The following is a 57671-nucleotide window of genomic DNA, read 5'->3' as shown; positions in this document are numbered from 1 at the left end:
TCTCTGTAGCCCTGTCCTGACGTGGCTGCCAATCTCTTGCAGCAGCAGCTTCAAATTTGTCGAAGCTGTTGTACAGATACGACAGTGCCCTAATCGCTAAGCACTGTAGCTGAGGATTAGAGTCATCATTGACAACATCAAACAACCATATTTCAATCTCTGTAGGTACACGCTGACTATTATCAACGTAGCCTTGAAAATCAACTCCCGCCCATTCTCTCAATGGGTCTAACTCAGGAAGAGCCAAGCCATTCAGAGCATGGTTATTCTCACCAGAACCATCGTCAATGATGTGAAAAGAAAAGTCGCCATTAACATCTTCTGATCTCTGTTGGATGTAAATTTGACCAATCAATTGAGCTGCCAATTGCGGCTGTACCAGTCTACTGATAAGACCAGAAAAAGCTACCTTGAGAGATGAGAAGTTGCGACTAACTAAGTTGATGATTGCAAATGAAGCTGTCAATCTTTTGAAATAATCACTTTTGACGGTACACTTAGCAAGAAACTCAAACATCATTTCTAAAGTTATTGCCAAGTCTGATGCTTCATATCCAGCATCTATAGTGCGTACTGATTGCACAAAAAGTGTCAGAGCAACATGATTAGTTTTAGAAGGTTTACCATGTTCTAAACTTTGCTGAATCCAATTATTAGTAATTTTATCAACATCAGTCTTATTGTTATACCAAAGCTTGATCAGAACTGATGCAATGGGCCGGACGAGCGTTTCGTAAGCAGAAAATCTCTTTATACTTGGGGCAAGTTGCTCTAAATGATCTTCAAGTACATAGGGTAGAGTGACATCAAAAAAACGAACTCTCAAGAGAGAATTAGGTTGCTCTGCAACCTTACTAGCTAAGTTGCAAAAAATCTGCAAAAGATGGTTGTTAAGATTGTTAGGATTATCAAATCGAGATGATAATCCAACGCACAAAGCAACTGTACTCAGAATTTGATCTTCAGGTGAATTAGCAAACGACTCTTCTCCTTCACTTTGCATTAAGGTAGCAACTAATCTCCGAATTCGAGAGTTGTCTTGAGCATCGGAATACCATTTTTCTAGAGTCTCTAGCAGCCTTTTTTCTGGCTGGAGAGTCGTATATTCCTTAACTCTTGAAAATTCAAGTGCGCGCCAATTTGCTAAGGATTGAGCTGCTGCCATTTGTACCGGTAAGCTAGGGCTTGCAGCCAAGGCAAGTAAGTGGTCTTCTGCAATCCCTGCTGATAGAAGTACAATATTGCTGATCGATTCTGCAATAACTTCACGCAAATTGGATTTGTATGATTCCGATGGATATAGGTCGTTCCGATTACTGGCAATAGAATTTTTGACGAGGTTAACGAGCACAGGGAGCATAGAAAGAATTTGCCTGCGCTGTGTCCTCCATGCAGTGCTAAAGATAACCTGCCGATAGTCACGGGACACATTGAATCTCGATTGACCAGAATTTAGCTTTTCTGACTCATCAATAAACTCACTAATTGCACTACTTTCTTTGATGCCAAAGAAATCATCATAATCAAAAGCATGAAGCTGAGGAACTCTAGTAGTCCAACTTTGCTCAAAAACTTCCTCAAGAGATGCAAAAAATTGGTTTTCCTCAAGTCCTGCAAAACAAGCCAGCGCTATATGTAGTAGCTTTACCCTTGGATTGGTTTCCTGTTCATAGCGCGTTTGGATAATATTAAGATCATCACCAATCAAGAACTCTGAATCTTCTGGAAACTCTGAATCTTCTATTCTCCAGAGGGGAGGATTCAATGTCTCCAACGAGAGCAGATCTCTATTACCAGGACGAATCGAGATAAGGATATAGCCTGTTGAGGGGCGAGACTTCCACCAAGATGAATTAATGCGTTTTAAAGTGTGGATGGGCAGATTGTCTACAATAACAGCATCATCTTGGTTGGCTTCAATAGACAGAACGCTAAACTTCGCATCCTCAAATCTATGCTGCCAAACTTTTACCAGTGGTTTTTGAAGCCCTAGCTGACTTGAAGTAGTCTTCAATATAGACTTTAGAAGTAAAGCAGAGTCTACTCTAGAGCTAACGGATATAACTAGGTGGCGACTTAGTGATAACCTCTCTTGGGCAAGTGCCAAAATCTTCTCAGGAACTCTTGGCAGTTTAGAGTTTTTTAAATCAATCTCAATAAAACCAGTATCAGAATAGTTATTGACTGTATTACTGATAATACTCCCAAAATTATGACCCAGGATTTTATTACCGGCCACGTTATCGCCAGTTCCGAAATGATTTTGGGTAATGTCGTTGGCCATGAGTCAGTTATTGTTAGAGATTTGGTTTTAGATAGAGATACCAAGCACGAGCGGATTTCAGTCCAAATAGAGTCATACGCCAGTCTATCACTAAATTAGTCAAGTGTCATTATCTCACCATGATTAAAAATTCTTGCGAGATCATGATTTTCACTTTTTGCCAGGGACAGCTTTTAACTGATTCTCTCAGAGGTAATCAGGAAAGATTAAGACTCTACCTGTCGAAAGGTCTGATAAGACTATGATGTAACTTGATGAACTTAGTTTTTCCACCTAGATTGATTCTAGCTAGCTATACACAAAAAGTCCACATTGCCAAGAAGGCAATGTGGACATCCAGCGATTCTTACTCGGAAGTTGTCTCTATGAACAACTGCCACAATGGCAAGTAGATTGATTGGGACAACTTAATCGTCGTCGTCGAAATCTTCGCCGCCGTCGGTGTAGCTCTCTTCCTCTTCCTCATCGCCGCTACTGGTGTAGCGGCTGCCGTAGCTGCCGCCGATGTCCTCATCATCGATAATCGCCGGATTGCGACCCAGGCCATAGGCCGCCTCAGCGCCCAGGTCGATCGTCCCTTCCAGCTCATAGGCCCGCGCCGTGCGATCGTCCAGCACCACATCGGCCAGCTCTCCATCGTCGCCGTAGAGCGGATCGGTCAGGGTGTAACCCGTGGTTTCGTAGGGGCTAATTTCATCCACCAGGCCTTCTTCGTAGGCATTGAAGCCCGTACCCGCCGGAATCAGACGACCGATGATCACGTTTTCCTTCAGGCCACGCAGCCAGTCGGATTTGCCCTCGATCGCCGCTTCCGTCAGTACCCGCGTGGTTTCTTGGAAACTGGCCGCCGAAATGAAACTGTCCGTGTTCAGCGAAGCCTTGGTGATCCCCAACAGCACGGGCGTGTAAAGGGCCGGAGCCGCGCCGGTAATCGACATGGCTTCATTCACCCGCTCCACCTGTTGCAGTTCCACCAACTCACCCGGCAGCATTGTCGTATCGCCACCGTCATCGATCCGCACCTTGGAGGTCATCTGTCGCACAATCACTTCAATGTGCTTGTCGGAGATTTCAATCCCCTGGGACTGGTACACGGACTGCACTTCATCCACCAGGAATTTTTGCACCCGCTGCAAGCTGTCGAGGGCCGCTTCGTAGGGCGACATCAACTCCGCATAGTAGTTGTAGAAGATTTCCAGGGTTTCGTGGGGGTTGGCCGGGCCGTCGGTCAGCGGTTCCGCCACGTTCGCCGTTTGGCCATCGACCACCTGCACGTTTTGACCGGCTCGAATTGGGTATTCCGCCAAAGTGCCATCGTTCTCGATGATCTTGACTTCCACCGTGTCATCTTCCCCATAGACCACTTGGGCCGTACCAGGACGACGGGCCAACACGCAGGCTTCCTTGGGCTTTCGGGCTTCCAGCAGTTCCTCAATCCGGGGTAGACCCTGGATGATGTCTCCGGTTTTGGTGCGCTCAAACACCAGCAACACCAGGTTGTCACCCCGCTGCACCAAGTCGCCATCGTCAATGTGCAACACGGCTTGGGAGGACACGCGGTAGGGGCGTGCCACCCGCAACACCAGGTGATCTTCCCCGATCGACAGGACTTGGCCCGATTCGGCGCTGACCTGGCCGGGCGCAATTTCGCTCTTGCCCGCCACCACCAAGTCATCCACTTTGACGGTCGGGGTTGCCTGGGTCGCCACGGTCACCTGATCGGTGGGGCGCATGATCAGCAAACGCCGCAGGCTTTCCCCGTCGCCGCGAATGCCGCGCACTTCCCCACCGTCTTTGGCTTGGATTTCGGTGCGGGCCACCACGGCTCCCGGATCCACCCGATCGCCATCCTTCACCAGCAGGCGCGTGTGGGTGCTGCCCTGGGTCGGATCCGCAGACACATCCCGCCGCACCACCAGGGATTCCAAAATCACCAGTTGCAGGCGCTTGATGTCTTCGTCCGTTGGATCATCCACCAGTTCAATATCGGCGGCCAACTGCGGCGTGCCCTTATCCATTTCCAGGATCAGTTGGGTGCGCAGCAGGTCAATCCCTTCCACGGACTTAACCCGCTCACCGTCCTTGAACGGAATCCGCTGAACGGCCCGCAGTTTGATCGATCGCCCGGCTTCTTCGGCGGAATCTTGGCTTGGCACGGCCGGCTCATCGGGCACAGTGAATTCAATCACCGGCCGCAGCAACAGGCCCGACCCTTCCGGCGTTTCCACATATTCCACGCAAACCAGCTCTTCGGCCGGCAGCCCCGGAATAATGTCTTGACCGGGGGTGATGATTTGCCCATCGACGGTGGCCACCAAGTCCGGATCATCGACCATCCGCAGATCACCGGGCTTGATCGAAATTTCCCGCAGAATGTCGTTCTTTTGGATCACTTCCACGATCCCGGCGCTTTGGCAGAAGATGTCTTTGACGATCTCAGTGCCCGCTTCCACATACTGGCCGTCTTCCACCATCAACAGGGAGATGTCCTTGTTGATTTCGTGGGTTTCTTCGGGAATCCAAAGCAGCGTGCCCCCTTGGAGCACTTCATAACCCTGTTTGCCCTTGGCTTTTTTGGCCACTTCCACGCCGGAGTAGCGCAGAATCCCGCCAGTGCTGGTGCGGTAGTGGTCGTCAATCAGCTCAGCCACCACTTGGTTGTGCAACACCTTGGTGCCGGGGGTGGCAATCAGGGAGAACAGTTGTCCCCGATCGGTCTCAATCAGGTAGTGATCGCGACCTTGGGCGCTTTCGGTGCGGATCCGAGCTTCGTTCAGCAACACCGAGGCGGTGATAATTTCAATTTCCCGGCTGCCGGCCTTACCGTCGGCTTCGGCCACCTCGATCGGGAGGCGCACCACCCCGCCATGCTCCGTCACCAATCGGGTTTCCGCCAGGATGCTGTTGGCCTCTACCACGCTGCCATTTTTGACCGTGGGTTCAGCCCCCGGCGGCAGGTTGTAAACTTCCCCAGACAGCACCCAAATCAGCCCACTCCGCTGAGCAATCCGGGTGGTGTTGCCTTGGCGGTCTTTTTTCTCTTCGGGATAGACTCCATCGAACAGCACCTCACCGGCCATGTCCGAAGGCACGTCCTTGGTGGCTTTTTCGGTGGATTTCCGGGTGGTGCGCCCTTGGGCCTGCACCTCCACCAGCATTTGACCCAGCTTCACTTCTTCACCGCTGCGGGCAATCAGGATCGAACCTTGGCTAGCTTCGAAGGTTTCCTTTTTGCCACCGGCTTCCACGGTGAGTTTGGTGGGCGCTTCCAGCAACAGGGCATCTTCCCCGTGGCGGGTGCGGAAGGAGCGGGCGCGCAGGTTTTTGGGATATTTGACCACCCCATCAAAGGGCGCACGAATCTGACCGGCCACTTCCCCGGTGAAGACCCCCCCCGTGTGGAAGGTGCGCATGGTGAGCTGTGTCCCGGGTTCCCCGATCGACTGGGCCGCGATAATCCCCACCGCTTCACCCATGTCCACCATGCTGCCGTGGGCCAAGCTCCAGCCATAGCACTTTTGGCAGACCGATCGGGCCGCTTCACAGGTCAGGGGCGATCGCACGATCACCTCTTCCACACCCGCCGCTTCGATTTCCTTGGCCAACTCATCGGAAATGTCTTGGTTGCGGGCCGCCAGCACCTCGCCGGTTTGCGGATGAACCACATCCACCGCCACCACCCGACCCAACAGTCGGGAGCTAATTGGAATCAGGATTTTTTCATCGTCGGTCATGGCCCGAACCGGGATCCCCCGTTCCGTGCCGCAATCGGTTTCCCGAATGATCGTGTCCTGGGACACGTCCACCAACCGGCGCGTTAGGTAACCGGAGTCCGCCGTACGCAACGCCGTGTCCACCAACCCCTTACGCGCCCCGTAGGAGGAAATGATGTATTCGGTGACGGTCAGCCCTTCGCGGAAGTTAGTTTTAATCGGCAAGTCGATGATTTCCCCTTGGGGGTTCGCCATCAAGCCGCGCATCCCCACCAACTGGCGCACCTGGGACAGGTTCCCCCGCGCTCCCGAGAAGGCCATCATGTAGACGGAGTTCAGGGGATCGTTGGATTCAAAGTTGCGCACCACCTCATCTTTCAGGTTTTCGCTGGTGCCGTTCCAGGTGTCGATTACCTTTTGGAAGCGCTCCACTTCCGTAATTTCCCCGCGCACATATTTGGTTTCTGTGCGGCGGATTTCCTCTTCGGCGGCTTCCAGCAGTTGGCGCTTAATCGGCGGAATTTGCAGGTCATCGACGCTAATCGAGACCCCGGCACGGGTGGCGAATTTAAAGCCCAGATCCTTCAGGGCATCGGCAAGCTGGGAGGTGCGGGCCGTTCCATAGTGGGTAAAGGCCCAGGCAATCAGGTTCCGCAGTTGACCCTTACGGATCACGCGGTTGTAAAAGATGGGTTGGGTCGGTTGGTCAGCCATGATCGGTTCGATCTTGTTGCGGTGATGGGGCCAAGCAGGGAAAAGCGATCGCCCCGATCGGGGCCAGGGCCAACGGGGCGATCGCGCAGGCTGGATTAGCCGATGCTGAGGACAGCCTGTTGAATCGTTTGGTTCAGCAAAATGCGACCCGGCGTGGTGCGGATGTATTGGGCCAGCAGTTCACCATCGCACTCGCGCCGAAGGCTGAGGGGGCGGCGGGTCTTTTTGCCCAGGGTGATGGTGGTGGCGGTGCTGCCTGCGGGAATCGTCACCGACTCGGCCGGCTGGGCCACGCGAATCGTCACCTGCTCCGGCGTAATCCGAATCACTTGCCCCGTGGCGGGCGCACTCACACCGGCCGCCAAAGCCGTGCCTTCCACCACCACATGGCCGTTGTTAATCACGGGGGTTTCACCATTCAGGGACACATCGATGGTGTCTTCACCCACCATCACCCACTGCTCCCCAACGCCCTCGTCATGCTCCACGGGGCCGTTGTACTGCACCCAAACATAGGTGTGGAGGCCCACCTTGCCCCGATCGTAGGCGATCGTCGCATCATCCAGGCTGGCAAAGTAGCGCAGCACATCGGCCTTCTGGTTCGGGTTTTCGGCCGTTAGGTAGTAACAGCCCAACACCATGTCTTGGCTAGGGGTAATAATCGGGCGACCCGTAGCCGGGGACAGCACATTATTAGAAGCCAGCATCAGCAGGCGCGCTTCGGCCTGGGCTTCCAACGACAGGGGCACGTGTACTGCCATTTGGTCACCGTCAAAGTCCGCGTTGAAGGCCGGACAAACCAACGGGTGCAACTGAATGGCACGCCCATCCACCAAGATCGGTTCAAAGGCCTGAATCCCCAACCGGTGCAGGGTCGGAGCGCGGTTCAGCATCACCGGGTGGCCGTCAATCACCTCTTCCAACACATCCCAAACGGCGGGGTCATTGCGCTGGATCATCTTCTTGGCGGCCTTGATGTTGTTGACCAGGCCTTGCTTGATCAGCCGGTGAATCACAAAGGGCTGAAACAGCTCGATCGCCATTTCCCGGGGCAGACCGCATTGGTGAATCTTCAGATTCGGCCCGACCACGATTACGGAACGGCCGGAGTAGTCCACCCGTTTACCCAGCAGGTTTTGGCGGAAGCGGCCCTGTTTCCCTTCAATGATGTCCGACAGGGACTTCAGGGGGCGGTTGTTGGCTCCCACCACCGTCCGACCGCGCCGACCGTTATCAATCAGCGCATCAACGGCTTCTTGCAACATCCGCTTTTCGTTGCGGACAATGATTTCCGGAGCCAGGATCTCTTGCAAGCGAGCCAACCGGTTGTTGCGGTTAATCACCCGACGATAGAGATCGTTCAAGTCCGAGGTGGCAAACCGCCCCCCATCCAACTGCACCATCGGTCGCAGGTCGGGCGGGATCACCGGAATCACATCCAGCACCATCCACTCGGCCTTGGCCCCGGTGGCCACAAAGTTGTCAATCACCCGCAGGCGCTTGATCAACTTGGCCCGCTTTTGCCCCTTGGCCGTGGCAATTTCTTCCCGCAGGCGCTCGGCTTCCTGCTCCAGGGGAATATCCTGCAACAGGCGCTGAATCGCTTCGGCCCCGATGCCCACTTCCACGCCTTCGAGATCCGAGTCATCGGCGTAGAGGCGATCTTCAATTTCAATCCACTGCTCTTCGCTCAGCAGTTGCTTGTAGCTGAGATCCGCCGCATTGCCCGGATCGAGCACCACGTAGGAGTTGAAGTACACCACCTGCTCCACATCGCGCAGGGGCATATCCAACAGGATCGCCATGTAACTGGGGATCCCCTTCAGATACCAAACGTGGGTGACGGGGGCCGCCAGTTTGATGAAGCCCATCCGGTGACGACGCACCCGCGATTCGGTCACTTCCACGCCGCAACGTTCGCAGACAATACCGCGGTGGCGCACCCGCTTGTATTTGCCACAGTGGCATTCCCAATCCTTGGCGGGGCCAAAAATCCGCTCGCAGAATAGCCCGTCCATTTCGGGCTTCAGGGTGCGGTAGTTGATCGTTTCGGGCTTGGTCACTTCACCGACGATTTGACCGTTGGGCAAGGTACGCTCGCCCCATTGGCGAATCCGCTCGGGCGAGGCGATGCCGATCTTTACGTAGTCAAAGCGCTGCTTGAGTTTCGACATGGTTGTTCGGTGACGGTGGGCAATCAGCAGGCAAACGGGATTGGGTCGATCGCCCCAGACAGAGGATTCAGGGGGCGATCGATCCGCAGAACTCACACCTTACTCGTCGTCAAACCCTTCACGGGCAAACACTTCGTAAGTGGGACGGGTGGGCGCACGGCGAACGCCGGGGATATCGATCATCAGGTCTACCTCCACATCGCGGCTGGTGCCGTCGTCTTGGATTTCGCTCTTGTGGACGGCAATATCCAAGCAGAGGGATTGCAATTCGCGCATCAGCACCTTGAAGGATTCCGGCGTGCCAGGGCGCGGGATCGCTTTGCCCTTGACGATCGCGTTGAGGGCTTCGTTACGGCCCTGCATGTCGTCGGACTTGACCGTCAGCAGCTCTTGCAGGATGTAGGCGGCCCCAAAGGCTTCCAAGGCCCACACTTCCATTTCCCCGAACCGCTGACCGCCCTGTTGAGCCTTACCGCCGAGGGGCTGTTGGGTCACCAGCGAGTAGGGGCCGGTGCTGCGGGCGTGGATCTTGTCATCGACCAAGTGGACGAGCTTCAGCATGTAGCCCTTGCCGACGGTGACGGGGCGATCGAACGGTTCCCCTGTCCGGCCGTCATAGACCGTGATTTTGCCGGGATTTGTCGGCTCAAACAGCCAGTCCTTGCCGGTTTCGTCGCGGGCTTCCTGCAACTTGCCATGCACCGCCAAGCGGGAGGCTTCTGCCCCGTACATTTCGTCAAAGGGCGTGACCTTGAAGCGCATCCCCAACTGCTCACCGGCCCAACCCAGCAAGCACTCAAACACCTGACCGACGTTCATCCGGGAAGGCACCCCCAGCGGGTTCAGCACCACATCGACCGGGCTACCGTCGGGCAAGAAGGGCATATCTTCCACGGGCAGGATCTTGGAGATGATCCCCTTGTTGCCGTGGCGACCGGCCATCTTGTCGCCCACTTGGATTTTCCGCTTCTGGGCCACATAAACCCGCACGACCATGTTCGCGCCGGGAGGCAGCTCGTCGCCCTGTTCTCGGGTAAACACCCGCACATCGACGACGCGACCCTTTTCACCGTTGGGCACGCGCAGGGAGTTATCGCGCACGTCCCGGGCTTTTTCACCGAAGATCGCTCGCAACAGTTTTTCTTCCGGCGGTTGATCCGATTCACCCTTGGGCGTGACTTTCCCGACCAGGATGTCACCGGATTCCACCCAAGCGCCGATCCGGATGATGCCGTGCTCGTCCAGTTGGCGCAGGGCATCTTCGCCCACGTTGGGAATTTCGCGGGTGATTTCTTCGGGGCCGAGCTTGGTTTGGCGGGCTTCAATCTCGAATTTTTCGACGTGGATCGAGGTATAGACATCCTCGGCCACTAGGCGCTCACTGATCAGGATTGCGTCTTCGTAGTTGTAGCCTTCCCAGGGCATGTAAACGACGGTGACGTTTTGCCCCAGGGCCAGTTCGCCGCCTTCCGTGGAAGAGCCATCGGCCAGCACTTGCCCGGCCACCACGCGCTCGCCGCTGTAGACCAAGGGCCGCTGGTTAAGGCAGGTGTCCTGGTTCGATCGCTGGTATTTTTGCAGCTCGTATTCCAGGATGTTGCCGTCTGGATCCTTGACGCGGATTTCCTTGGCGGACACGTAGACCACTTCCCCGGCGGTGCGGGAAACGATCACCATCCCCGAGTCACGGGCGGCCTGGGCTTCCAAGCCAGTACCCACCAAGGGGCGCTCGGGCCGCAACAGGGGCACGGCCTGCCGTTGCATGTTCGATCCCATCAGGGCCCGGTTTGCGTCGTCATGCTCCAGGAACGGAATCAGGGAGGTTGCCACCGAGATAATCTGCACCGGGGAAACAGCGATGTAGTCCACCTGATCGGGACTGGTGGTGGTGAATTCCTGGCGGTAGCGCACGGGCACCGATTCCCCAAGGATGTAGCCGTTTTCGTCCATGGGCACATCCCCAGGAGCTACGCGCACATCGTCCTCTTCGTCGGCGGTCATGTAGATCGGTGAGCGATCGAGCCGGACGCGGCCATTTTCCACCGGGAAGACCGGGGTGGTGATGAAGCCGTAGGGATTGACGCGGGCATGGGTGGCCAGGGAGCCGATCAGACCAGCGTTGGGGCCTTCTGGCGTTTCGATCGGGCAAATCCGGCCATGGTGGCTGGGGTGAATGTCGCGCACCGCGAAGCCCGCCCGCTCCCGGGTCAGACCGCCGGGGCCGAGGGCACTCAGACGGCGCTTGTGGGTCAACTCCGCCAGAGGATTAGTCTGATCCATGAACTGGGACAGTTGGCTGGAGCCGAAGAACTCCTTAATCGCCGCCACCAGAGGTTTTGGGTTGACCAAAGAAGCGGGCGTTAGGGAATCCGCATCGGATACGGTCATCCGCTCGCGAATGATCCGCTCCAGCCGGTTAAGGCCCACGCGCACTTGGTTTTGCAGCAGCTCACCCACGGAACGCACCCGGCGGTTACCCAGGTGGTCGATGTCGTCGGTGCTGCCCAGGTCAAATTCCAGATTGATCAGGTAGTCGATCGCCGACAGAATATCCTGCGGGGTCAACACGCGCACCGTGTCGGGAATATTCAGGTGCAGCTTGCGGTTGATCTTGTAACGGCCCACTTTGCCCAAGTCGTAGCGCTTGGGATCAAAGAAGCGCGAATCTAACAGTTGCTGACCACCCGAAACCGTCGGCGGTTCGCCCGGTCGCAGCTTGCGGTACAGCTCCATCAGCGCTTCTTCTTCCGAGAAGTCGCCTTCTTTTTCGATCGTCCGTTGGAAATATTCCGGGTGACGCAGCCCATCGAGAATTTCTGCCGTCGTCCAGCCCAAGGCCTTCAGCAGCACTTGGGCCGACAGTTTGCGGGTCTTGTCGATCCGCACCCAAACCATGTCGTTTTTGTCGGTCTCAAACTTCAGCCAAGCGCCCCGGTTGGGAATCAAGCTGGCCGAATAGGTGCGGCGACCGCTCTTGTCAATTTCAAACTTGTAGTAAACACCGGGGCTACGGACGATCTGATTCACGATCACCCGTTCCGCGCCGTTGATGATGAAGGTTCCCCGTTCCGTCATCAGGGGCAGATCGCCAATAAAGACTTCTTGCTCCTTGATTTCGCCGGTTTCTTTGTTGATCAACCGGGTCGGCACATACATTTGCACCGAATAGGTGGCATCCCGCCGCTTGGCTTCATCAACGTCGTATTTGGGCCGCTTCAGCTTGTAGTTTTTGCCGATGAAGTGCAGCTCCAACTTGCCGGTATAGTCCGTGATCGGGGAGAAGCTATCGAGTTCTTCGATCAGGCCTTCTTCGAGAAACCAACGGAAGCTGGCCCGTTGAATTTCAATCAGGTCGGGCAGCAGAAACGAAGGGGTCGTGGTCGCGAGTTTGTCGGTCATGCGTCTCCTGGGGGCGGTGATGCCAAGTGCAAACCCGTTGGCAGATGGAACGCGGGCAGCAAAACAGCAGCAAAACAACGGTGACCGGGCTTGGCAAGGGGCAAATCGCAGGGGCGATCGCCCGGCCCGGCTGCGGGGCCCTAGGCGAGGGCCAGGGCGGGAACGGTGGGTTCGATCGACTGGGGCAGTCGGAACAACTGGCGAGCATTGGCGCTGGTCTGCTCACCCAGGGCGATCGGGTCAAGATTCCGCAGGGCGGCTACCTGGTTGAGCACCGAAACCACGTAGGCCGGTTCATTGCGACGACCGCGATGGGGAACGGGAGCCAAAAATGGGCAATCCGTTTCCACCAACAGGCGATCGAGCGGCACAACCTTGGCGGATTCCTGAATGTCTGGGGCATTCTTGAAGGTGACCGTGCCGCTGAAGCTAATGTGAAACCCAAGCTCCACAAACTGCAATGCCTGCTGAGGGGTACCTCCCCAGCAGTGCAAAACTCCCGCCGGACAACCCGGGCGATCGCGCAGAAACGCAAGCATTTCCTCAGCAGCGTCGCGGCAATGGATGATCACCGGCAGACCCAAATCGCTGGCCAAATCAAGCTGGGCCCCAAAGGCCGCCAACTGCACTTGATGGGCCGTTGATTTATAGAAGTCGAGACCGGTTTCACCAATGGCCACCACCTTCGGATCCGATTGAGCCAAGGTGCGAATTTGCTCGCCCAACGCCTCTTGCCACTGATGTTCCGCCTCCAGTGGGTGTAGCCCAACGGCGAAAAACACTTCAGGGCAAGCCTGAGCGATCGCCTGAATCGCCCCAAACTCGCCCGGATGCACACAAGCGTGAACCAACGCGTCAACGCCGGCCGCCAACCAACGCTGGCGAACGGCGCTGAAATCATCACTAAAGTTGGGAAAATTAACGTGAACGTGCGTGTCGATCGCTTTCACGGCGCGTTTACCCACCTCGACTACGGCTAAGGGTTAATGCTTGGGATCTCAGCCCAGCAGTCTCAGTCAGCGATGGACAACGCACCAAGGGTGGCGAGGCCCCATCGCCCAACCAACCCTTAAGCAGCGACAGCCTTCTTCAGGTAGCTGGCCAACTTCGACTTTTTGCGCGCGGCGTTGTTGCGGTGATAAACACCCCGCTTCACGGCCTTGTCAATTTTGCTGGCAGCGTTGGACAGATTGGCTTGGACAGCTTCCAGGGCTTCCGGCGAAGGGTTAGCCGCGTAAGCATCCACCGACGACAGATATTTCTTGGTCAGGGTTCGCACCGCCGACTTATAAGCTTTATTACGCAGTCGATTACGCTCTGCGATCTGAACGCGCTTGATTGCAGACTTAATATTAGCCACGGTCGATCTCTTAGGATTTCGATTGCAACGTTGACACTAGATTCCCATGCCGGGGCAAGGGGGACACCCAAACCAGAGGATTTGGGTTCTTGCTTGTTTCTCGTGGTCGAGTCTTCCGCGCCTTCGTTCTAGGATGAGACCAGGAAAAGTCTCAGGGTCGCTCCGCAGGCTGACACCGCTACAATGAGCGGTCAAGAAGCATCGGCACTGGTTCCTTGGGCCTGGTGAGTCGTGACGCTGGTGAGCAAGAAAAAATTTCGGCTCTGGCAGTCACCCTTTGGCAAGGCTGGACAAGGAGAGATTGGACGGTGTTGGAACTGCCCGGCGATCCATAATAACACCCACTGCCGGAACTCGTGCAAAGAACTCCGGAATTTTGTTAAAAAATGTTTTAATACTCACCGCATTAGCCCAGCGATCGCGCCAGAATCCCGATCGCTTTTTAAGCCTTGCTCTCAGGAGCCAAGGTTTTCAGGCTGCCGAGTGTTTCTATAATGATGACTACGCCGATCTCGTCGGTAGCCACGGGGCGCTGCGAGGTCGCCGAATTGGACGACCAGGACGCGAAGACTCCATGTTGCGAATTATTACCGAATTGGCCGAGGCCCGGTCGGAGCTACGGCGGATTTGCGATCGCACCCACGATGAGCAGGTGACGCATAAGGAAGCCACCGTGCGTCAGATCCTCCAAACCGTGAAGCGCCAAGGCGATCGGGCCTTGCTAGCCTACACGGAAGAGTTTGACAAGCAGATTTTAACTGCCGAGCAACTTCGCGTCACGGGGTCGGAACTGGATGCGGCCTACCAACAGGTTTCCAAGGAACTCCTGTCGGCGATCCAACTGGCGAGCCGACAAATTGAGGAGTTTCACCGGCTGCGCGTTCCCAAAAGCTGGGTGCAATTTGGCGATCGAGATGTGGTCTTGGGCAAGCGCTACACGCCGGTCGATCGCGCCGGTCTCTACGTTCCCGGTGGGCGGGCTGCCTATCCCAGCACCGTGCTGATGAATGCGATTCCGGCCAAGGTGGCCGGGGTAGAGCGAATTGTGATGGTGACCCCGCCGGGGCCCGGGGGTGCTTTGAACCCGGCCGTGCTAGTGGCGGCCCAAGAGGCGGGCGTGACGGAAATTTACCGGGTGGGCGGGGCCCAGGCGATCGCCGCCCTCGCCTACGGGACGGAAACGATTCCGAAAGTGGACGTGATCACCGGCCCGGGCAATGTTTACGTGATGTTGGCCAAGGGGCAAGTCTACGGCACGGTGGGCATTGACTCCCTCGCTGGGCCCTCAGAAGTGCTCGTGATTGCCGATCGCACCGCTGACCCCACCCACCTGGCTGCCGACCTGCTAGCCCAGGCTGAGCATGACCCCATGGCCGCCGCAATCCTGATCACCACCGATGGCGACCTGGCCGGAAAGGTAGTGAACGAGGTCAAGGATCAACTGGCAGATCATCCTCGGCGGATTGATACGGAAAAGGCGATCGCCCATTTCGGCCTGGTCGTCGTGGTGGAAACGCTGGAGCTGGCGGCGGAATTATCCAACGAATTTGCACCGGAACACTTGGAATTGGAAGTGGCGGAACCCTGGGATCTGCTGGAGCGGATTAAACATGCCGGAGCCATCTTCCTGGGCCACTCCACGCCGGAAGCAGTGGGCGACTACCTCGCGGGCCCCAACCACACCCTGCCCACCTCCGGCGCAGCCCGCTATGCCTCGCCCCTGAGCACGGAAACCTTCATGAAGCACTCCAGCATCATTTCCTATTCCGCCGGGGCCCTGTCGTCCGTGTCTTCGGCGGTGCAGGCATTGGCGGAAGCGGAGGGTCTGCCGTCCCATGGCTATTCCGTGAAGGTGCGCACCGATCGCCCCAGTCCCGAACGATAGGGGGGATCAGCAGGCAATTGGGCACTTTAGGGCAATTAGAAGTTGAGATTTGTTGCAGATTGTTACCTGTTGTTGTAACTCTTCATATCCCATCCCCCATCCCCCCAAAGGAGATTGATAGACTAAACAACAGTTTTTTTAAGGCTTTTGATCTTTAGTGATCTTTGGCAAGCCGTTTTTAAAATCCCAACGCAGCCTTTGATCCCACACAACCGCTGTGCAGTTGTCAGGAAAAAATCGCTGCTGCTCATCCCGTTGACGACCCTTCCCTAGCACGCTGATAGATCCGTTCAGATTGCGCCAGTCAGATCGATCTAGATCCTGTCTGGCTCAGTCATCCGCCCAACCCGTACCTCGATCGCACTAAGCAATTCATGGTTAGCACTCCCCAAAAACCGCAAGCCGTCCAGCCGGGAGTCAAAGTTCCCGCCAAGGACACGATCCTCACGCCGCGCTTCTACACCACCAACTTCGAAGAAATGGCGGCGATGGATATCTCCGCCAACGAAGAGGAACTCCAAGCGATCATCGAAGAATTTCGGGTGGACTATAACCGCCACCACTTCGTGCGCGATGAGGAGTTCAACCAAAGCTGGGATCACATTGACGGCAAAACCCGCGAGCTGTTCATTGAGTTTCTGGAGCGCTCCTGCACCGCTGAGTTTTCGGGCTTCTTGCTTTACAAGGAACTGTCGCGGAAACTGAAGGGCAAAAACCCGGTGCTGGCCGAAGGGTTTGAGCTGATGTCGCGGGATGAAGCACGCCATGCGGGCTTCCTGAACAAGGCGATGACGGACTTCAACCTGTCGCTAGATTTGGGCTTCCTGACCCAAAGCAAGAGCTACACCTACTTCGCACCGAAGTTCATCTTCTACGCGACCTACCTGTCGGAAAAGATCGGCTACTGGCGCTACATCACGATCTATCGCCACCTGGAAAAGAACCCCGAAGACCGGATTTATCCGATCTTCCGCTTCTTTGAAAACTGGTGCCAAGACGAGAACCGCCACGGCGACTTTTTCGATGCGGTGCTGCGGGCCAATCCCCAATTCTTGAACGATTGGAAAGCCCGTCTCTGGTGCCGGTTCTTCCTGCTGTCGGTGTTTGCGACGATGTTCTTGAACGATCTGCAACGGAGCGGGTTCTACGCGGCGATCGGGCTGAACGCTCGCGACTATGACATCGAAGTAATTAAGAAGACCAACGAAACGGCGGGTCGGGTGTTCCCGATCGTCCTGGATGTGGAGAACCCTGAGTTCTATGAGCGGCTTGATCGCTGTGCCGCCAACAACATCAAGTTGGGTGAAATCGCTGCCTCAAACGAACCGGGCTTCGTGAAGACCCTGCAAAAGTTGCCGTTGATTTTGAACACGGCTTGGCAGCTCATTGCCCTGTTCCTGATGCCGCCCATCCGGGTTGACCAAAATTGGTCGGTGGCTCGCTAGAACTCGGGAATTAGCCCTGATTTGACTGTCATTTCGAGCTGATTGGGTGGCCAGTGCTGAGCATTGGCCATCTTTTTTGTCTCTTCTTCTTTTGGCTCTTTTCTGCGTTTTGATCGCTTTTTCTGGCCCATTCGGCCGGTCATTTGCGCACCATCAAGCAATGATTCGTTGACCTTCCTAGACAGCGGTAAGGCCGTTCGCTACCCTGAAGTCTGTAGTGACGGCTCTGCCGTATCCCGATCGAGATGGTTCTCTGTGCCTTGCCATGACTGCTTCTAGCACAAAACGCCGCCGCCAACTGCCTTGGCTCCATCGCCACGGTCGCACCGTAATTGCGGGCATCGCCGGAACCGGTTTGGTGCTCACCAGCTATCTAACCGTGGTGAAGTTAACGGGCGCAAAGGCGGCTTGCCCCACAGAAGGGTGCGATCGCGTCCTGAACAGTCCCTATGCCGAGGTGTTGGGGATACCGCTGCCGCTGATTGGGATGTTGGGCTATGGCGCGATGTTGTTGTTGGCGCTGGCTCCTCTGGTAACCCAACAGGCCCGTAAGGATCTGCAAGTGCAGATTGAAGAATGGAGCGGCTTGCTGTTGGTGGCGGGCGGCGCAGCGATGGCCACGTTCAGCGGCTATTTGATGTATGTGATGGTCTCGGAAATTCGCGAGACTTGTCTCTATTGTTTGGGGTCGGCGTTCTTTTCCCTGTCGCTGTTTGGCCTGGCCCTCAGCAGTCGCCGTTGGGATGATTTAGGGAAACCCATTTTTACGGCGATCGGGTTGGCCATCATCACGCTGGTGGGAACCTTGGGGGTCTATGCCACTCCCAGCGGATCCAGTTCCAACGGCTCGGAAATGTTCACCATCAAGACCACTTCCGGCCCAGCGGAAATTGCTTTAGCCGAGCACCTAACCAAAACGGGAGCACAGGAATTTGGAGCCTATTGGTGTCCCCACTGCCACGAGCAGAAAGAACTGTTTGGCAAGGAGGCGGCCGCAAAGCTGCCCTATGTGGAGTGTGATCCCAACGGCAAGAACGCTAAACCGGATCTTTGTCGGGCGGCGGGAATTCGCAGTTTCCCCTCCTGGAAAATTGGCGGCAAGCTCTATGAAGGGGTGACTCCGCTCGATCGCCTGGCGGATTTGTCGGGTTATCAGGGCGATCGCACCTTCCGCCAAGGAAGCCTTCAGGAACTGCCAAACCGCGCCGCCCCGATCCCAGAACCCGCCCCTAGTCCTTAAACCCCAATGCCTTTCAGCCCAACACCTGAGTTCAGGAGGTTGGGCGTTGTCGATTTTGGGGCCATGATGGGGAGTTGGGCCGAAAATCTTGAAAAATTTGCAAATGCTTCGCCGGATCAGGCAACTTTTCGCTAGAAAAGCTAAAACAGACGGAATTTGCGTCAGCAGCGGCTGATTAAGCCCCCCTGAGCACCACGGAGATGGACACTAGCTCAGCGGGGCCGGATACGGAACGCGGTGAACTCAAAAACTGGGTTCAGGTGCTGGGTGCAGATGCCATTCGATCGCGATCGCGCGTATGAGACCGGAGCTGCCCTAAATTGGCTGGGATTTCCATATTCAAGGCTCGCCCCCCCAAAACCGTTAATTACGCCGTAACGAAGCCAATTCAAGAGAGTGAGGTATCTATACACGATCCTTAATCTCTGAAGCGTTACGATTGAGACCAGGAGCAGTCAGCTAGAATCCAGAAAAGATCGTCAAACATCTTGCCGGGGGCGGCCACTTTTGACCTGGCCCATTTGGCTTGACTCGATCCAGTATTTCCGATCAGGGTGGCGTGCCAACGGCTATTCGCGATGTTCTGTTTAGGCATTCTGTTTAGGCGTTCTGTTTAGGCGTTTCGTTTAGATGCTCCGTTTAATAGTCCTCGTGATTTGATTACTCGATTTAATCACCCAAGCTTGATCACCCATCGATCAACCAACCCTGATCACTCTTGAGACCTCTGACAGTGGCTGCTATGCAGATTTGTCCCCAGTGCCAATGTGAAAACCCTGATGACAACAAGTACTGTCAGCAGTGTGGTGCCTCGCTCGATCGACTGCTCTGTCCGGAATGCGGCACTGAGAATCCCGTCGGTCAGCTCACCTGTAGTGACTGTGGCGAGGCGATCGGGACAGTTCTGCAAGCTCTTTTGGTGCCGCCGGAACCGGATGCCGCTTGGCCAAATCTCCCCGAGACCAATGATCCCGACCAGCCTTTTCTGCGCTACAAGCCCTTGACTCCGATTCGGGCAATTGATGCCAGCGCCCAATATCAAACCCAAGTGCTGGATCAACAGCCCTATCGACTGCGATTTTTCGATCGCTGGTTGCACCAGCCGATCGAGGGCGACGCGGAACCCACCTTGCCCCCCAGCTCTCAACCCGCCACTTACGAACTCTCGATCGAGTCCCAAATTCCCTCCATTGCCCAACCCTATCTGCTGCTCGATTCACAACTGGGCCAACGCTTGCCCCAGGTCTACGACACCTGGCAAGGAGAAGGCTGGCAAGTTCTGTTGATTGAGGATCGATCGGACTGGAAATCCCTGAGCGATCTGTGGCGAGATCCCGACACACCCACCCTGCAAGTCCTGCACGATCTCTACGAAATGCTCGACCTTTGGGAAGAGCTAATTCCCGTGCAATGTACCGCCAGTCTGCTGGTGCTCGACAACCTGTGTGTTGACGAAGACAGCGTTCTGAGCCTCAAGCGTCTGCATGACCCCACCGCGCATCCGGAGCAGCCCACCGCCGCCAGCAGCCTCACGCACTTGGGCGAAGCCTGGCTACAGTTGCTGACCCAAGCGGAACACCCAGGAGCCGACTCCTTGATTAACCTGGCTCAACTGATTGCTCGGGGTCAGTTCACCAGCCCCGACGTGGTGCGCCAGCACCTGCGGCTCATTGCCGACAACTTGGAGCAAAAATCCCCCGTAGCGGCGATCGCCGCCACCAGCCTGAGCGAAAGCGTGGCCATGCCCTCTAGCTCGGTTGTTCCTAACGGTGGCAATCCGCTCGCTAATCTTCCCCTCAGCAGCCTGCGGGATGACGATGAGGACGATACACCCACAATCGTCCTGCCCATGAAATTGTCGAGTCTGGATGAGGCGGGGCGCACCGATATTGGTCGCCAGCGAGATCACAATGAGGACTACTTCGGCATTTACACCAACTTCCAGCGCCTGGAAACCCCCAACGGCAGGACGGTTCGGGCCCACAATCTCTATATCCTCTGCGACGGGATGGGGGGCCATGCCAGCGGGGAAGTGGCCAGCCACTTGGCGGTCAAGACCCTTCAGGACTATTTCCAAACCAATTGGCAAACTGAAATGCCCCCGATCGAGGCCATTCGAGAGGGCATCTTCATTGCCAATCAGGCCATTTACGACGAAAACCAAAGCGAGCAGCGATCGGGCAGTGGACGAATGGGAACCACCCTGGTTTTAGTGCTTGTCCACAACTCCAAGGTGGCCGTGGCCCACGTGGGAGACAGCCGGCTTTATCGGCTCACCCGCCGTCGGGGTCTTGAGCAAATCACCACCGACCACGAAGTCGGACAGCGGGAAATTCAGCGCGGCATTGACCCCGATGCCGCCTACAGCCGCCCCGATGCCTATCAACTCACCCAAGCTCTGGGGCCCCGCGATAACACCGGAGTGGATCCAGAAATCCAGTTTTTGGATCTGGATGAAGATGCTCTGTTGTTGCTCTGTTCCGATGGATTGAGCGACAACGACTTGATTGAAACCCACTGGCAAACCCACTTAGCCCCACTGATTAGCTCTCGCGCCAACCTTGACCAAGGGGTTTCGCAACTGGTGGAGCTGGCAAATCAGCACAATGGCCATGACAACATCACGGCCCTGCTGATTCGAGCGAAGGTGCAGCCCAACATGGACAGCATGTTGATGTAGAGCTGGGCGCTGATTGACGTAGAACTGGGCACTGAACTGGGCCAGTCGGCCAGGCTTCCTCAATGGTTTAACCAACATCCAGGAAGCCACGGTTGATCGAGCGGGGAGCGGGCTGAGTTCCTAGAAGCTAAATTCCTAGAACAGAGTGATCTTGGGGTTTTCATCGATGCGAACGGTGAGCGATCGCTCGATTTGCCCTAGGTATTGGAGTTTCGAGATCCCATCCTCAGGATGAGTGACCGATCGCGCACGGATGGTCAACGAAGGCTTACCCCCCACTCGTCCAGGGGAGTAGAGGTCGATCGCGGCTTGCTTGAGGGTGGCCACCAACGCCTCCGCTGGCAAGTCTGGCGAAACGGCGATCGTGGCGAGGGTTGCTCCCGTGTCATAAACCAGTTGGTAGGGGGCGGCTCCCTCAATGCGCGGCCGTTCCCGGAGGCTGAGGCCAAAACCAAACAACCCCGCCGCCACCACGATCGTGAACGCGGTGACTCCCACCAGTCGAAATCGCCAGGCCCAGCCCAACACAAACGCCAAAATGGTCAAGAGCAAAAACAGACCATCGGCCGCCAAAGTCCACTTGGCCCCCTCGATCGCCAGTTCCGTCAGCCCTTTGCCATTCAAAAGTTGACTGAAATCCATCGCTTGCATTCCCCTTGTCTTCGCTATTTTTGGTCTTCGTTGTTTTTTAGATTGGCTATCTTTCAGATTGAGCTGTCTTGCAGATATTGATCTTTCAACATTCTTTTGGCTATTACGAGAGTGCCCGAAAAGTAGCCTGAGGGGCGAACCAATCGCCAACAGTTGCGGGGGCAAGGCGCTTCAGCCCCTTGTCTGGGCCGGTTGATGAAACCCACAAATCAGTAGTTTTGGCTTTTCAGACATCCTCTGATGGGATCTTTGAAAAGTTGGGAATACCCAAAAAAAGGGGTGGCTCACTGTCCACCCCTCAGACTCTATCGGTTTTGCTTCCACCGATGCAAGCGCACCACATGAGCGCAGCCGAATCAGCGCAACCGATTAGCTCCTCTGCATCTTGGCGATCGGGAACCGTTCTGCGATTTGGCCCCGATCCCCAATGGCTCAGGTTTTAATCGTCATCACCCTTGCCGAAGCGCTTACCAATACCGGGAGGCAGGGTGTCAAACGTCCGCTTGCCACCAACGATCTGTTTCGCCAATCCGGGCGGCAGACCCAACAAACCACCGCCCAGGCTGATGTTGGTGATGTTCGTGATGTTCGTAATATTGGTGATGTTCGTCACGTTGGTGGTGGAACCGCCGAGGCTACCACCCGTAGTGCCGCCGCCCGTGGTGCCGCCTGTGCTGCTACCGCCGCCCGTGCTACCACCCGTGCTACCGCCCGTGTTGGTGTCCGGCAGGCCAAAGATGCGGAAGTTGCTGGCGATCAATTCTGCTTCGGAGTAGATCTTCAGCGAGAAGCCCGAGGAAACCTTGACGATCGAGAAGAAGTTGCCATCTTCGTCGCGGCCCTTTTGGGTCACGGCTTTCAGCACATCGCCACCGGACTTGAAGCCCAAATTCGCCGCCAGGGCAATTCGATCGTCCTTCGTAGAGAAGTCATAAATCGTCGCTTCGCCGGTCAAGGGGTCGATCGAGCTGCTGCCCGTCGTGGAACCGGTTGTGCCCGTGCCCGTCGTACCCGTACCAGTTGTACCCGTACCAGTTGTACCCGTGGCCGTCGTGCCCGTACTAGTTGTACCCGTGCTCGTCGTACCCGTGCCCGTAGTCCCGGTGGTGGTTCCGAGCGTAGTCCCCGTGGTGGAAGTCGAACCCGTCGTGCCGCCCGTGGTCGATCCGCTCGTGCCGCCCGTCAACGAATCGGAACCCGTAGTGGCCGTCACATCCAACTTGCCAAACAGGAACACATCCTTACCAGCGCCACCCCACAGGGCATCCTTACCGTAGCCACCCTCGATCGAGTCGTCACCTTCGCCACCCAGGATCGAATCATCGCCCTGATCGCCCACCAGGATATCTTTGCCAGCGCCACCGACAATAAAGTCATTGCCATCGCCGCCAAAGATCAGGTCATCCCCAGCATTGCCCGTCAGGATGTCATCGCCACCGAAGCCAAAGATCTTGTCATCGCCACCCAGGCCATTGAACACATCTTTGTTGGAACCACCCCGGAAGAAATCATCTCCCTCGCTGGGCCGGTCAGACAAAGGCGAATTCGTGAAATCTGCATCCCGTTTTTCCTTGATGCCGAATTCTAGGAAGTGCTTGAACAGATTCTTGACCTGTCCGCCCTTGAAGGCCTTGGAAAGGTCTTCGTTGAAATCCAGGTAGAGATCTTGGTTGAACTTGGGTGAAGGGCTGAGACCCTTGGCAAAACCAACCGCTTGGAAGTGGGCAAAAGCGCTGCTGAATTGGCCGCTGGCAACCGCCGCTGCGGCATCCGGATTGGCTTCCAGATAATACTTGCCATCAAAGAATGTGCCGCTGTTGCGTCCTTCCTTGACCCCAACAGTCAAGAAGTGCTTGTAGCTGTAGGAAAACGACAGATTGTTGAACAGAATGAACCCGTCAACATCACCGTTGGTCTTCAGGTATTCATTGGGGTTGAAGAAGTAGCTGCCCACCCGCCGTTCTTGAACACCGGCTTTGATGAAGTGTTCAAAGGCGCTGCGGAAGCCGCTAGCTTTCAGCGAAATCTTCAGGTCAACGTTTAGCTCCAGATATGCCTTCGGATCGAAGACCAACGAAGGGGCCCGATCTTCAAACTGTCCAACCGTTAGGAAGTGCTGATAGGCGCTCTTGATGGAGCCACTTTGCACAGCGGCGACCACATCAGGATTTTGCTCCAGATAGAACTTTTCGTCGAAGCAAAGGGACGGGTCGATCGCGGCTCCCGTTGTGGTTCCGGTGGGGTCGGGGGTTGTACCCGTGGTTCCAGTCGTGCCCGTGGTACTCGTGGTTCCGGTCGTGCCGGTCGTGTCTGTGGTTCCGGTCGTTGTCCCGGTGGTTCCCGTTGCGCCCGTAGTTGTCCCGGTGGTTCCAGTTGTTGTCCCGGTGGTTCCCGTAGTTGTCCCGGTGGTTCCCGTTGTGCCCGTAGTTGTCCCGGTGGTTCCGGTCGTGCCCGTGGTTCCGGTCGTGCCTGTGGTTCCAGTCGTGCCCGTGGTCGTCCCGGTAGTTCCCGTGGTCGTCCCGGTGGTTCCCGTCGTACCAGTCGTGCCCGTGGTGCTCGTGGTTCCGGTGGTTCCCGTCGTGCCCGTGGTTCCGGATGTGGTGGTTGGGGTGGTGGAAGTTGGAATAACTACAGTGTCCGTGGTGGGTGTTGTAGCCATGGTTGTTGATGTCCTCAGATATTGCTGATTAAGTCCCTAGATCTCGACTGGATGAGACAGATGAACGGGCTTGTTCACCTGCCATTTCGATCGCAGTCCATGGGCTGGGCAATCGTATTTCGAGCGATCGGGAAACAATGATTTGCTGATGGTGCGTTATTTCACAGCCCACAGCCTGCATCGAAATAATTGCGATACACCCAAATGCTTAGGATTGAAATTTCCTATAGCCGATCGATTCAGGTCAGTTACTGAGTCGATCGGTTTGCTGTTACGAGCTTTTGGCATCTCTGCCTTGTCAGACGAAGGGTTCCCAAATTGGTTCCCGTTCAATTTCTAAAATTCTGGATATTTTTTTGCATGGGTCTGTGACCATAATTTTTTTGAATTACTGTGAAATGCATGATAGTTCCCGCAGAAAGTTGGGTAATCTAAGAAAATTTGCAAGATTATTTTTAGCGGAATTTTTTAGGATCACAACCGCAAGACCCTGCTGCAAGAGAGCGATTCGAGCCTGGCAATAACTCCCAACTTCTACAGGATGATTGACTGCGAAATCGGACGCTTATGCCAGGTTGAAAACCGGCTAATGGCCCCGTGACTGTTGACCCCAATTTGCTGATCCCTCTCTTTGCCCAACCTTTGCCCAAGCTGATGTTCTGAAGGGATGCTTGGGGTAGGGTGGAATGGGCAGTTAACCGGATGCGCCGGGCTTGTGGAGTTGCATTGTGGATCGGTTGGACTATCGTGGAGCGCTAGTGGTTTTAGCGGATGGGATGGGGGGACAGTTGGGCGCGTTTTATCGATCGCTCCTGGGAGATCCGGTGCGATCGATCGGTTCGGGCTATTGGGAATTTGGGCTAACGGGCGGTCTGCGCTTAGGAATTTTTCGGCCCCAACCCGAACAGATGGAACGCTTTCAGGGCGCAACGGGGGGCCTTTGTCTCTGCTTGGAAGTAGTGAATTTGGATCAAGCGATCGCCCTGGTGAGCGATCGGGGGGCCACCTTGGCGGGGCCGGTGCGCATTGCGAGCCACGGCCGGGAAATTGACGCGATCGACCCGGCGGGGAACCGTTTGATTCTCTATGAGCCAAATGAATTGGCGAATTCTGGAATTAAGAATTCTTGAACTCAAGGACTTGAACTCAAGGAATTGATCGACAGCTATTGATCAACAACTTGATCAATAACTAAAGAACTGAGCCACTGGCGGCTAAAACTTGCTCGATCGCCCGAGCGGCCCCATCCTCCTCCACCGACGGCGCAACCCATTGGGCGATCGCTTTGACCGGTTCCGGCGCATCCCCCATGGCCACCCCCAAACCGGCATAGGCGATCGCTTCCGAATCATTGAAGTTATCGCCCACAAACATCACCTGCTCCGGCCGTAAACCCAACTGTTGCTCCGCCAAGTGCCGCAGTGCATTGCCCTTGTTCACATCCGGGTGCGCCACTTCCAAAAAGGTGGACACGGACGTGGTGAGGTAAGCTTCCTGGGCACAGTAGCGCTGGCGCAGTTTTTCCAAAAGATCGCGGGTTAAGTGGCGATCGGGACTGAGGGCCAACACCTTCGTGGGTTCGGGGCCCTGAGCCAGCACTTGCCGCAAATCTCCCACTTCGATCGGGGTCACGCCCGTGCGATCGGCATAATCCTGGCTGGCCGGTGTCAGGTGGCGAATCAGCAAGCGATCGTTCACATACAAATGCACCGACAGGCGATCGCCCCAGGCCGGCTCCTCCAAAAAGTCAACCACCTCCCGCGCCACAGCCCGATCCAGCGGGCGGTGAAACAGTGGCTTGGGCTTAGGGCGATCGGCCGGTTGGCTGTGGTCGGGTTGATCCATCCAAGCCCCCTGATAGGCAATCAGCGGTAGGGGGGTTTGAATCTCCCGATGAAACCGCAACGCCGAGCAATACATGCGCCCTGTGGCAATGGTGACAGCCAAGCCCCGGGCCTGAGCCGCTTGGATCGCGGCCAGAACCGGGGGATTAATTTGGTTATTTCGACCCGCGATTGTGCCGTCAATATCCAACACAATCAACCGAATTGCACGGGCCAAATGATGGGGAAATGGCTGCTGTCCGCCACTGCCCGATTGCCAAGCTTCTGTAAACACCATCGGAAGGCCCCTCGCCCTGAAGTCACGGCCTGAACGCTCCAAAGTCTAACGCTCTCCCCAGGGCCAAACCTAGCCAAGAACGGTCTCTGGCAGGGGGAGGGCGATCAAACCATGGAGCATTCAGCAACTACACGCAGCCGTGGGGCTAGGCCGCAATGGCGCATCGGGAATGCATCGATGGTGAGTCTGCGAGTTCAAACAGTGGATCCGCCAAAAACCCAAACTTGGGTCGCCGCGCCACTCGCAACCATCCAAAGCCTTCGCTAAAGTGGTTGGTTGCGAGCATGGCCACTATTGCGGATTGGATCCAAAAGGTTCTTGGCCAACGCCAAGGTTTTCATAGCTCCCTTCCAGGGAAGCCCACAGGGATTGCAGTTCATGAAAAGCTTCCTCGGGTGAGAGCTTGCCGTTGGTCTCCAAGTTGCAAATGAAGCCAACTCGTTGGGCAAACTCTTGGAGGTTCGCGTTAAAGACCAAATTCTCGGGGCGAACTACGCCGCGATAGGTGGAGCAAGGAGCGATAAAGGTCGCATGGTCTTTCATGGGATAACCTCCAGGTCATACACGATTTGTGAATGGACGAAGAGGCGATCGCGAGCTTCCGGAAGATGTTAGAGCAGAGGGTTAAGGTCTGATTGCACCTGGTTGGAGGATAACGCTGGGCGATCGCGGTAACGGCGTGAGTTGGGCGCGAACGAAGCTCCTTTAAGGGCTTCTTAACCTAAGTTTAACCTAGTTTTGGAATTTTGGGCCTGAATTTGGAAAATTTGTCAAGCACCTGACCTGGACTGGGTTAAGGTTTTACACCCGATCAAGACATCAATATTCCAGGGAGAGACTAGATTCCAGGGAGAGACTAGGGACTGATCGGAAAAAGATCCGATCGCTGGAGAAATTGATTAGTTTCAGCATCCCTGAAATTGCGGAGAAACACTGCGATCGCGATCGTCCTCCAGCCCGATCGACATCATCACGCCCTCCTTGGATTTTGATTTTGCACTCTGGGCTTTTCGCCCTTGGCTTTTTCTCCGATACTTTTTTGCTAACGGATGCTAACAAATACATAAGTCGAGATGGTCTCTCAACCAAGGCGTATCAACCAATGCCCGCAGGAAAATCCCACGAGCACCATTTAGATCCCGATTCATTGACCGTCCATCAACTTTCGACTTGATGACCCGAGAGCCGCCAATCTTGACGATTTCACCTGTCCACGAAACGGTCTTAGATGTGTAGGCTTCGTTGATATTGGTCAAGGCAATCTTGCCCAACTCCCAAGCTTTCCACTCCAGATGTTTCTTGAACTGGTAGTGCGATAGGGTCAACATCTGCCGCACGGTTTTTGACTTGATCTTGCGACGTGATTTGCTCACCATTTGAGAGGATTCAAAGCTGGGCAACAAAATCACATCAAAGTTTTCAGTCAGGAACCGTGCGGTTTTGTGGTGAAGTTCTTTCACCAGGTGTTGCACTTTGGAACGCAGGCGATCAGCGGCTTTCTTAAGGCGACGCTTTTGAGCTGATTTAGCCTTGGTAATTTTGGAAATCAGGCGATCCAGCTTGAAGCACAGCTTTTGAATCAGCAAGTTCGAGTCATTGCCAATCCATCCATAGGAGGATTCAGCAAAGAAGGTCATGAATGTGCGAACACCGGGATCTAAGGCAACCACCCGCCCTTGGTTTTCGGACTGAATGGGTTGCACTTCTGTTGAGGTGATCAGGTAATACTCACCATAGGCAAGTGTCAACCGACCATCACTGAAGCCATCAGGAATTGATTCTTTCAGGTCTGCTTTCCCTAAGATGGTGTGGTAAACACCGTTTTCGCTGATGGCTGATTTGGGGATGTAGATCGTTTGTTGTCGATCTTTGCGACTACGGAAGCGACATTTGCGAATCTGCCCGTCTTTTTTGAAGCTTTTCTTGGCTTCTCGAACGGCAGTGCAAGCATCTTTGACCGCAATCTTTTTGATCTGGTAGGGAACTGGCTTGGCCCATTCAGGAAGCGCACCCAAGATGATGGGTGCAACTGCCATCCAGTTGGCTTTGGTTCCCGGCTCCTGAAGGTGCTTGATCGTGGCGTTGTAGACGTATCTCGAAACGCCAAACCATTGCTTCAGGAGCGCTTTTTGATCAGGGCTTAGGAAGATTCGGATCTTCCTGGATCGCCTTCCGGTAGCTTCTGAGTCCGGGCATTCGACGAGAGAAGAGGTGAAGGATGGCGAGCAGATCCGCTGTGAGTTCGGATTCTGGGCAGTGAACAGATGGGTCGAGAACCATGAGTTCGCCACCGTTTTGTTGAGCCATGAACTCGAACAGCTCGCATCCGAATCGGCAGAGCCGATCGCGGCAGGCAACCACAATTTGGAGCTGATCGCCGCGCATGAGTCTGACCAGTAGGGATTGCAGTCCTTTTCGCTGGAAGTTGAGACCCGATCCGATGTCTTGGATGATTTCGGCCTCGGGATAGCGATCACGCATGAACTGGACTTGTCTTGCGAGATCGTCTCGTTGCTTGGGTGAACTGACGCGGCAATAGCAAACAACGGTAGATCGAGTTGCCTTGCGTCCATATGACTCGACGTTATAAAGCCGCTGGCCCGCCTCGTTTCGGATGGTTTCGATCTTCCCTTCATCTGCGTACTTTCTTAGCGTATTTGGATGCAATCCCAGAAATTCGACCGCTTTTCTGAGAGGGATGTATGCCATATCTAAATATTGGCATACGTTAGCAAACGTTAGTAAATTAATTACTGTTGATCAACCCCTCAGTTCAGCCAATCAGGATCGTTCAAAGCCTGATTCACCAGCGTTTCAAGCGACATTTCCGTTAGAGTTGCAGGGCGCGAAAAGCCGAGAACAATTAACCATCATGGAGGAAACCGGGGCTTTTCGATGGGCCAAGGCCCAGTTCCTTAAGGATTCGAGACGATTCGTCAAAAAGATCGGAAAGCTCGGGAATGGTTCTGATTATTTCGGTTAACCGTGAACCATCGCGGAGAGCCTTACGGGCCGTGGCGATCCACTGAACTCAGCTCCCCGTTTGCCCTCTAAGGCTGTCCCGTTGTCAATCAATTCCTATTCAATCGCCATCGAAATCCAACGATTGATGGCGACAGTATTTACAATTGGTTACTAAGTAACTGGTTCAGGCAACGTTCGCCATGACTTCAGCGATGACTCCTGTGTTTGATGCGACGGATCCCAAACGGGCCACGATCGAGGCACGGGCAGTGGCAGAGGATGTTTCCGCGCCGGTATCGCCAAATCAGGGGCCCACCGACGACGAAGACATCGAAACCTATCGATCGCCCCACTACGACCCAGACGCGATCGACGCGGCCTATCGAGGACGCTGGTGGGCGGTGCTGCAACGGGCGATCGCCGTTTTGTGGCCCTGCTTCATGTTTGCCTTTGCGATTTGGCGCGATCGCCAGAGCAACCAAGTCAAGCGCAACGAAGCCCGCCGCGCTCGCCAGTTACGAGAATTGCTGACCCAGTTGGGGCCCGCCTTCATCAAAGTGGGCCAAGCCCTTTCCACCCGACCCGACCTCGTGCCGCCGGTTTATTTGGAAGAGTTGACCCAACTGCAAGATCAATTGCCAGCTTTTCCAAATGAAATTGCCTACCGATTCATTGAGGAAGAATTGGGCGATCGCCCCGAAAATTGCTTTGCCGAACTCAGCGAAAAACCCGTTGCCGCCGCCAGCCTGGGGCAAGTCTATCGCGGCAAATTGAAAACTGGGGAAGCCGTTGCCGTGAAAGTGCAACGCCCCGGACTCACGGAACAAATCACACTTGACGTTTACATCATGCGTGGCCTTGCCAAATGGGCCATGAAAAATGTCAAGCGACTGCGGAGCAACCTAGTTGCTATTACCGATGAATTTGCGGCCCGCATTTTTGAGGAAATGGACTATTCCCAAGAAGGGCGCAACGCAGAACAATTTGCCAAGCTCTATGGCTCCATGGCAGAAATTTACGTGCCCAAAATCTATTGGCAATACACCGGCAAACGGGTGTTAACCATGGAGTGGATTTCGGGAACAAAGCTCACCAATTTGAAAGAAGTGGCCGCACAAGGCATTGATGCCACCCACTTGGTAAATGTGGGGGTGCAGTGTTCTCTGCGGCAATTGCTGGAACATGGTTTTTTCCATGCGGATCCCCACCCGGGCAACCTGTTAGCCATGCCCAATGGTCAATTGGCTTATCTCGATTTTGGGATGATGAGCCGGGTTAAAAAATATCAGCGCTACGGACTAATCGAAGCGGTGGTTCACATGGTGAATCGCGATTTTGCTCGATTGGCGGAAGACTATGTGAAGCTGGAGTTTTTGACCCCTGACACCAATTTGGAGCCAATTTCCCAAGCCCTATCCGGCGTGTTTAGCAATGCGTTGGGATCGAGTGTTTCGGAGTTGAATTTCAAAAACATCACCGATCAATTGTCAGGGGTGATGTATGAATATCCGTTTCGAGTTCCGGCTTACTATGCCCTGATTATTCGATCGCTGGTGACCCTCGAAGGGATTGCGATCAATGTGGATCCAGAATTCAAAGTGCTCAGCAAAGCCTATCCTTACATTGCCAAACGATTGCTCACGGATCCGGCTCCAGAACTGCGGGCTTCGTTGCAAGATTTGCTGTTTCGGGAAGGAGATTTTCGTTGGAATCGGTTAGAAAATCTGTTGCGCAATGCCAAGGACAGTGCTGATTATGATCTCAATGAAGGGATCGATCGGGCAGCGGAGTTTCTGTTTTCGGAGCGTGGGGAATTTATTCGCCAGCAGGTCGCCAATCGGTTAGTGGAAGCGATCGACGCGGCGGGCCAAAGTGCTTGGCGATCGCTCCTGGACAATTGGGGCAAGTTCCTGAACCGCAACCCGGGCAGTCCGGCAAGTTCCAACCCGGGAACCAACCCCAGCGACCCGCGCGAAACCCTGGAGCGGTTGCAACGCATTTGGCAGTTGCTTCAGGAAACGCCTGGGTTTGATTCCATGAAGCTGTTGCAGTTGGCGGCGCGGATCCTGGTGCGGCCGGAAACCCAGCAGTTGGGTCAACAAATCGCCGGAGAGTTAGCCCAACGCGCGATCGCCCGGTTGATTCGGGAGGTGTTGGTGGCGCGATCGCCCCAGCCAATGACCGATTCCAAGGCGGCCGTCCCGATCGCAGCTCTGCGTTAGGCAATCATCGGGAAAATTTGGATCCCTTGGGACTGGTGCTCAGGGTTACTTGAGGCTTAATTGAAGGGTTACTTGAGTAGAAGGCGATTGCTCGATCGGGCGATCGCCTTCTACGTTCAGAGCGCGATCCTCAGTTACCCGGTAACCCCGCATTAGCTCGCCCAGCATTGGCTCACTCAGCATTCCTTGAGGGTCATTATTGATTTTTCATAACCCAATAACGATAAAAAGATAAAAGACCATCAACGGTTAAATTAAGAAGCGGTTGGCTGGCCGATCGCCCCTCCTCCCGAGACCCGATCGCCCCAGCCCCAAAAACCGCACAATTAAATCAATTCACTCGATCGATCCCACATCGCTTGAAATCGCGTCGAGATCGCATCGACTGAAATCAACCGCGAGCGCCTGCGAATAACTGCGAGCACCTGGAATCACCCGTCCTTCAATCGATTGATTGAACTCAGGGAAGCCAGGGCAACTAGGGCAATTAACGCAACTAGCGCAACTAGCCCCATTCGTGGACTGGCGTTTGAATTTGAAATTGTTTTGAGAAAATCTGAAAAAAGGAGATCAAGCCGTGGTGGTTGCTGCACCGATTGGGGTTGAAGGGACAACGGATCGATCGACGACGATCGATGTGTTGATTGTCGGCGCGGGTTTAACGGGCTTGAGCGCTGCCCACCGCTTGGTTAATCACCCGGGCAACCGAGGGCGATCGACCCTGGTGGTGGAAGCGCAAAACCGTGTGGGCGGCAACATCACCACCCGATCGGCCGATGGGTTCCTGTGGGAAGAGGGGCCCAACAGCTTCGCCCCCACGCCAGAGCTGCTGAAACTCGCCGTGGAAGTGGGGTTGAAGGATGAGCTGGTGTTTGCGGATGGCAAGCTGCCCCGATTTGTCTACTGGGACGGTCGGTTACAAGCCATTCCCATGAGTCCCGGCGCATTTTGGAATTCCACCTTGCTGAGCGATCGGGGCAAAGCCAGACTGCTGTTAGGTGCGGCGGGTTTTGTGCCCCCGATCGTGGGTGCAGCCATTTCGGCAAGGGGCGGCGAAGAAACCGTCCGTGAATTCTTCACTCGCCACCTGGGTCAAGAAGCCATGGAGCGCCTCGTGGATCCCTTTATCTCGGGGGTTTATGCCGGAGATCCCAATGCCCTCAGTGCTTCGGCGGCCTTCCGCAAAATGGCCGCCATGCAAGCGGCCGGTGGTGGCTTGGGAGCCGGGGCGGCGCGGATTCTCTGGGCCAAACGCCAAGCGGCCAAACAAGCACCCCCAGCCGATCCCCGCTTACCCAAGCCCAAGTCCGGGGAGTTGGGATCCTTCCGCGAGGGACTGCAAGCTTTGCCGGAAGCGGTGGCAAGCGGTTTGGGCGATCGGGTCAAGTTGGGTTGGCAGGTGGAAGCGATCGCCCGTGATCCCCAAGGCGTTTACCAGGTTGCGATCGCCAGCCCCGATGGCCCCCAACAGATCACGGCTCGATCGATCATTCTGGCCACCCCGGCTCCGGTCACGGCTCAACTGTTGGAACCCCTCGCCCCCCGAGCCAGCACCGCCCTCAACGCCATTCCCTACCCCGCCGTTGCCTGCGTAATTTTGGCCTATCCCGAAACCGCCTTTTCCCAGTCCCTGCGCGGCTTTGGCAACCTGATTCCCCGCAGCCTGGGCCTGCAAACTCTAGGAACCATTTGGGCTTCCAGCCTGTTTGCGGGACGCGCTCCCCAAGGTTGGGCCCACCTAATCAACTTCATTGGCGGCGCACAAAACCCCACCCTGATCCACAAAACCGAAGACGAAATCGCCCAAATGGTTCATGCGGACGTGCGGCGGATTTTGCTGAAACAGGACGTGCCGCCCAAGGTGCTGTCGGTCAAACTCTGGCGGCGGGCGATCCCGCAATACACGATCGGGCATGGGTCTCGCCTGGCCACCTTGCACCAGGAGCTTCAGCATTGGCCTGGCCTCTTTGCTTGCAGCAACTATGAAGGCGGCGTAGCGCTGGGTGATTGCGTGCGCCATGGTTGGGAACAGGCCGACGCGATCGAGCAGTTCCTCGGCAGTCGAGTCTAGGCAGTCGGGTCTAGACACTCAGCCCCCACCCACCCGATCGGGAGTCTATTTTTGGATTTTGGATCGCGTTGAATTGTTTTGAATTACGTTCAACCATTTCTCAAAGGGCGCACAGTTCTCCTTTCGCTGTGCGCTCTTTGTTCTAATACCTGCGTTCTAATAGCTGCTGGTTGATCCCTAATTTGTGGATGATTGGTTGATTATTGGTTGTTGATCCCTGTTTGTTGATTGTTGTGCTTTTGACGATTGTTCTGGCTATGTTGCTGATTTTTCTGGTTTTCATGTCTAGATCTGCCCTTAAATTCATTTTTTAATTCGTTTATTGATTGATATTGTTCATTTTCTTATCTTTTTCACAGATTTCTACGGTTTTTCTGGCTCCTAGAGGACTGTTGACCAACTCGCCAACTAGTTCACGGTCACTTAACCGCTCAACCCTTAGCACTCCCGTTTTTAGGCGACTGCAATGTAACTGCTATTTGTTTGGTCGTTGCCGTTTATTGCGTTCTGATCGACGAAAATTTGGCTGATTTGTGAATTTTTATCGCGAAATTTCAAGAATTCTCAAGCTTATTAAAGGTTAATTGCAAAGCCGGGACTTTCCCAAACACCCAGCTAAATCGGGATGGTAATTTGGGACAGCACAGCCGCTCATTAGCGGTTCTTATTAGTGCCTTTTGTTTAAGAAATCATCAAGGGAAAAAACCATGCAACCCGAGCAAAAAGATTTGGTCACTGGTGTTATTTCCGCTGCCGTTGGAGCCGGTGTGGCGGTGTCCTTCGCGGTGGCGTTCGGCCAAAGCCCCTGGATCGCGATGGGCATTACGGCTTTTTCGGCAGGTGTGGCCCTGTTGGTTGATCGCACCGGTTTGATGTAGTCGCCTCGCTGCGGTCTCTTTTCCTAAAATACGGCTCCCTAAAACAGGGAAAGCTGATCGTTTTGGGAATCATTTTGGGAATCGTTTTGGGATCCGAGGCGATCGCCCCCAGTCCGATCCATGGCCATTGCTGCCGCGTCTTCGGTGATTGATAACTGATTCCAAGGCAACGGGGCGATCGCGGCCACGGCCGGAACCGTCGCCGCCTCTAGTAAAGCCTGAAACTGGCGGGCCGTGTGGGGCGAATGCTCCTCGATCGGGCAATGGACAAAAAAATACAGTTGCACTCCTCGCTCCAGCCAGCGCAACACTCGATCGCGCCATTCCAACAAATAAGCCTCATTGCGCCAGGCTTCCGGGTGGGAAATGAACCGGATGATCGCGAACTCCGCCGTTACACAGGCTTGCAGCGGCAAATCCGGTTTGCGGCGCTGGGATTGCCGTTGGGGATCGTCCCGGGCCAAATCCAAACCCCGATAAATGGGCCGCGTGTCCAACACCACCCGACCAATCCCCAGTTCTCGTAACCAACCATTGAGACGATCGCGCCAATGGGGCAAAAACCAATCCCGGTGACGCACCTCCAAAGCCAAAGGAACATCGGTTGACTGTCGCCATCGGCTCAAAAACTGTCGCAGATCTGCGCTCTGGCTGGGGCCGTAGCTAGGAGGAAGCTGGGCAAACAAGGGCCCGCACCGATCGCCCAAGGCCGCCGCCCGCTCCGCAAAGGCCAACGCTGCCGGCCCGCGATCGAGCAAGGGCCCCAGATGGGTCACATCCCGAGGCAACTTCAGGCAAAAGCGAAATCCATCGGGAACCAACGATCCCCAGCGCTGCACCGTGGCTGCCGTGGGCACACCATAAAACGTCGTGTTGCCCTCAACGGCCCAAAACCGCTCGCCATAACAACGCAGGGCTTTTTGCCCCGAAGTTCCCGGCGGATACACTGAACCCACCCAACCGGGATAAGACCACACGGCACAGCCGAGCCGAAATTGCCAGTCGATCGCCATACCCTATTGCTATACCCTCCATTGCCATACCCTATAGATCCTTCAAAATAGATCCTTCAGAGTATCTTGCAATCATTGCTTCTCCAAAATGTCCCACAATCCTCCAGGGGGCATGACCCGTCACGGGTCAAGCGACATCCAAATTCAGTAGCCCTCGCCCATAGCTCAACTCCCTATTAGTCGCAAGCCTCATGATTCGGGCAAAATTACGCTCAAAGACTGACTGTGATTGATTTGTGTTCGTTTGGGTTTATAGGGTCTGAGTCGCATTGATTGTTCTGAAGTTTAGAAAACCGTCGTTCAGAAAATTCTTGGCGATCATTGTCGAGAAAAGTCAAATTTTTCAGAATTTTGAGCTTATTTTGGGCAATTTTTGGGAATTTTAGAACTTAGCCCCTGTTTGCTCCTCTTCCATCAACCACAAGCGCAGAACCATTTGGTAATGGTTGATTCACAGTTTCATCCATTACCCGAATCAGTGCATTTCTTCCGTAAAAACCCTGAAATCAGACTGCGGATATTAATCTCAAGACAACTCTATCCCCCAGGACAAGCCACCATCAGTAACACGCCTTAAACGCAGGGGCCAGAAAAACTAAGAGGTCAGAAAAACAACAAGGATCGGAAGTATAAATTGTTGTTGATGGCAACACCAACTGGGTCACTGACCCAGCAAACTTGCAAAGTAGTTCAGGCAGTTTCAAGGAGTTGAAAAATGAAGCAGGCCTCGATCGCGAGGCCGCGTGCTGGGAGGAACGCGGGGATGGATCAATGCAATAGTGACTCTGGAGTTAACCGATGTTTGGACGTAGCAAAAAACTAATGCCGTCAGTGACCTATTTGGCTGAGGGAAGTGATTTTCAAGGAAACTTAAGAGTCCAGGGCGGTTTACGGGTTGATGGTGCGGTGCGGGGCACGGTGGAAGTGAATGGAGATTTGGAGATTTCGGCGACTGGCTCAATCGAAGGGCCCGAGGTCAAAGCCGGCAACATCATTATTCACGGCACAGTGAAGGCCAGTATTGTGGCCGAAGGAAGTCTGACCCTAACGCGCACCTCGCGCTTGGAGGGGGATGTGGTGGTTAGCGCCTTGAATATTGAAGCGGGGGCTTTCTACGTGGGCCACATTGTCACCAAGGATGCCAACCTATTGCCCGTCGCTCCGCCGATTCCCAAATTGGTGGGCCGCAGCGAGTAGGGATTTCCAGGGATTTCCTAGGACACTAGGCAAGGTGAGAGGGGGCACCATGCCGTGAACAATCCATCAACCATTCAAAAACAACCGACCAACGACCGGGCCCCAATCGCCGTCGGGACTACAGATCCTACTGACCATTGAGATCATCGAGATTGGGTCTATCTCCTGGGGTTAGCGGTTCAGCCTCAACGACTGCGGCTTAACCCTAGGAGATAGATCCAGTTCTCTTGAGGGGGGTGTGGGCTTGGCAGGGCAACGGACAGGTGGGCCAAACCCGATCGAACCCAAATCAACTGGGACCCAAATCAACCAAAACGCTGATTTACGGCCTCAGTTTCACGATCTCAGTCACCGATCTCAGTTGCCCGATCGCCCGGGATATTCGGGATACATGTCACGGGGGCGATCGCGCCCGTCAATGCATTGGCCCATGGCGGTGGTGAGGTCACTGGTCACCTGGCGATTCAAGGTGGTGACGCAACGGGCAAACCGTTCGGGCAGCAAACTGCGGCGACAATGATCCAAAACGGCACTGCCGTCAACGGCTCCGGCCCGCGAGATGCTGACCACACAGTTGGCGGTGTCGATCGGGCGGCGAGCTTGCCGACAGGTTCTAAGGGCCGCCTCCGCTGAGATGGTGGTTTTTTCGTCAATTCGCTCCACGCAGTCGCCCAAGTCCTCGGGGTGGAGCACATAGGCACAGGAGCTAGCAATCAGGTCGGGGCTGATATTGGAGTCGCGCAGGTCGCGCACACAGCGATCGTGTTCGTTAGCTTGGGCAGCGGTGGGGGTCAGCAGCAGCGGCAAACCCAGGGCGATCGCTGCGATTGTGGATTGAAGTTTCATCGCAAAGTTCAAGCGGTACTTGTGATGGGGACTTGATGGGAACTAGATGAGGAACTGTTGAGCCGTTGGACGATCGAGGACGGGGCGATGGGCAAACGAGGCCCATCCTCGATCGGGAACAGGGGCACGGTCGGCCGTTTCCACCTCCCTAGGCTAGAGCTTTTCTGGGCTGGCGCTGCCCTGAACTCTAAAAATTGGTGCGATCGCGGTTGGCGGCCGTGGCCCGTTCGATCGTGGTGGCCACCGTCACCGATCCCAAATCGCCGTCGGCGCGGGTACGGAGGCTGAGGCTGTTGGTTTCCAGCTCTTTTTCGCCGACCACGGCCATCACGGGAATTTTCTCCTTTTCGGCGTTGCGGACGATTTTGCCCAGCCGATCGCCCGAACCATCCACCGTGGCCCGAATGCCCGCCAGTTGCAGTTGCTCCACGACGCGATCGGCGTAGTCGCGGAAATTGTCACCCACGGGCAACAGCCGAATTTGCTCGGGAGCCAGCCAGAAGGGGAAATCTCCGGCGTATTCTTCGATCAAGATGCCCACCAGCCGCTCGATCGAACCGAACGGGGCCCGGTGGATCATCACCGGCCGCTGACGGCTGCCATCGGCGGCGACGTATTCCAGATCAAACCGCTCCGGCAGGTTGTAATCCACCTGCACTGTCCCCAGTTGCCACTCGCGCTCTAGGGCATCCTGGAAAATGAAGTCCAGCTTGGGCCCGTAGAAGGCCGCCTCGCCGGGAGCCTCAAAGGAATCCATCCCCAGGGTTTGCACGGCCGATCGAATCGCGTTTTCAGCCTTATTCCAGGCCTCATCGGAGCCGATGTACTTGTCGGAGTCGGGATCGCGGAAGCTGAGACGCGCTTTGAAATTCTTCAGTTGCAGCGCCCTGAACACCGTCAGGATCAGATCCACCACCTTCAGAAATTCCGCATCCAACTGCTCAGGCGCAACAAACAGGTGGGAGTCATCCACCGTGAAGCCGCGCACCCGCGTGAGGCCGCCCAACTCGCCGGACTGCTCGTAGCGATAGACCGTGCCGAATTCCGCCAGGCGCATCGGCAGCTCCCGGTACGATCGCAACTGGCTCTTAAAGATTTGGATGTGGAAGGGGCAGTTCATCGGCTTCAGCACAAAGCCTAACTCGGCGGCCGCCTCTTCCGGCGACTCGGCCATCATCGGGAACATGTCTTCCTTGTACTTTTGCCAGTGGCCGGAGGTTTTGAACAAATCCACGCGGGCAATGTGGGGCGTGACCACGGGCAAATAGCCGCGTTTGACCTGTTCGCCCTTCAGGAAGTCCTCCAGGATCGATCGCAGCATCGTGCCCTTGGGAGTCCAGAGGGGCAAGCCGGGGCCCACGGGATCCGCAAAGATAAACAGCCCCAGATCTTTGCCCAGTTTGCGGTGATCGCGCTTCAGGGCTTCTTCCTTGCGGCGTTTATATTCGGTCAGTTGCTCGGGGGTTTCCCAGGCCGTGCCATAGATCCGCTGGAGTTGGGCCTTGGTGGCATCGCCGCGCCAATAGGCTCCGGCCACGGTTTCCAGTTCGATCGCCTTGGGGTTAATTTCCGAGGTGTTTTCCAGGTGGGGCCCGGCGCAGAGATCCCACCACTGATCGCCCAGGTGATAGAGGGTGATCGGCTCGGTTTTGATGTCGTCGAGAATTTCCAGCTTGTAGGGTTCCCCGATCGCCTCAATCCGGCGCTTAGCTTCCTCGCGGGACACCTCTTCGCGAATCACCGGCAGCTTTTTGTTGATGATTTTGATCATCTCTTTTTTGATCGCCTTCAACGCTTCTTCACTGAAGGGTTCGGGGCTATCAAAATCGTAGTAAAAGCCGTTTTCGATCCAGGGGCCGATCGTCACTTGAGCCTTGGGAAACAAGCGCTGCACCGCCATGGCCATCACGTGGGAAGTGGTGTGGCGAATTTTTTTCAGCGTTTCCGATTCGCTGGTTTTCGGCAGGGTGATTTTATCAACCTGGTCGGCGGCGGGCAGGGGACGATCGGGCAATTGCTGAACCATACCAACGAAACTCAACAACAGTAGAAAGCGACGGTCGATCGCGCATCGTGGCTACTCTAACGCTAATTGACGACATGGCCCGACTTTTGGTTCGCGAACCGCCGCTTGGGGCCTTCTATCTTAGCGAGGCCGGCGATCGGGTAGCGTTTCGGGACAGGACGCTCAGGGGCACAATCAGGGCAAATGGGCAATTTAGGCGCGATCGCTGTCGGGCAAGCTATAGGGCACAATCCCGTTACCCTTGCCTGATCGGGCCCGATAAAGGGCCACGTCTGCCCGGTGCAATAACTCAGCCGCCGTGCGGCCATGGTCTGGGAAACTGGCAATCCCGATCGCCACGCCAATTCCTTGGGGCGCAAACTCCAGCAGGGACGCATCCAGCGACGACAACAGTTGGCGCAACCGCTCCGCTCGGCGACAGGCTTCCTCAATCTCCGTGTTGGGCAACAACAGCACCAAGTCATATTTGCCGTAGCGCCCCAGGGCTTCCAACTCAGAAATATGGTTGCGCAACCGCATCACCACCCGTTGCAACAAATATCGGCTGGTATCTTGGCCCGAAAGGCGCTCCGCCACAGCCAACCCATCCAGGGCGATCGCCAACAAACTCAAGGGTTGCTGGGCACGAGCCATACTTAACAAGTCGCGCTGAAGCCGCTGCTCCAAATATTGCCGATTAAACAGTTGCGCATCCTCATCTTGAAGCGTCACCAGGTTATGTTTTTGGCGCGATTGCATATCAGACAAGGCCAAGCCCAAGTGCTCCGCCACGGCCGTGGCCATGGGTTGGTATTCGGAAATCAGGCGCTGATTGGGCTGGGTGCAAAGGTGCAACAGGCCCAAGGTTTGCCCCCGCCCCACCAAAGGCATACAGAGAGATTCGCCAATGAACCCCTCAAAGGCGTGCTGACAGCGCAGGTTTTGCGGCCCCGATTCCACTCGGTGCGATCGCCCACGCCGCAGGGCCCAGCAATGGCGAAAGGCAAAGGTCGATTGGCTGGAGAAACTATCGCCCCACTGGCTGATCAGGGAAAATACGCCCTTGCTGTCGTCGTATAAAAACACCCCTCCACTACAGCGGGGAAACAAAGCCATCAACACACTGGGCAAGGCGCGGCCCGCCTCAGCGATGCTCAGGCAAGTTTGCAGCAGACCGCTGAGATCGCCCAGCAGTTTCAACTCCTGGTTACGGCGCTCTAGGGTATCAATCCAAGCCTTGAGCTGAACATTGGCTTCGGCCAGGGCCCGCTCGGCCCGTTTGCGATCGCTGATATCACGCGCCACCCAAATCACGCTGCTGTGGGAGGTAGGGGCAATGTTGGCAATAAACCAAGCCTCCTGTTCTCCCAGCCGCAGGGAATATTCCAAAGACAGGGAACGTTGTTGCCGAATGGCTTCCCGCGCAGCGGCCAACCAAGGGCCCGATCGGGTGGAATCCGTCAGAATTTCCACCATCTGATTAATTAGCTCACCCCCATGATTCGACACCTGGGCCAACTGGGTGGGCATCACCCGCACATGGGCCTGCTCCGTTGACAGTTCCAGCACCAGATCCGGCAGGGCTTCCAACATGCCCCGCATTTCGGCATAGGCAGTCATTAACTGCTGCTCGGCCAGGTCACGGTGATCGGCCTGTTGTTGCAGGCGCAAAATCAATTCTTGGGAGACGACCATCAGCGGCAATACCCCGAGGGGCCGCAGTCCCCCATCCACCACGGGCAAAATATCGAGGCCTTGGCGGGTAAACAGATCCAACAGGGTTCGGAGGCCCTCAATGGTGCCAATCCATTGCCCCAAGTCCTTGAGCAAGATTGGTTGGACGGCCTGGGCAATGGTTCCCAGCAGCCGCGTGGGCTGAGTGGCCAGGGCCCGCAAGAGATCCCGAGGCAAGACCACGCCCTTAAGCTGATTGCTTTCGAGAACCAGCAAACAACTCGATCGGGCAGCACTATCGGGCAGAGCCATCCAGCGCCGTGCCGCTTCCGCCACCGATCCAGACGCTGAGCCTGTGGCAAAGGTTCGTTGAACAGCCGCTTCAATTTCCATGCATCCTGGCCACCGACAGGCTCAGACAGTAGATTGCGCAAGATATTTGAGCATTGGGGTTGCGGATTTCATTGCGGATCTCCATTAATGTCATCGATCGCCTGATCTCCATGCAGATGGCTCTAGGTCAATCGATTTCATTGAGTTTGATCGCCTTGATCGCCGTCGATTTGATCACCCTTCGATCACCTTGCCCCACCCTCGATCGCCCCAATTTTCCCGATCGCCCTCACCCAATCACTGGATTTAATGGATTGGCGCAGTAGCGATCAGTTAACGTGATCGGTCTGATCAGTCTCATCAATGGGTACTGATCAAGGGGACTGTGAATCTCAAATTGATTGTGATCGATGATGGGTCAATCAGTCGTTGATCTGAGTCCCGATCGATTCCCCCAGTGCATCACGCATGATCGGTCATGAAATCACTCATGCAGTTGATGGCGAGCCATCTTCCCTTGATCGATCACAGGGGATCACCGGAGATGCAACCAGTTTCATCAAGGGCGATCGCCCCATTACCCCTCGGCTGTGGCTCGATCGGCATTGATTAAACGGATGGATGAAGACAATCGATCTTAGAACCGCAAATCGTAGACCGCAAATCTAGGCCGCAAGCGCCGGCAGCCGATCCCGAACCACAAGCAACCGGCCACAGGGCTGTGCTCATCTAACCTTGCTGTGTTCAGTGCTGTGCTCAATGTTTGGCGGCCAACAACCCCAAGTCAACCCAAGTCAACCCAAGCTCAATCGATGATCGGCCCCGAACTTAACTCTAACTTAGGGCCGGAGTCTCGGTTGCATCGGCTCACGGGGTTCACCATTCCCCAGCAGCCACCGGCCGCTCTCCCCAAAAGCCGCCAAACCCAATTGCCAAGCCCAGCGATTCGGCCTAATTGCCAAACCCAGTTGCCAAACGACAGCCATTTGCACCCTGTCTGGTAAAATTTGGGAGACTTCTACCGTGTTCGGCTTCTATGGGGTCAACTGGGGATCGAATCGCAATTGACGCAATGGGCGGCGACTATGCCCCCGAAGAAATCGTCGCCGGAGCCGTGCGCGCCAGCGAAGAACTGGGGGTTAAGGTTCTGCTAGTCGGTGATCCCCACAAAATCGAGGCTTGCCTGAAAGAGCACAATGCTGGTTCAAACCTCGAAATTGTGCCCGCCGATGGTGTGGTGGAGATGGACGAAGAGCCATTAACCGCCCTGCGCCGCAAACCCAATTCTTCCATCAATGTGGCCACGAATCTGGTCAAGGAAGGCCGAGCCGATGCTGTGGTTTCGGCGGGGCACTCGGGCGCGTCTATGGCGGCGGCACTGCTGCGGTTGGGACGAATTCCGGGCATTGAACGCCCCGCGATCGGGGCCGTGTTGCCAACCCAGGTCAATGGCAAGCAAGTTTTGATCTTGGATGTGGGGGCCAACGTGGACTGTCGCCCCAAATTCCTAGAGCAATTTGCCGTGATGGGTTCCATCTACAGCCAACATGTTTTGGGGGTGGAACGGCCCAACGTGGGCTTGGTCAACATTGGCGAAGAGGAATGTAAGGGCAATGAACTGGCCCTGCGGGCCCATCAGTTGCTGTCGGAAAATCCCGCCATTCACTTTGCGGGCAATGCCGAGGGGCGCGATATCCTCTCAGGCCAGTTCGATGTGGCTGTTTGTGATGGCTTTGTGGGCAATGTGCTGCTGAAATTTGCGGAAGCGGTGGGCAGCGCGATGCTTCAGGTGGTGAAGGAAGAACTACCCAAGGGCACACGCGGCAAAATTGGGGTCACGGTGTTGAAGCACAACCTGAAGCGCATTAAGCAACGGGTCGATCATGCGGAGCATGGGGGCGGTTTGTTGCTGGGCGTGAACGGGGTTTGCATTATTGGCCATGGCAGCTCGCGGGCCCCTTCAGCCTTTGGGGCCATCCGCCTCGCCAAGGCGGCTGTGGAATCTCGTGTGATTGAGCGAATCCAAGCCCAGTATCAACAAAGCGTGCAGCAGGCTGTTGCTTCGGAGAATTAATGCAAACGCGATCGCCCTTTGGAATCGCCCTCATTGGCAGCGGTTCAGCTTTGCCGGATGGAATTTTAGACAACCTCGCCCTAGAGCAGTTGGTTGAAACCTCCGACGAGTGGATTGCCACGCGGACGGGAATCCGTCAACGGCGTTTGGCGCAACCGCAGGAGTCCCTTACGCCGTTGGCCGCAAAGGCTGCTCAGCGGGCGTTGGCGATGGCGGATCTCCAGGCGGCTGATTTGGATTTGATTCTGCTGGCCACCTCCACGCCCGATGATTTGTTCGGGAGTGCTGGGGCGATCCAAGGGGCGATCGGGGCGAGCCACGCGGTGGCGATGGATTTGACGGCGGCTTGCTCGGGGTTTGCGTTTGGCTTGGTGACGGCGGCTCAGTTTTTGCGATCAGGTGTTTATCGCAATGTGCTGCTGATTGGGGCCGATGTGCTCTCGCGCTGGGTGAACTGGAACGATCGGGGCACTTGCATCCTGTTTGGCGACGGGGCAGGGGCTGTGGTGTTACAGGCGATCGATTTGCAGGAGCAACCCGCCGCTAGCGATGCTCTGCTGGGGTTTGAGCTACGCAGCGATGGCTCCATGAACCATGTCTTGAACCTGGCGGGAGAGACGATCGAGCAGCCCCTCAAAAACGGAACCGTGGTGGGTCAAGGCAATTTTCAGCCGATCACTATGAACGGTCAGGAAGTCTATCGTTTTGCCGTTAAGCGAGTTCCCGAGGCGATCGAGAAGGCCTTGCATCGGGCGGAACGGTCGATCGAGCAAGTAGATTGGCTGCTGTTGCACCAAGCGAATCAACGAATCATCGATGCGGTGGCCGATCGCCTTGGGTTGCCCCACGAAAAAACCATCAGCAACTTAGAGCGCTACGGCAACACATCCGCCGCCTCCATCCCGATCGCCCTGGACGAAGCGGTTCGTGACGGACGAATTCAGCCCGGTCAAACCTTGGCCCTGGCTGGGTTTGGGGCTGGTCTGTCCTGGGGCGCGGTCATTGTCCGTTGGGGCCGCTGACCGCCACAGCCCAACCGACTCACAGCCTTAATCTCACAGCCTTAATCTCCACGAATTGGCAAGCTGATCAGAAATTCTGCACCTTGGCCAATCTCGGATCGCACCTCCAAGCTCCCCCCGTGTTTATCCACAACAATTTGGCGGGCGATCGCTAATCCCAACCCCGTTCCCTTGCCCACGGCTTTTGTCGTGAAGGCATGGTCAAAAATATTCGATCGCACCGCTTCGCTCATCCCTTTCCCATTATCCCGAATAGCAATTTGCACCTGTTGATCCACAACTTGGGTACAGATTGTAATTTGTTGCGGATGGGCAACCCAATGCTCAAAGGGTGACCCCTGGGCCAACTCATCAAACATATCGATCGCGTTGGCCAGCAAATTCATAAACACCTGGTTCAGTTGCCCCGGAAAGCAATCGATCGGGGGCACATTGCCATAGTCTTGAATCACTTGAATTGCTGGGCGATACTCATTCGCCTTCAGTCGATATTTCAAAATTAGCAACGTACTATCAATCCCTTCGTGAAGATGAGCCTGAATCCTATATTGGGTATCTGCCCTTGAGAAGGTTCGCAAGCTATTACTAATTCCCTTGATGCGATCGGTTGCTAACTGCATAGACTTCAAGAGCGTCGGCAAATCTTCACTTAAAAAGTCTAGTTCGATCGCTTCCGCATGGCTTTCAATAGCCGATTCAGGATCCGGGTAATATTGCCGATAAAGCGATAGATGGCTTAGCAAATCTCCAATGGAATCCTGAAGATTTTGGATACTGCCATTTAAAAAGCCGATCGGGTTATTAATTTCATGGGCCACACCCGCTACCAAATTGCCCAACGAGGCCATTTTTTCGCTTTGCACCACCTGTAATTGGGACTGCTCAAGCTGGTGGGCATAGGTTTGGGCTTGCTGATATAGGCGTGAATTTTCCAGAGAAATCGCAGCCTGGGCACAGAGAAAGTTCAAGACCAGTAGGCGATCGTTCGTAAAAACATTGGCCACCGCGCTATTTTCTAAATATAAAATCGCCACCAACTGCGATTGGTTCAAAATTGGCAGACACAACACACTTTTAGGGGCAGCCTGAATCAAATATTGATCTGTGATGGGCAGGCTGGTTTGTCCGTGATTAATCACCACTGTTGTCTCAGTGTTCTTCACATACTGCACCAACTGCACTGGCAAAACAGGGCAAGTTTCCAAAGATTCTGTGCAGACTTTCACTGATTCTGGCTGGGCGATCGCCCGCACCTGCCAATCACCTTCGCCACCGACAACCACCAGCGCACAGCGATCGCCACCCGAACATTGCAAAACAATTTGTGTTAGTTGCCGCAACAAATCATCTAACTGAATCGTACCGGCCAAGGTCTGAGAAGCACGAATGACCGCCGCCAAATCCAACATTTCATTCACGTCGGAAGCAGAAGAACTGGGCGTACCACTAACCTGGCCTGAAGAATTGTGAATTGCAGATGTGCGGAGTGCCGGCGGAATTGTAGCCGCTGCCAGCGTTTCTAAGGGATTAAAAACTGGCGCAGGCGATCGCAAAATTGGACTCAACAACTGTGGATAGCGTCGCTCCAAATCCGCAGTTTTGGCCTTCGCACCCCAACGCGCATAGCCATAGTAAGCCTCTTGCATATAACCGGCGGCCACCTTTTCTTTACCCCATTGGAGGTAGAACTTTGCTGCCAGCTCATTGGCCAGAGCTTCCTCATGGGAAAACCCACTTTTTTTAGCATCAGCGATCGCACAGTCATAGGTCTCGATCGCTTCAGTTTTATGCCCCAACACTCGATTAACCTCAGCCGCCACCAATTGCCAACGATGGGCTTGATTCTCTGGCGCATCCGTCGCCCATTGTTTGAGGCGATCTTGGGCCCCTTGCACTGACTCCCAAATTTTGACCTGTTCGGACGAGGTTGCCAAGGAGTGCTGCTGAAGCTCGATCAGCGCTTGGTAAAACACCCAAGTAGACATTGAAAAGAAGCCAATTCCTGCATCCTGATACTCTTGAACCCTTGGAATTAACGCTATAGCTGCTTCATGTTCTTCAAATAGGTAGTAAAGAAAGATTTGATGCAAATAGCCACTGAACAGAGAGGCTCGATCATTCCCCACCTTGAGGGAGGGAACCAATTGCTCCAGATCAAAAACATCGCCCTGCAAACGATAGGGAACAGTCGATCTACCCAGAAGATTCAGCACCGCTTGTAGATAAGACTGATGGGCACGCAAGGCTGCTTGCTGCTTCACTTGCTCAATCACAACTTCATGGCTCAGCAGTTCCTCCGCTAAGCCCAGCAGCTCTCGCCCACTCCAATATTGATGATTAGAATAGGTAAATAAATTCAGCGCTACACATTCCCAATCGCCACTTTCCAAGCCACTGCGGCAGCCTTCCAACAAAGCTGGAGTTACCTCTTGTAGCGGCTCGCACCAGTGACGAGCAAAGGTATTCACAACCAGATAAACTCGGCTTTTAAACGCATTAGCTTGCAATTTTTCCAGAAGTGCCAGCGAAAGCTGCGCAAATTGATATCCTGCCGGAATATCATTCATGATTCCGCAAAGAACCATTCCATAGTCTGCATAGGAAACCACAGAAACCGCACAGTTTCCGTGATGAATTGAAAGGTTGATTTGTTTAAAAATCAGGAGTGGCAATAGAGCTGGAGCTGCCATACATGCAGAGTGCGACAAGTTTGTCAAAATCTGCATAGCGGCTAAGAGTTTTGGATCTTTCATCGGTGGCAAATCCAGCAAACTCAACGGATCTTGCGCTTCCCAGGCCTGGCGCGATCGCTCATAAGCTGCATCAATTTCTGCGGGTGTTGGCTGCAAGGGGAATTCAATCCCCAGTTGTTGCAAAACCTCTAACCCTAAATCAATCACTTGCGCAAATTCACTCTGTGCCTGCAAAATCAGCATTCGGGTTTCATAGACTTTAATTTGATCCAACACCGAAGTGCTGTGCTGCAAAATCACTTCGCCCCAAGTTTTTAGCTGTTCAAACTCCGTGTTGAAGTAGGCCGCTTCTAGGCGTTGTTGGTGTAGCTCAAGAGTCAGATCATACTCTTGCTGCCAAGCATCATTCGGTAACAAATCAATGCCCTGATTCAAATAATCCAAGGCGGCCCCATAGGCTGCCGAAGCAATTGCTTTGCGACCTGCTTGTAAATTCAAACCAACCAACCCACGCCGCTCAAAATCATCAGTAATTAAATGACGACCCAAATTGAGGTGATTAACGATTTCAAAAATTCGATCCTCTTGATCACTGTGGGTAAAGTGCTGAACCAACAGCCGACCAATTCGGTAATGGAGGGCCGGTCGCTCCGTCTCCACAATTAATGAATAGGCCGCTTGCTGAATGCGATCGTGTAGAAATCGATAGGTTGGGTTCAAGTCATAGGGGCGATCGCCCTGGGCAGTCGCTGCCGCTTGAAAGAGCTTATAAGCCTGATTCACGGGCACAATCATCCCTTCCTGAAGCGATCGCCACAGTGTGGCGGCCGCTTCCATCAAAGACTGCTCTGCAATCACTGCCAATGTTTCTAGATCAAACTGATTACCAATACAGGCCGCCAATTGCAAGCCTTGCTGAGTTGCAGGGGGTAGTTTTTGCAGTTGCGCCGCCATAAACTCCACCACATCATCAGCCAAAGCGAGGACATTAATTTGTGCTAGGTCACATTCCCAATGGCAGTGATTAGCATTAAAGGTGATGTAACCCTCTTCATGCAGTGTCTTCAAGAATTGTGTTGTAAAAAAGGGATTTCCCTGTGTTTTTTGATGGATCAGTTTTGTCAGTGGCAGTGCCAAATCAGGCAAACAATGAAAGGTGTCAGCAATTAAATGGTTTAAATTTTGAATAGTCAGCGGTTGAAGCGTAATTGTATTAACTGTTGCTTGAGATTTTTGTAACTCTTGCAGAGTCAAGATTAATGGATGAGCCACTGAAACTTCATTGTCTCGATAGGCTCCCAGTATCAATAAATATCCTTGATCTTCCATCAAGACTTTTAGCACTTGCAAGGAGGCTGGATCTGCCCATTGCAAGTCATCGAGAAAAATCACGAGTGGATGTTCAGTGGTCGTAAAAACCTGGATAAATTTTTGAAATAGCAACTTGAATCGATTTTGAGCAGCCGTTCCCGACAACTCTGGTGCAGGTGGCTGTGAGCCAATGATGCGTTCTAGTCCTGGAATCACTTCCAGCAAAACCTGCGCTTGGTTACCCAATGCTTCCAGGATTCTTGATTTCCAATCTTGCAATTTTTGGTCAGATTCCGAGAGCAACTGCCCGATCAGGCTTTGAAACGCTTGGACAAAGGCTGACAGGGGAATATTGCGATTGAATTGATCAAATTTTCCTTTAATAAAGTATCCCTTTTGGCGCGTAATGGGTTTGTGAATTTCATTGATGACGGCTGTTTTGCCAATTCCAGAAAACCCTGCAACCAGCATCAACTCAGTTTTGCCTGATTGAACTCGCTCAAACGCATCGAGCAGAGTTTTTACTTCTGATTCGCGACCATAGAGCTTTTCAGGAATTAAGAAGTGATCACTGAGATCCCTAGTACCCAACTCAAAATCTGAAATCGCCTCTTGCGCTTGTAATTGATCTAGGCAAATTTGCAAATCGTGGCCCAGTCCGCGAGCACTCTGGTAGCGATCTTCAGCATTTTTAGCCATCAGTTTCAGCACAATCGCAGAAACCACGGGCGGAATTTCTGAATTCAGAGCTGAAGGGGCGATCGGCTGTCTTGCCAAGTGGCAATGCACCAACTCCATGGGATCAGTGGTGGGGAATGGAAGTTGGCCAGTCAGCAGCTCATACAAACTCACACCCAAAGCATAAAAATCGCTGCGGTAGTCAATCCCGCGATTCATCCGCCCCGTTTGTTCAGGAGCCAAATAAGCCAACGTGCCTTCCAAGCTAGTGGGACTCTGAAGATATTGGGCTTCCCGGGGCAACAGGGAAGCAATACTAAAGTCAGTTAATTTAATTTTTCCCGAGGAGGGATGAATCAAAATATTGGCCGGCTTAATATCTTTGTGAATGACTTTTTGTTGATGCAAGTAATCCAAAATCACGGACAATTGCAGAGCGATAGACAGAACTTCATGTAAAGACAATGGCTGATTTTGAGCATATTCACGAAGAGAAATCCCTCCGAAATCCTCCATGATTAATGCATAACTATTTTCATAGGCGGCCAGAGCATAGGAGCGGACGAGTCCTGGCATGTCCAAGGCTTGGGAAATCGTGTATTGATTCCGAAATTGCAATAATTCCTCAAAACTGGGATAAGTTGATCGCAGAATTTTAATCACAACAGGCTGTTGTGACGGTAACTGCATTCCGCGATAAACAGCAGTTCGAGAACCTTGGTAAATTTCTTCAATGAATTGATAACCCGATAGTTGACAATTTGCCAGCATTAGAGTAGACCCAGGAAAAGACGCAGAAATAGACAAGGAAACACTTTGAGATTTTTTCAACTATTTTTAAAATTTCAGTATATTAGTCATACATCTTGGTCTAATAAGATACAGAGACTTCTATAGCAAAATAGTTTTTCGCGTATTTTACTATTTTATAATCTTGAGGGACGCAATAGTTTTGGTGCGGCGATCTCCGTCAAAATTGGTGACCGTCCTAGATCTGGTCAGTCAGGCAGCTATGCTTTGATGCTCCATGATGATACCCAGGGTTATCCCAGCTCAAAACTGGTAATGCCAAATATCTGACCCAAAGGCAGCTCCGGCGAGCACCCTCGGTACATTCGGGCAGTTTCAAAAGCTGGTTTCATTTTGTATTTCTGGGTCAGTTCGATCGCCTGCGGATTAGGTTCAGGGACATCTAAATAGAAGGTTGATCCTAATGGAATAGTGGCCATCAAGGCTTGGATAAGCGCATCAGCCAGATCAGGGGTTTCAGCATTGAGTGGGCCGATTTTGTAGCCGGTGTGGCACGCACGAATTACGCCATAGGCACAGAGCCGATCGCCCTGCAAAATTCCCATGGACTGAGCGTCAGGCTGATCAATCCAAGCCCGTAAAAATTGCTCGCGTTGCTCAGGAAAAAAGCGACGATCGCACTGTTTCAGTTGCTCAAAGGGGATGGCGGATAGCGGCACAAGGTCGGGGTGGAGTTGGTCAGCGCGATCGCTGATGCCCGCAAAGCGAATATTGCGATGGGCAAAGGTAAATCCTGATTTTTGATAATTCTCTTGTTGGGCAACCACGCCATCTAAGCCGATTGTTCGGCCTTCAAGGATCTCGATGGCACGCTGCCAAATTTGGATGCCATAGCCTTGATGCCGAGCGTCTGGGTGGACGATGTAAAACCCGATGAAGCCAAAGGAATGGCCGTATTTGACAGCGGAAATGGTGGCAATCGGTTGGCGATCCAGCTTGCCCACCAAAAATCCCTGGGGATCTGCTGCATAGAAACAGTCCGCGTCCTGTAGCCCAGGATTCCAACCCTCTGCCCTCGCCCAATCGATCGCGATCGATAGTTCCTCGCGAGCCATGACAGCAATTTGGTAGTCCTGGGATGGAAACGACATGGGGTAATTCCTCAAGAACGGTCAAGCAAGCGGGCACTGCCCTCCGTTCTAGCAAGCGACGTTACCCGATCGCCTCAAAACGGCCGGCTAACTGACTGGGATCGGTGTTGTTGACAAATCCCAACACAACGCCTGCACCACGAATAAATGTCCCTGGCGTGTTGCGCAAATTGCCCAATTCCAAGGCGATCGCACTGGCCGTTAAGCCTCCCGCGAGGCCAATCACATCTTCCGCGCTGAAGTCGGTGATGATGTCGGCCAGGGCGGGGTTACTGTCGGCGGTGGTGGGATTGAGAATGAATCGATCGACCCCAGCTCCACCCGTCAGCAAATCCACTCCTCGATCGCCACTCAGCCAATCATTCCCATCGCCGCCGATCAGCGTGTCATCGCCTTGACCACCGAAGAGGCTGTCGTTGCCCGCTTCCCCAAACAACAGGTCATTGCCCAGGTTGCCATACAGATCATCATCCCCATCACCGCCTTCGAGGCGATCGTCATCGCGACCACCGGAGAGAAAATCATTCCCACCACGACCGGAAAGGGTGTCGTTGCCTTGGTTTCCGGACAGGGTGTCGGGGCGATTGGTGCCGATCAACAGATCGCTGCTGGAAAGAGTCCGCGCGATCGTGCTGTCAATCCAACTGGCAAAGGCTGAAAGCCGGGTCGCCGCAAAAATTTCGCCGTAGCTGGTGTCGTTTGCGCCGGTCACGTCGGCTCCCGTGGCCCGGGGCACAGCGCCATAGGACACCACCCCGGCCACGCGGTTGCCAAGAAACAAAGGCCCCCCGGAGTCGCCACTGCTGGATCCCACTTCAGTGCTGCCAGTGCCCCGATCGCGCAGGCCAAAATCACGCCCTAGGCCATCATTGCGATCAGTTCCATTGTCAAAGTCATAGATCAACTGGGTTCCCGGCAACACGGCCACATTTGACTGGCGGTTTAAAACATCCCCTAGCCCATCAATGCGGTTGGTTCCTAACCGGCGAATGGCGGGAAAATCACCCACTAGTTCCCCAACGCTGCCCGTGCCCGGCTGACCATAGCCCACCAGGGTCGCCACCTGCCCCACTTCATCGCCGTTGCGGTAAATATCGTAGCGATCGGCCCCATCGGGAGCCGAAGAAGCAAGCCACAGAATCGCCACATCATTGTTGGAATCTGGATCAGAGCTGTCCCAGTTGGGGTGGACAAAAATTTGCTGCACCCGCACTGACTGTCGCCCCTCGGGCACATCGAAATACACCTGATAGCTGTTGTCGCTCACCAGGCGATCGGCCACACAGTGAGCCGCCGTCACCACATGCTGGCCCGACAACAGCAGCGAACCGGTGCAGTCCACTTGGCCACCCGTGCCATAGCCCACAACCCCATCAAATCCCTGACCTGTGGAGGACAAAAACCGCACATCGTTCGCCTCATTGGAAGCAACGGCAATGCGCGAACGGCGATCGAGCGATTCAAGGGTCATAACTATCCGTTAACCGAATTCATCAACAGGCCACTGCGGGATTCGACTCCGATCGGCTCGATCGGGTTTCCCAAACCAGCAATCTGCCCCCGCTGGCTGCAAAATTCTCCAGCGCTTGACTAATCGCCTGATGGTTTCGCTGGGTTGATTCGATTCGGTGAACTCGGTTAAGGCAGTGAATTGGGCTGTTGAATCATCAACGGGCGGCTTAACTCTCTTCGCTGGCCAAGTTTGGGCGATCGGGGGTTGCCGCTGAAGCGATGGTCGGTGGTTGATAGAACCCCGCCACCAGGGCCAACATTAACCAGAAAAGCGTGCTGACCTGGGGGCGATACCAAACCGTATCCACCAAACCATGGGCCAACATACCGGCCATGGTGGCCAAGGCCGCCAGCAACCAGTAGCCCTGGCTGGCTTGCAGTTGTCGCAGTCGATTGAGGGCTCGTCCCCCTTGATACGCCGTCATGCCCAACAGCCAAACAAAGCAGGTGAAACCAATCACACCCGTTTCCACCAACACTTCCAAAACCACGGAATAGGCACTGAGGGCACTGAACTTCGGCTTTTGGTAACGCGGATAGACGCGGTTAAAGGCCACATTACCGGGGCCAATGCCTAACCAAGGGCGGTCTTGGATCATCTGCAAAACCGCTTGCCAAACGTTAATGCGGAAGTTGTTGCTGCTGTCGCCCCGGCCCGCAAAGATGCTGAAGACCCGATCGCGCAAAGGTTCCAAAGCCGCCACCGCCAACACCATCAGGGTTGTGCCACCGCCCAGCAGGGCCGGCATCGCCCAGCGTCGCCAAAAGGGAGTGAACCGCACAGACCACCAATAGAGCAGCAAAATTCCCAGCACTGCCAACTCCACCACCATCCCAATCCAACCACCTCGGCTAAAGGTGAGCACCAAGCAGGTTCCATTCAACCCCAACAGCACCACGCCTAAGATTTTTTGGATCCAGCCTTTCCAGGCCAAGATCGCTGCCACACTCAGGGGAACCGAGGCTTCTAGGTAACCGGCTAGCAGATTGGGATTGCCCAAATAGCTGTAGACCCGGGTTGTTTTGCTGAGGGGTGATTCTGGATCAACCCAGGTGGCCAGGGCATCGGCTCCAAAGATCCATTGCCGCAAACCATAGACGCTGGTGGCTAAGGCGGCCAGCAGGTAGACGGTGGTGATGATGGCGCGGCCCCGTTCCAGCCGGGTGACCCGTGCCAGAACGCAGAAGAAGACCAGGTACAAAATCAACTTAGTCCAGCCCACGAAAGCGGCAGCCTGGACGGGCGAAAAGGCCACGGCCACGGTGGCGATCGCCCCATAAAGCAACACCAACAGGTGAATGGGGGTGAACAAGCCGGGCTGATCGCCAGCTTCCGCAGCGGCAACGGGGCGATCGGTCACCGTTAGCAACACCCAAAAAGCGCCGGCCGCCAACAGCAACAGCCCCAGCAAATCCGTTTCGACAAAGGGAGCCAAGCCAAAAACCGTGGCCGCCAACAGGGCCAGCAGGGTTTCGCCCCAATGCAGCAGCCAGCTACTTTGTCGCCAAGCGCTGAGGGCCCCAATCCAACGACCCAGCCAGCTTGTTTGTCGCCACTGGGTTAAGGCGACTCCAGAGAGGGTGAGGGTTTGCCCGATCGTGTCCCAATGGGTCATGAGAGGAGGTGACGGCGATGCCTGTGTGGAAAACAGCACATTTAGCCTAGGTCGATCGGGGCCCAATGGCTAGCGATCGCGCCGCTGGCGGTTTTTCCAAATTGGCTCAACGATTCGCACAACCCTTTGCGTGACTACCAGCACCACTACCAGCATCACTACCAGCGCAACCCCTAGCGCAACCCTTGGCTCACTCCTAAGACCAAGCCGGATGGCGCATCAGGGCATTCATCACCCGCACGCCCCGCAGTTGATTGGTGGTGGGCAAATGGCCTCGGGGCGCTGCCAAACTCCAGTTAAATTCACCGGGCCAGCGTGTCCAGTGGTTACCCTGTTTCCAGTTAATTTTGGGCCAGAATTTTTCCCAATCTTGCCCCACACCCAACCAAATTTCGCGCTGAATCGAAAAGCCAAATTTCCCTTCGGAATAGGTGCGCCACAGGCCATCAATCACTTGCAGATCGAGGGCGGGGAAGCGATCGACCTCGGTGAAGTACAGCCATTTGCGCTTGACGGCTTCGGGGCCCGCCAGCTCGCACAGTTTTTGGATGGTGATTCGATCGGCCTGATCAAAATCTTCCTCAAGCAACGCCGTTTGAATGGGTTGGTAGTCCACGGTGCATTCCCCGGGCAACTCCACCACCCCATCGGGATAGTAGCCTTCGAGGAAGTTGCGAGCCTGGGGCAAGTCGGCCCGGTTCAATAGTTGGCAGATGCGACCCAGCAGCGGATCGATCGTGTCAATGGCCAAGGGCTGGGGCGATCGATCTTTGGCAAAGTCGATCAGCAAGGCCACGCCATCATCCAGGGCCGCTAACGCCGGAAGGGCGGCCAATTGCTTTTTCAGGTTGCCGCTGTTGAGCGCGGTGGCCAGGGAGTCGAGGGCGGTAGACGGATCAATGACGGCGGACGCAGGGGAATCGCTCATGCCAACCTAGGAAGAACCAGCGTTTTCAAGAAATGGTTGTTAAAGGAAAATTGGCCGGAAATGGCGCATCAGAGACTACGGCGCAAACCCCAAAACCACGAGCGGATTGATCGGTTTGCCCAGGCTTCGAGATTGCAAATCATGATTACCAATCGTTGAGCGCTGCTCAGGGATTGGCTTGATCTTGCTGCTTAAGCTTCGGGAGCTTTCGGGAGCTTCGGGATCTATGGTACTGGGTTTCGCGGCCCTTGCCCGATCGCCCCGGCATTCCTCAGCAGCGCCTCTATGGGCCCCTGCATGGGACTGGTTCGGGCCACGAGCGATCGGGCTTCTAAAGATAGCCATGCTCCGCTAAAAAGTCGGGGGTGATGGCATAGCTCTCCCCCGCGCCGCCGTTCAGGGGGCCCGCTCCCGATCGCAGGAGTTTTTCAACATATTTCCCCAACACGTCCCCTTCCAGGTTGACGGCGGCCCCAGGCTGCAAGTCCTGCAAGGTGGTGTGGGCGTAGGTGTGGGGGATGGCGGCCACCTTGAACCAGCGGCCATCATCTGAGCAATCAGCGATCGTCAGGCTGATGCCATCGATCGCGATGCTGCCCTTTTGAACGATGTAGCGTGCGACCCGATCGCTCGCCTGAAAACTCAGTTCCCAGGAGGTGGCCGTGGCGATCGCCGATTCAAACCAGCCGGGCCCGTCCACATGCCCCGTCACGAAGTGGCCGCCAATTTTGCTGCCCACCCGCAACGAAGGTTCCAAGTTCACGCGCTGCACTTGCCCCAGGGTGGTGCGATCGATGGTTTCCGGGGACACAGCCGCCACAAACCCATCGGGCAACAGGGTTTCCACCGTCAAGCACACCCCATTCACCGCCACGCTATCACCCAGTTCCAAACCGGGGACAATCGCCCCGATCGTCTCGGGTTCGCAGGTAATTACCACCCGATCGTTCCCCAGTCGTTCCAGGGTTCCCAGTCCTTGCACCAATCCTGTAAACACTGCTGAGTCCTAATACCTGATGCCGTTAAAAGCTACTGATCAAAACTGCCGACCAAAGCCGCTGATCAAAACCACCGAATCAAAACCACCAAATCAAAACCATTGAGAACAAGGACAAGTCGTCGGTCATGCGTCAACCGAATGGGGAACTGATAGGCTCATAGACTAAACTTCCCGCCATGGAATTCCCCCTCTGTAGCCCTAAATCCTTCTGGTCTCAGAATTTAGTGGTGATCGCTAGATGCCAGATAATTTGCTGGAAAAATGGGCCGTAGCTGTTTTTTGGTCGGTCTTAATGTGTTGAATACACGATCCCAAAAATCTTGAATACCATAATTCCCATTAAAACAGGTGTGGTGGAGATCATGAAAATCCGATGAAATAAAGAAAATCGATAATGAGCTATGTCCTTCTAAATTGTAGATATTGCCGACGATGACCCATGCACAGACTTGAGTAATATCATACCCAAATATAAAAATAGGCAAAAGATCCGTAAGGGTTGTAATCAGGTATTCAGGAAAACTCTTATATCCAGCAACGAAGCTGGAAGAGTCACGAAATTCATGATGTTTAAGGTGAATTTTTATAAAAGCTTGTCTATGAAGCAGCCAGTGTGCAATATAAAAGCAAAGATCTGCAACAATAATTCTTGCCAAAAACCATGTGATGTTAAGGAGTAAGCTATTCCCTCTGTGAACCTCCGGAGCCAAGTATAGAATTACAAATGCTGCTGCCAAAGACCTAAGTTCACCCAAAACAATTCCTTTGACTGTAAAAGCAGGAAATGTCTGTTTTTTGACTTTGACCACTCTTGCGGTTAGTTTTTTCGCCAGAAAATCATTGCTTTTAATATTTTTTTCAATCAGAAAGCCAACACCATAAAATGAAATAGAGCCAACTGCCCAATAGAGAAAAACTTGATTAATAAATGAAATCTGAGAATTTTCCAGAAAGTAGAAGAATACTTGCTGAATGAGCGTACAGGCAATTGCCACTTTGATATAGAACTCAATACCAGGAGCAAAGTTAAGAAGTTTTTGCATTGATTTTTCTAAACAATTCATTTCGATAAGAATTTATCATTTTGTAGAGTGTTGACGGTCTTTTTTACTATATCTGAAACCGGCAATTGCGATTTGCCCCAGGTGAAGGATGGTGTGATTTCCCAGCCAGCGATTTCAGTAGCACGGCATCTTGATTGGTTGAGTTTTGGGTGATCAAGGTGATCAAGGAGTTGGCATAATCAGCGCTCAAGACCGGAGTAAGTGATTCATTGCTTTAAGGAACTTAGGCAAGATTTTGCTTGGAATTGTTCGATTATCGAGCGGGTGATTTTTTCATCGTCTGCGCGATCAAGCCGTTGCAGCACCTCCATCACAATCGATAATTCTAAACCGGGCAACACTTG

35 protein-coding genes (1 of these 35 only partly in view) are annotated in these 57671 nt (G+C 54.5%); 12 read left to right on the top strand and 23 right to left on the bottom strand.

Annotation, left to right across the window (positions count from 1 at the left end; all coding sequences use genetic code 11):
- The 6 genes from AMR42_RS15705 to rpsT form a co-directional block, all read right to left on the bottom strand.
- Nucleotides 1–2284: the 5' portion of an ARC6/PARC6 family protein gene (locus AMR42_RS15705; RefSeq protein ID WP_099534593.1), read on the bottom strand. The gene continues 809 nt to the left of window position 1, outside the view; the window shows 2284 of its 3093 coding nt (coding positions 1–2284); the start codon lies at nucleotides 2282–2284; its stop codon lies off the left edge, out of view.
- 407 nt (nucleotides 2285–2691) lie between these two features.
- Nucleotides 2692–6711 carry a DNA-directed RNA polymerase subunit beta' gene (locus tag AMR42_RS15700; protein WP_099534592.1) on the bottom strand — a complete coding sequence of 1340 codons (4020 nt, stop codon included), beginning with the start codon at nucleotides 6709–6711 and terminating at the stop codon, nucleotides 2692–2694.
- Between the two features lie 95 nt (nucleotides 6712–6806).
- On the bottom strand, nucleotides 6807–8885 hold the full coding sequence (locus tag AMR42_RS15695; protein ID WP_099534591.1) for a DNA-directed RNA polymerase subunit gamma: 2079 nt from the start codon (nucleotides 8883–8885) through the stop codon (nucleotides 6807–6809).
- A 99-nt stretch (nucleotides 8886–8984) separates the two neighbouring features.
- Nucleotides 8985–12284 carry a DNA-directed RNA polymerase subunit beta gene (rpoB, locus tag AMR42_RS15690; RefSeq protein WP_099534590.1) on the bottom strand — a complete coding sequence of 1100 codons (3300 nt, stop codon included), beginning with the start codon at nucleotides 12282–12284 and terminating at the stop codon, nucleotides 8985–8987.
- Nucleotides 12285–12424: 140 nt separating this feature from the next.
- Complete coding sequence (locus tag AMR42_RS15685) at nucleotides 12425–13234, bottom strand: TatD family hydrolase (protein WP_099534599.1); 810 nt, start codon at nucleotides 13232–13234, stop codon at nucleotides 12425–12427.
- A gap of 119 nt (nucleotides 13235–13353) precedes the next feature.
- Nucleotides 13354–13644 carry a 30S ribosomal protein S20 gene (gene rpsT / locus AMR42_RS15680; protein ID WP_099534589.1) on the bottom strand — a complete coding sequence of 97 codons (291 nt, stop codon included), beginning with the start codon at nucleotides 13642–13644 and terminating at the stop codon, nucleotides 13354–13356.
- A gap of 574 nt (nucleotides 13645–14218) precedes the next feature.
- Between rpsT and hisD the strand changes: the two genes are divergently transcribed.
- The 4 genes from hisD to AMR42_RS15660 all read left to right on the top strand — a co-directional run bounded on the left by hisD (nucleotide 14219) and on the right by AMR42_RS15660 (nucleotide 20894).
- The gene (hisD, locus tag AMR42_RS15675; RefSeq protein ID WP_099534588.1) at nucleotides 14219–15529 is read left to right on the top strand and encodes a histidinol dehydrogenase; all 1311 of its coding nucleotides are present in this window, start codon (nucleotides 14219–14221) and stop codon (nucleotides 15527–15529) included.
- A gap of 374 nt (nucleotides 15530–15903) precedes the next feature.
- On the top strand, nucleotides 15904–16974 hold the full coding sequence (gene acsF / locus AMR42_RS15670) for a magnesium-protoporphyrin IX monomethyl ester (oxidative) cyclase (RefSeq protein WP_099534587.1): 1071 nt from the start codon (nucleotides 15904–15906) through the stop codon (nucleotides 16972–16974).
- A gap of 265 nt (nucleotides 16975–17239) precedes the next feature.
- Nucleotides 17240–18214 carry a vitamin K epoxide reductase family protein gene (locus AMR42_RS15665; protein WP_099534586.1) on the top strand — a complete coding sequence of 325 codons (975 nt, stop codon included), beginning with the start codon at nucleotides 17240–17242 and terminating at the stop codon, nucleotides 18212–18214.
- Between the two features lie 742 nt (nucleotides 18215–18956).
- The gene (locus AMR42_RS15660; RefSeq protein WP_099534585.1) at nucleotides 18957–20894 is read left to right on the top strand and encodes a serine/threonine phosphatase; all 1938 of its coding nucleotides are present in this window, start codon (nucleotides 18957–18959) and stop codon (nucleotides 20892–20894) included.
- Nucleotides 20895–21029: 135 nt separating this feature from the next.
- Here AMR42_RS15660 and AMR42_RS15655 read toward each other — a convergent pair whose 3' ends face one another.
- Both AMR42_RS15655 and AMR42_RS21525 read right to left on the bottom strand, forming a co-directional pair.
- Nucleotides 21030–21536, bottom strand: a complete 507-nt coding sequence (locus AMR42_RS15655; RefSeq protein ID WP_099534598.1) for a Ycf51 family protein — start codon at nucleotides 21534–21536, stop codon at nucleotides 21030–21032.
- Between the two features lie 448 nt (nucleotides 21537–21984).
- The gene (locus AMR42_RS21525; protein ID WP_199858215.1) at nucleotides 21985–24204 is read right to left on the bottom strand and encodes a calcium-binding protein; all 2220 of its coding nucleotides are present in this window, start codon (nucleotides 24202–24204) and stop codon (nucleotides 21985–21987) included.
- A gap of 728 nt (nucleotides 24205–24932) precedes the next feature.
- Between AMR42_RS21525 and AMR42_RS15635 the strand changes: the two genes are divergently transcribed.
- Nucleotides 24933–25334, top strand: a complete 402-nt coding sequence (locus tag AMR42_RS15635) for a VOC family protein (protein WP_199858214.1) — start codon at nucleotides 24933–24935, stop codon at nucleotides 25332–25334.
- Between the two features lie 61 nt (nucleotides 25335–25395).
- On the opposite strand, the gene AMR42_RS15630 is transcribed toward AMR42_RS15635, so the two are convergent.
- The 4 genes from AMR42_RS15630 to AMR42_RS21665 form a co-directional block, all read right to left on the bottom strand.
- Nucleotides 25396–26325, bottom strand: coding sequence for a Cof-type HAD-IIB family hydrolase (locus AMR42_RS15630; protein ID WP_099534584.1), 930 nt, complete (start codon nucleotides 26323–26325; stop codon nucleotides 25396–25398).
- 291 nt (nucleotides 26326–26616) lie between these two features.
- Nucleotides 26617–26868, bottom strand: a complete 252-nt coding sequence (locus tag AMR42_RS15625; RefSeq protein ID WP_099534583.1) for a hypothetical protein — start codon at nucleotides 26866–26868, stop codon at nucleotides 26617–26619.
- A 509-nt stretch (nucleotides 26869–27377) separates the two neighbouring features.
- The gene (locus AMR42_RS15620; RefSeq protein ID WP_368670748.1) at nucleotides 27378–28556 is read right to left on the bottom strand and encodes an RNA-guided endonuclease InsQ/TnpB family protein; all 1179 of its coding nucleotides are present in this window, start codon (nucleotides 28554–28556) and stop codon (nucleotides 27378–27380) included.
- Nucleotides 28459–29034, bottom strand: a complete 576-nt coding sequence (locus tag AMR42_RS21665; protein ID WP_099534582.1) for an IS607 family transposase — start codon at nucleotides 29032–29034, stop codon at nucleotides 28459–28461. Before AMR42_RS21665 ends, AMR42_RS15620 begins: the two co-directional genes overlap by 98 nt.
- Between AMR42_RS21665 and AMR42_RS20015 the strand changes: the two genes are divergently transcribed.
- The 4 genes from AMR42_RS20015 (at nucleotide 29024) to AMR42_RS20900 (ending at nucleotide 34460) form a co-directional block, all read left to right on the top strand.
- On the top strand, nucleotides 29024–29308 hold the full coding sequence (locus tag AMR42_RS20015) for a hypothetical protein (RefSeq protein ID WP_143473135.1): 285 nt from the start codon (nucleotides 29024–29026) through the stop codon (nucleotides 29306–29308). The two genes, AMR42_RS21665 and AMR42_RS20015, sit on opposite strands and share 11 nt — an antisense overlap.
- 193 nt (nucleotides 29309–29501) lie before the next feature.
- Complete coding sequence (locus tag AMR42_RS15610) at nucleotides 29502–31511, top strand: AarF/ABC1/UbiB kinase family protein (protein WP_099534596.1); 2010 nt, start codon at nucleotides 29502–29504, stop codon at nucleotides 31509–31511.
- Nucleotides 31512–32088: 577 nt separating this feature from the next.
- The gene (gene hemG, locus AMR42_RS15605) at nucleotides 32089–33582 is read left to right on the top strand and encodes a protoporphyrinogen oxidase (protein ID WP_234407042.1); all 1494 of its coding nucleotides are present in this window, start codon (nucleotides 32089–32091) and stop codon (nucleotides 33580–33582) included.
- Between the two features lie 707 nt (nucleotides 33583–34289).
- Complete coding sequence (locus tag AMR42_RS20900; RefSeq protein ID WP_190355568.1) at nucleotides 34290–34460, top strand: hypothetical protein; 171 nt, start codon at nucleotides 34290–34292, stop codon at nucleotides 34458–34460.
- Between the two features lie 38 nt (nucleotides 34461–34498).
- On the opposite strand, the gene AMR42_RS15600 is transcribed toward AMR42_RS20900, so the two are convergent.
- Nucleotides 34499–35473 carry a DUF72 domain-containing protein gene (locus AMR42_RS15600; protein ID WP_099534581.1) on the bottom strand — a complete coding sequence of 325 codons (975 nt, stop codon included), beginning with the start codon at nucleotides 35471–35473 and terminating at the stop codon, nucleotides 34499–34501.
- 798 nt (nucleotides 35474–36271) lie between these two features.
- Here AMR42_RS15600 and AMR42_RS15595 point away from each other — a divergent pair.
- The gene (locus AMR42_RS15595; RefSeq protein ID WP_099534580.1) at nucleotides 36272–36670 is read left to right on the top strand and encodes a polymer-forming cytoskeletal protein; all 399 of its coding nucleotides are present in this window, start codon (nucleotides 36272–36274) and stop codon (nucleotides 36668–36670) included.
- A gap of 357 nt (nucleotides 36671–37027) precedes the next feature.
- Here AMR42_RS15595 and AMR42_RS15590 read toward each other — a convergent pair whose 3' ends face one another.
- From AMR42_RS15590 to AMR42_RS15580, 3 genes are all read right to left on the bottom strand, one after another.
- The gene (locus AMR42_RS15590) at nucleotides 37028–37516 is read right to left on the bottom strand and encodes a hypothetical protein (RefSeq protein WP_099534579.1); all 489 of its coding nucleotides are present in this window, start codon (nucleotides 37514–37516) and stop codon (nucleotides 37028–37030) included.
- 187 nt (nucleotides 37517–37703) lie between these two features.
- On the bottom strand, nucleotides 37704–39542 hold the full coding sequence (thrS, locus tag AMR42_RS15585; RefSeq protein WP_099534578.1) for a threonine--tRNA ligase: 1839 nt from the start codon (nucleotides 39540–39542) through the stop codon (nucleotides 37704–37706).
- 192 nt (nucleotides 39543–39734) lie between these two features.
- Nucleotides 39735–41588 carry a diguanylate cyclase gene (locus AMR42_RS15580; protein ID WP_099534577.1) on the bottom strand — a complete coding sequence of 618 codons (1854 nt, stop codon included), beginning with the start codon at nucleotides 41586–41588 and terminating at the stop codon, nucleotides 39735–39737.
- Between the two features lie 976 nt (nucleotides 41589–42564).
- On the opposite strand from AMR42_RS15580, the gene plsX reads away from it, so the two are divergent.
- Nucleotides 42565–43602 (top strand): phosphate acyltransferase PlsX, encoded by a 1038-nt coding sequence (gene plsX, locus AMR42_RS15565; RefSeq protein WP_099534574.1) that lies wholly within the window; start codon nucleotides 42565–42567, stop codon nucleotides 43600–43602.
- Nucleotides 43602–44624, top strand: a complete 1023-nt coding sequence (locus AMR42_RS15560) for a beta-ketoacyl-ACP synthase III (RefSeq protein ID WP_099534573.1) — start codon at nucleotides 43602–43604, stop codon at nucleotides 44622–44624. Before plsX ends, AMR42_RS15560 begins: the two co-directional genes overlap by 1 nt.
- 41 nt (nucleotides 44625–44665) lie before the next feature.
- On the opposite strand, the gene AMR42_RS15555 is transcribed toward AMR42_RS15560, so the two are convergent.
- From AMR42_RS15555 to AMR42_RS15525, 7 genes are all read right to left on the bottom strand, one after another.
- Entirely contained in the window at nucleotides 44666–50077 is a 5412-nt protein-coding gene (locus tag AMR42_RS15555; protein WP_099534572.1) for an ATP-binding sensor histidine kinase, read from the bottom strand.
- 272 nt (nucleotides 50078–50349) lie between these two features.
- Nucleotides 50350–51207: a GNAT family N-acetyltransferase gene (locus tag AMR42_RS15550; RefSeq protein ID WP_199858211.1), complete on the bottom strand. Its 858-nt coding sequence runs from the start codon at nucleotides 51205–51207 to the stop codon at nucleotides 50350–50352.
- 61 nt (nucleotides 51208–51268) lie between these two features.
- Nucleotides 51269–52678, bottom strand: coding sequence for a trypsin-like serine protease (locus tag AMR42_RS15545; protein ID WP_099534571.1), 1410 nt, complete (start codon nucleotides 52676–52678; stop codon nucleotides 51269–51271).
- A 208-nt stretch (nucleotides 52679–52886) separates the two neighbouring features.
- Nucleotides 52887–54335, bottom strand: coding sequence for an IctB family putative bicarbonate transporter (locus AMR42_RS15540; RefSeq protein WP_099534570.1), 1449 nt, complete (start codon nucleotides 54333–54335; stop codon nucleotides 52887–52889).
- A gap of 196 nt (nucleotides 54336–54531) precedes the next feature.
- On the bottom strand, nucleotides 54532–55263 hold the full coding sequence (locus AMR42_RS15535) for a GUN4 domain-containing protein (RefSeq protein ID WP_099534569.1): 732 nt from the start codon (nucleotides 55261–55263) through the stop codon (nucleotides 54532–54534).
- A 331-nt stretch (nucleotides 55264–55594) separates the two neighbouring features.
- The gene (locus AMR42_RS15530) at nucleotides 55595–56260 is read right to left on the bottom strand and encodes a riboflavin synthase (RefSeq protein WP_099534568.1); all 666 of its coding nucleotides are present in this window, start codon (nucleotides 56258–56260) and stop codon (nucleotides 55595–55597) included.
- A gap of 224 nt (nucleotides 56261–56484) precedes the next feature.
- Nucleotides 56485–57306 carry a sterol desaturase family protein gene (locus AMR42_RS15525; protein WP_099534567.1) on the bottom strand — a complete coding sequence of 274 codons (822 nt, stop codon included), beginning with the start codon at nucleotides 57304–57306 and terminating at the stop codon, nucleotides 56485–56487.
- Between the last annotated feature and the right edge of the window lie 365 nt (nucleotides 57307–57671).

Source organism: Limnothrix sp. PR1529, from assembly GCF_002742025.1.
Lineage (GTDB): Bacteria > Cyanobacteriota > Cyanobacteriia > CACIAM-69d > CACIAM-69d > CACIAM-69d.
This window is presented reverse-complemented; position numbering and strand designations above follow the sequence as displayed.

Coding starts and splice junctions, on each gene's coding strand:
- AMR42_RS15700 (WP_099534592.1), bottom strand. CDS start 6,711: ATGGCTGACCAACCGACCCAACCCATCTTTTACAACCGCGTGATCCGT.
- AMR42_RS15695 (WP_099534591.1), bottom strand. CDS start 8,885: ATGTCGAAACTCAAGCAGCGCTTTGACTACGTAAAGATCGGCATCGCC.
- rpoB (WP_099534590.1), bottom strand. CDS start 12,284: ATGACCGACAAACTCGCGACCACGACCCCTTCGTTTCTGCTGCCCGAC.
- hisD (WP_099534588.1), top strand. CDS start 14,219: ATGTTGCGAATTATTACCGAATTGGCCGAGGCCCGGTCGGAGCTACGG.
- acsF (WP_099534587.1), top strand. CDS start 15,904: ATGGTTAGCACTCCCCAAAAACCGCAAGCCGTCCAGCCGGGAGTCAAA.
- AMR42_RS15665 (WP_099534586.1), top strand. CDS start 17,240: ATGACTGCTTCTAGCACAAAACGCCGCCGCCAACTGCCTTGGCTCCAT.
- AMR42_RS15660 (WP_099534585.1), top strand. CDS start 18,957: ATGCAGATTTGTCCCCAGTGCCAATGTGAAAACCCTGATGACAACAAG.
- AMR42_RS15655 (WP_099534598.1), bottom strand. CDS start 21,536: ATGGATTTCAGTCAACTTTTGAATGGCAAAGGGCTGACGGAACTGGCG.
- AMR42_RS21525 (WP_199858215.1), bottom strand. CDS start 24,204: ATGGCTACAACACCCACCACGGACACTGTAGTTATTCCAACTTCCACC.
- AMR42_RS15630 (WP_099534584.1), bottom strand. CDS start 26,325: ATGGTGTTTACAGAAGCTTGGCAATCGGGCAGTGGCGGACAGCAGCCA.
- AMR42_RS15625 (WP_099534583.1), bottom strand. CDS start 26,868: ATGAAAGACCATGCGACCTTTATCGCTCCTTGCTCCACCTATCGCGGC.
- AMR42_RS20015 (WP_143473135.1), top strand. CDS start 29,024: ATGTATGCCATATCTAAATATTGGCATACGTTAGCAAACGTTAGTAAA.
- AMR42_RS21665 (WP_099534582.1), bottom strand. CDS start 29,034: ATGGCATACATCCCTCTCAGAAAAGCGGTCGAATTTCTGGGATTGCAT.
- AMR42_RS15610 (WP_099534596.1), top strand. CDS start 29,502: ATGACTCCTGTGTTTGATGCGACGGATCCCAAACGGGCCACGATCGAG.
- AMR42_RS20900 (WP_190355568.1), top strand. CDS start 34,290: ATGCAACCCGAGCAAAAAGATTTGGTCACTGGTGTTATTTCCGCTGCC.
- AMR42_RS15600 (WP_099534581.1), bottom strand. CDS start 35,473: ATGGCGATCGACTGGCAATTTCGGCTCGGCTGTGCCGTGTGGTCTTAT.
- AMR42_RS15595 (WP_099534580.1), top strand. CDS start 36,272: ATGTTTGGACGTAGCAAAAAACTAATGCCGTCAGTGACCTATTTGGCT.
- AMR42_RS15590 (WP_099534579.1), bottom strand. CDS start 37,516: ATGAAACTTCAATCCACAATCGCAGCGATCGCCCTGGGTTTGCCGCTG.
- thrS (WP_099534578.1), bottom strand. CDS start 39,542: ATGGTTCAGCAATTGCCCGATCGTCCCCTGCCCGCCGCCGACCAGGTT.
- AMR42_RS15580 (WP_099534577.1), bottom strand. CDS start 41,588: ATGGAAATTGAAGCGGCTGTTCAACGAACCTTTGCCACAGGCTCAGCG.
- plsX (WP_099534574.1), top strand. CDS start 42,565: ATGGGGTCAACTGGGGATCGAATCGCAATTGACGCAATGGGCGGCGAC.
- AMR42_RS15560 (WP_099534573.1), top strand. CDS start 43,602: ATGCAAACGCGATCGCCCTTTGGAATCGCCCTCATTGGCAGCGGTTCA.
- AMR42_RS15555 (WP_099534572.1), bottom strand. CDS start 50,077: ATGCTGGCAAATTGTCAACTATCGGGTTATCAATTCATTGAAGAAATT.
- AMR42_RS15550 (WP_199858211.1), bottom strand. CDS start 51,207: ATGTCGTTTCCATCCCAGGACTACCAAATTGCTGTCATGGCTCGCGAG.
- AMR42_RS15545 (WP_099534571.1), bottom strand. CDS start 52,678: ATGACCCTTGAATCGCTCGATCGCCGTTCGCGCATTGCCGTTGCTTCC.
- AMR42_RS15540 (WP_099534570.1), bottom strand. CDS start 54,335: ATGACCCATTGGGACACGATCGGGCAAACCCTCACCCTCTCTGGAGTC.
- AMR42_RS15535 (WP_099534569.1), bottom strand. CDS start 55,263: ATGAGCGATTCCCCTGCGTCCGCCGTCATTGATCCGTCTACCGCCCTC.
- AMR42_RS15525 (WP_099534567.1), bottom strand. CDS start 57,306: ATGCAAAAACTTCTTAACTTTGCTCCTGGTATTGAGTTCTATATCAAA.